A 57,671-nucleotide genomic window follows, 5' to 3' on the forward strand; every position below is an offset into this window, starting at 1 on the left:
GTGCGATTTGCTGTTCTTCCTCTGCAACTTCAGCTTGAATTTGCGGGTCGATTCCGTTGGCTAATAGGGCAAGGTAATCCGCTCTTAAACCTCGGGCATCAGCAAGCGAAAGGGCAGGGAAGGCACCGAGCCCCATCATTGTCCGTTGCTTTGTTGTCGGACGTTGATAACGGAAACGCCAGAGCTTCTTCCCGCTGGTTTTCACTATCAGGAAAAGCCCATCGCCATCATGCAGCGTTAGATCCTTCTCTAACGCTTTTGCGCGCAGAACTTCGGTGTTGGTCAGGGGGCGTGTTGTCCGTGCCACTATGGCCGCTCCTTCATGAATTGGTATACGCTTTTAGGTATACATCCTACCGTATACCTAAACGTATACCAATAATCACCGGATTTAGCCGGATGTTCTCGGACAACGACAGACACAAAAAAGCCCACAGGGCTTGTGCCGTGCGGGCTTTCAGGATTTCCCCGGACGTATCCGGAAGAGCAAGTGGTGGAGCTGGCGGGAGTTGAACCCGCGTCCGAAATTTCTACATCCTCGGTACTACATGCTTAGTTTGTCTTTACATTCGCACGCCAGCTGCGGACAGACACGCCACTAACGAACTAGCCTGATTAGTTTTAGCACTTCAACCCCAGGCAGGGCATCCGCGCGATCTCTTTTGGGTTTGACCTCTCTTGATCCCCGTCTTAAGAGCGGAAGCTAGGGAGAGAGGGCTCTTAGCAGGTTATTAAGCTGCTAAAGCGTAGTTTTCGTCGTTTGCGACTATTTTTTTGCGGCTTTTTACGAGGCAAACCGCCCCTCGGCATGCACCTTGGGTTTCGCAAATCCCGTCGAATCCAGAATCAGCCCCATAGTGTTGAACTGAGTATACCAGACTTCTCTTCCTGGTTACCAGCCAGAAACGCTAACTTATTGAATAGTACAATAAGTGCGCAGAATCAACGTCCTGCGTTTTTCATAATCCGTGCTTTGTCGAGCTGCCATTCGCGCGCTTTCAGGTCAGTACGTTTGTCGTGCTGTTTTTTGCCTTTTGCAACGCCGATTTTTACTTTGCACCAGGCATTTTTCCAGTACATGGAGAGCGCGACCACGGTGAAGCCTTCGCGGTTGATACGTCCGTAGAGGGATTCCAGCTCGCGCTTGTTAAGCAGCAGCTTACGGGTACGCGTTGGATCGCACACGTAATGTGAAGAGGCGACGGTCAGCGGCGTAAAGTTCGCGCCGAACAGAAAGGCTTCGCCATCTTTAAGGATCACATAGCTGTCGCCGATGTTTGCTTTTCCGGCACGCAGCGATTTTACTTCCCAGCCCTGCAATGCAAGACCCGCTTCGAATTCTTCTTCGATGAAATACTCATGGCGAGCACGCTTGTTTTGCGCAATGGTCGCCGAGCCTGGTTTATGTGCTTTTTTCTTCGTCATAGGTGTCGTAAAACCGTCGGTAATCTGATTTCAAAAAGTCACCTCATCGCGTCCTGTGAGGCCTAACGCGCTATATTAGCACGAGTTAAGGCTTAGCGTTTTTTTAACAGGTGATAAATGCTATTATTTGTCCGTTGTGTGACCATGGAAAATGCTATGCCTCAGATTAGCCGTACTGCGCTTGTACCCTACAGCGTGGAACAAATGTATCAGTTAGTGAACGACGTTAACTCCTATCCGCAGTTCATTCCGGGGTGCACCGGTAGTCGGGTGCTGGAGTCCGGCCCAACGCAGATGACGGCGGCGGTGGATGTCTCCAAAGCGGGGATCAGCAAGACGTTCACCACCCGTAATACGCTGAACGATAATCAGAGTATTTTGATGCATCTGGTGGATGGACCGTTCAAGTCCCTGATGGGGGGCTGGAAGTTTACCCCGCTGAGCGCTAACGCTTGCCGTATTGAGTTCCATCTGGATTTCGAGTTTACCAATAAGCTGATTGAGCTGGCGTTCGGCCGCATCTTTAAAGAGCTGGCCTCGAATATGGTTCAGGCGTTCACCACCCGCGCCAAAGAGGTTTACAGTGTCGCTTAAAATATCTGTGGAAGTGGTGTATGCGCTGCCAGAGAAGCAATATCTGCAGCGCGTCGCTCTGGATGAGGGCGCGACCGTTGAAGTGGCTATCCGTGCTTCCGGCTTACTTGAACTGCGCGCTGATATTGACCTGGCTAAAAATAAAGTCGGGATTTACAGCCGCCCGGTTAAGCTGGCGGACGAGCTTAAAGACGGTGACAGAGTCGAGATTTATCGCCCGCTTATTGCCGATCCTAAAGAGCTGCGTCGTCAGCGAGCGGAGAAATCGGCTAAGTAATTAGCCCTGAATCCTGGCTCACTCCTCAGATGGGCGAAAAATAGATGAAAGCAAAAAAGGTGCCTAATGAGCACCTTTTTGCATTTCTGAGAGCTGACTATTTGGTCAGAGCAGGCTTGTTGTCGATGTTGGTCAATACACCGGCGCTGCTGAAGGTCAGGGTCAGGGTTTGCTGGGTCACGCCTTCGTGGCCAGGCTGCTGACGGAATACATAGAACCAGGTATTTGTACCGAATGGATCGGACATCATTGGCGTTCCCAGTGCATAAGCGACCTGCTGTTGTGTCATACCCACCCGGATTTTGGACACATCGTTAGGAGTAAGATAGTTCCCCTGGTTGATGTCAGGACGGTAAACCACTTTCTCCAGAGTGGAACAGCCTGCGGTCAACATCAGAAGAACCGCTGCGGCAGCGGTCAGCATTTTACAACGCATAGTGATTTGATTCCTTTTCGGGCCCGAGCAGAACGCGGCTCATATGTAATATGCCGATGATAATAGACCTTGCCCCACTTTGAAACCGGTCTGGCGGCGTTTTTGTTGTTCTCTATGACCCTGAGTTCCCGAAAAAGTTTATGCCGCCAGCAGTTCTTTCGCGTTTGCGAGCGTATTGCGGGTGACTTCACTGCCACCCAGCAGGCGTGCCAGCTCCTGCAACCGGGCGCGTTTATCCAGCGGTTTCATGTGCGTTTCGGTCATTTCGCCGTCGGTTTCTTTACTCACAATAAAGTGATGATGGCCGCAGCCCGCTACCTGCGGCAGGTGGGTGACGCACATGACCTGAGTGGATTCGCCCAACTGACGTAACAGTTTACCGACAACGGCTGCGGTCGGGCCGCTGATACCCACGTCCACTTCATCAAAAATCAGTGCCGGTGTATCCATTTTACGGGCCGTGATCACCTGAATCGACAGGGCTATACGCGAAAGCTCACCGCCGGAGGCCACTTTGGAAATGGGCTGTAAGGGCTGGCCCGGGTTAGTGGTAACGCGAAATTCGATACGATCCGCGCCTTCTGCCGTCAGGTGGTTCTCTTCGAAACGAACATCGATAGTGAACACGCCATGCGGCATCGCCAGCGTGTGCATGCTGTCAGTGATGTGCTGGCTTAATTCCAGAGCGTAGTGCTGACGAATATCATGCAGGTGTTTCGCTGTGTCCAGCGCCTGCTGATGATGCAGATTCACCGCCAGGGATAAGGTTTCCAGCGAGTCAGCCTGGTCGTCAAGCTGCTGTTGTTCATCAAGCAGGGACTGATAGTAAGTGGGCAACTCTTCCGGTGTGACGTGGTGCTTACGCGCCAGGGAAATCTGCCGCGAAATGCGTTGCTCAAGTTCAAACAGGCGGTTCGGGTCAAGATCCAGGCGCTCGCAGTAGTGGCGCAGTTCGTCACCAGCTTCGGAGATTTGGATCGCAGCCTCTTCCAGCATATTCAGCACGCCGGACAGTTTGTTATCAAGGCCAGCCAGTTCAGTAATCAACTGACGCACGTTATACAGCTGGCTCTGCAGATTCACCTCTTCGCCATCCGCCAGCATAGTAAGCGCATTCTGGCTGGTTGAGAGCAGGTGACCGCTGTTGGCTAGACGTTTGTACTCTTCGTCGATTTGCTCAAACTCACCTGCCTGCGGGTTGAACTCATTCAGCTCTTTCAGCTGGTATTCGAGCAGTTCGGCACGCGCGGTGCGCTCCAGGCTTTGCTGCTGGTGTTGAGCCAGCTCACGACAGCTATGGTGCCACTGACGATAGTGCTCTGCCATAAGTTGAGTAAGTGCATACTCACCCGCGTAGCCATCAAGCAGGGCTTTCTGCTGCTCAGGTTTAATCAATTGCTGGTGCGCGTGCTGGCCATGGATTTGAATAAGCAACTGGCCAAGTTCGCGCAACTGAGAGAGCGGGACGGCTGTTCCGTTGATAAAACCCCGAGAACGGCCATCGCAGCTGATCACGCGGCGAAGTAAACACTCACGCCCATCTTCCAGCTGGTTATGCTCCAGCCAGCGCTGGGCCGCCGGTGTGTCTTTCAGCGAGAAGCGGGCGCAGAGATCGGCACGGGTCGCGCCTGTACGCACCATATCGCCCTCTGCACGACCGCCGAGGCACAAGCCGAGGGCATCTATGGCAATAGATTTACCTGCACCGGTTTCGCCGGTGATCGCCGTCATGCCGCTGTTGAAATCGATCTCAAGCTCACGAACAATGGCAAAGTTGCTGATGGTCAGTTGTGCCAGCATAATTGTTTTCCTGTATGAAAAACCATGACTGTGTTTACATACAGTATAGACTGGTTTTTTATACAGTAAAGTACTGGATGCAAAATCAGAACAATTTTTTTGACCAGCCTAGCTTTGAGCTTAATGTGTTGAAATAGCTGTAATCTTTTGGATGAATCAGGTTCAGATGATAATCACAGCGACGAATGAGCACATCTTCACCTTCCTGAATCGGCAGTGCGATCTGGCTATCACAGCTGATCTCAAGGTCATTGCGGCGGTGAGAGAAGCGCAGACGTATAGTGCTACTAGTGTTAATCACCAGCGGGCGCGCTGAGAGCGTGTGCGGGAACATCGGCACCAGGGTAATGGCATCCAGCGATGGCGTGAGGATCGGGCCACCTGCCGACAACGAATAGGCGGTAGAGCCCGTCGGCGTTGAGATAATCAACCCGTCAGAGCGCTGCGAGAAGGCGAAAATTTCATCGATATAGACTTCGAACTCAATCATGTGCGCCACTTTACCGGGGTGGAGAACCACCTCGTTAATGGCGGTACTGATACGTTTCTGACAGTCCTGCTGACATACCTGGGCTTCCAGCAAAAAACGCTTTTCGCTGATGTAGTGACCTTCCAGCACGTCGGCCAACTGCTGTTGCGCATTATCCGGGTCGAGGTCCGTCAGAAAGCCAAGATTGCCGCGGTTAACGCCGATGACTTTGATATCGTAACGGGCCAGAGTGCGCGCTGCCCCCAGCATGTTACCATCGCCGCCGACGACGACGGCGAGATCGGCCTGTTGGCCAATTTCCGCCAGAGTGCCGGTTTTGACACCCTTAAGCTGCAGCTCCTGCGCAATCTGCTGTTCGACCATCACTTCATAGCCTTTGCCAGACAGCCAGTGATACAACATTTCATGTGTTGTCAATGCGGTAGGATGGCGCGGATGCCCTACGATCCCAATACACCTGAAATGATTATTCATTTTCTGGAGGTCCTTGTGCCGGATGAATGATGACAATCTGCCTTGTTCCCTTGAATCCCGGAAACTGATCCCCATAATAAGCGAAGTTAGCGAGATAAATGCAGAAAAACGCGGAGAAATTCATGAGTAGTAAAGAACAGAAAACGCCTGAGGGGCAAGCCCCTGAAGAAATTATCACGGAACAGCACGACAACGTTGAAGCCGTAGAGCCAGATGCGTCTGCTGATCGGGTGGACCCGCGCGATGAAAAAATTGCCAATCTGGAAGCTCAGTTGGTAGAAGCACAGAATCGCGAACGCGATGGCGTGCTGCGCATCAAAGCGGAAATGGAAAACCTGCGTCGTCGTACCGAGCTGGACGTTGAAAAAGCGCATAAATTTGCGCTGGAGAAATTCATCAACGAGCTGCTGCCGGTGATTGACAGTCTGGATCGTGCGCTGGAAGTGGCTGATAAAGCTAACCCGGACAACGCGGCGATGATTGAAGGTATCGAACTGACGCTGAAATCCATGTTGGATGTGGTGGGTAAATTTGGTGTGGAAGTGATTGCCGATACCGACGTACCGCTGGATCCTAACGTTCACCAGGCGATTGCGATGGTGGAGTCTGAAGACATTGAAGCCGGTAAAGTGCTGGGCGTGATGCAGAAAGGTTATACTCTGAACGGCCGTACCATCCGTGCTGCAATGGTCACCGTGGCGAAAGCGAAAGCCTAATTTGCTGCTCTCGTAGTGCCGGGTGGCGGTTTCGCCTGACCCGGCCTACAACGTTATTCGGCAATACTTTCGCGTAGAGGCGTAACGGGCAGGACTCTCACCTGCTTAATCATATTGTCCTGCACGTCCAGAATATCAATATCGTATTGCTCAATGCGTACCCGCGTACCTACCGCCGGGATCTCCTCCAGCGCTTCCAGGATCATACCGTTGATAGTACGAGCATCATCTTCCGGCAGATGCCAGTTGAAGGCTTTGTTGAGTTCACGAATGTTCGCGCTACCGTCAATCAGTACTGAACCGTCGTTTTGTGGCGTAACCTCTTCGGCAAGGGAAGGGGACATGGATGTCGTGAAGTCACCGACAATCTCTTCCAGGATATCTTCCACCGTCACCAGCCCCTGGATATCGCCGTATTCATCCACCACCAGGCCGACTTTCTTTTTATTACGCTGAAATTTCACCAGCTGTGTGCTGAGCGGCGTTCCTTCCGGCACGTAGTAAATCTCATCGGAGGCGCGCAGTAGTACCTCTTTGGTGAACTCCTTTTTCTCGGTCATCAGGCGATAGGCTTCACGCACGCGCAGCATGCTGATGGCGTCGTCAAGGGAGTCGCGATACAACACAATGCGTCCGTGCGGAGAGTGCGTTAGCTGGCGGACGATAGCCTTCCAGTCGTCATTGATATCAATGCCGACGATTTCATTGCGCGGCACCATAATGTCGTCCACGCTGACCTTTTCCAGATCCAGCACCGATAACAGCATGTCCTGGTTACGGCGGGAGATCTGCGAGCGTGATTCGTTGACGATGGTGCGCAGTTCATCTTTACTGAGCGCACTGCTGATGGTCACATCCGCTTTAATACCGACCATGCGCATTAACAGGCGCGTGACGACATTTAGCAGCCAGACCAGCGGCATCATCAGTACAAGCAGCGGTACCAGCAGAAAACTGACGGGATAGGCGACTTTCTCCGGGTAAAGCGCGGCAACGGTTTTAGGCAGAACTTCGGCAAACACCAGTATCACAAACGTCAGCACGCCGGTGGCGATTGCAACGCCAGCGTTGCCGTACAGACGCATCCCGACAATGGTTCCCAGCGCCGAGGCGAGAATATTGACGAGGTTGTTGCCGATAAGCACCAGGCTAATCAGGCGGTCCGGTTTGCGCAAAAGCTTTTCAACGCGACGCGCGGAACGGTTACCTTGTTTCGCTCGATGGCGTAACCGGTAGCGGTTAAGCGTCATCATGCTGGTTTCCGAACCCGAGAAATAGGCGGAGATGACCACCATGACGATCAGCGTAACGATCAGCGTGGTGGTAGAGATGTGTTCCAGGGGGAACTCCTTTGTTACTTAGGCGGCAAATTGCTGTATGAAGCGGCTGCCAAAATAGGCAAGGGTGAGAATGCCCGCACCCGCCACGTTGAACCAGACCACGCGGCGACCGCGCCAGCCTTCATGATAATGGCCCCATAACAGGACAATATAGACAAACCACGCGATGATAGAGAGGACCGCTTTATCGATATTCTCCACGCTGAACAGGTTCTTCATATAAAACAAGCCAGTGCAAAGCGTTAATGTCAGAAGCACCACACCCACCTGGGTGATGTGGAACATCTTACGCTCAATGACCATCAGCGGCGGCATTTCATGGTTGAAAGCCAGCTTTTTGTTTTTTAGCTGGTAGTCAATCCATGCGAGCTGCATGGCGTAGAGGGCGGCAATGATAAGCGTCGCGTAAGCGAACAGCGACAGGCCGATGTGCACCAGCATGCCCGGCGTCGCCTCCAGATGAGTAATAAACTCATTGGGCATGAAGGTGGCCAGCGCCAGGTTGATCAGCGCGAAGGCGTAAATAATCGGCAGCAGCAGCCAGCCACGATTTTTAGAGGCGACAATGGTCATGACCGTACAGATCATCAGGCTGACCAGCGAGCCAACGTTCAGTGCGCTCAGATTTTGCACGCTTCCGTCGCCAGGGATAATACGTGATTCTAGCGCAAATGCATGGCTTATCAATGCGATAACCGCCGAAAGCATCGCCATGCGCCGCCAGCCGCTGTTTTTTTGCAACAGGCCAGGAATGATCAACGCAAGGCTGAAAGAGTAGGCAACTAGGGCGATCAGTGCGAAAACAGGCATATAGGCGTCGACAGTCGTCTTAAGTAAGTAAAGAGAATCAGTATAACGTTACGTGACGCCTGCTCCAACCGTTGCATAACAACAAAGGCGCCTTCATGTTATACTCCGGCAAAATTCTGTGTATGTGTCGCTATGGCGACACAACGTTTTTACCCCAGGCGAGAGACAATGTTTGATAATTTAACCGATCGTTTGTCGCGCACGCTGCGTAACATCAGCGGCCGCGGACGCCTCACTGAAGAAAATGTTAAAGAGACGCTGCGCGAAGTTCGCATGGCGCTACTCGAAGCCGACGTGGCACTGCCGGTCGTGCGTGATTTTATCAGCCGCGTAAAAGAGAAAGCGGTTGGTCACGAAGTGAACAAAAGCCTGACCCCGGGCCAGGAGTTCGTCAAGATCGTCCGTAGCGAACTGGTTTCGGCAATGGGCGATGAGAACCAGGTGCTCAACCTGGCGGCCCAGCCACCGGCGGTTGTACTGATGGCGGGCCTGCAGGGTGCGGGTAAAACCACAAGCGTGGGTAAGCTGGGTAAATTCCTGACCGAAAAGCACAAGAAAAAAGTGCTGGTGGTTTCTGCCGACGTCTATCGTCCGGCGGCAATCAAACAGCTGGAAACGCTGGCGGAACAGGTTGGTGTAGATTTCTTCCCGTCCGACGTGGCTCAAAAGCCTGTCGATATCGTTAACGCGGCGCTGAAAGAAGCGAAGCTGAAATTCTACGATGTGCTGCTGGTGGATACCGCCGGTCGTCTGCACGTCGACGAAGCGATGATGGACGAAATCAAGCAGGTGCATGCCTCTATCAACCCGGTAGAGACCCTGTTCGTTGTGGACGCCATGACCGGTCAGGATGCGGCGAATACCGCAAAAGCATTCAACGAAGCCCTGCCGTTAACCGGCGTGGTGCTGACCAAAGTGGACGGTGACGCCCGCGGCGGTGCGGCCCTTTCTATTCGTCATATCACCGGTAAGCCGATCAAATTCCTCGGCGTGGGCGAGAAAACCGATGCGCTGGAGCCATTCCATCCGGATCGTATTGCCTCGCGTATCCTCGGCATGGGCGATGTGCTCTCGCTTATCGAAGATATTGAGAGCAAAGTTGACCGCGCCCAGGCTGAGAAGCTGGCCAGCAAGCTGAAAAAAGGCGACGGTTTCGATTTGACCGACTTCCTTGAACAGTTGCGTCAGATGAAAAATATGGGTGGTATGGCAAGCCTGATGGGCAAACTGCCCGGCATGGGGCAAATTCCTGACAACGTGAAATCGCAGATGGATGACAATGTGCTGGTGCGTATGGAGGCGATCATCAACTCTATGACGCTGAAGGAGCGTGCGAAGCCAGAAATCATCAAAGGTTCGCGTAAACGCCGCATTGCCGCTGGTTGCGGCATGCAGGTGCAGGACGTTAACCGTCTTCTGAAACAGTTCGATGACATGCAGCGCATGATGAAGAAAATGAAGAAAGGCGGCATGGCGAAGATGATGCGCGGCATGAAGGGCATGATGCCACCAGGATTCCCTGGTAGATAAATCGTGTTTTGCGCTCAGCATCAAGATGCTGATTGCATTTCCCCCAAAAATCAGTAAAATTTTCGGGCTTTTAATATGACACCCGGGCTCCGTTCCTCGATGGGGCCCGGTTGTTTTATTCACACAAGAGGATGTTATGGTTACTATTCGTTTAGCTCGTCACGGCGCTAAAAAGCGTCCGTTCTACCAGGTTGTTGTGACTGACAGCCGTAATGCACGCAACGGTCGCTTCATCGAGCGCGTTGGTTTCTTCAACCCACTGGCCTCTGGCGCAGAAGAAGAAACTCGCCTGGATCTGGATCGTATCGCTCACTGGGTTGGCCAGGGCGCTACTGTTTCCGATCGCGTTGCTACGCTTATCAAAGCAGCAAACAAAGCAGCTTAATCTGTCACGGTGGTCATGATGAGCAATAAAGCACCTGTTGAACCGATCGTATTGGGAAAAATGGGTTCTTGCTACGGGATCCGTGGTTGGCTCAGAGTGTTTTCCTCCACTGAAGAGGCTGAAAGCATTTTTAATTATCAGCCCTGGTTTATACAGAAGGCCGGTAAGTGGGAAGAGGTCGAGCTGGAAAGCTGGCGTCACCACAATCAGGATATCGTCATCAAGCTGAAAGGTGTTGACGATCGCGATGCCGCGAATGCGCTGACTAATTGTGAAATTATCGTGGATTCGTCGCAGTTGCCACAGCTGGAAGCGGGCGACTACTACTGGAAAGACCTGATGGGCTGCCAGGTGGTTACTACTGAAGGTTACAGCCTGGGGAAAGTCATTGATATGATGGAAACCGGGTCAAATGACGTTCTCGTCATTAAGGCAAACCTGAAAGATGCATTTGGCATCAAGGAGCGGTTGGTTCCGTTCCTCGATGGACAGGTTATCAAGAATGTCGATCTCACTACTCAAACCATTGAAGTAGATTGGGATCCTGGTTTTTAAATTCTCCGGATAAACGGTAAAAGACGGCGCTATGGGGATTGGCTTGTGTTTATAGGTATCGTTAGCCTGTTTCCTGAAATGTTCCGCGCGATTACCGATTACGGGGTAACTGGCCGGGCAGTAAAAAATGGCCTGCTGAACATCCAGAGCTGGAGTCCTCGTGACTTTGCTCATGACCGGCACCGTACCGTGGACGATCGTCCTTACGGCGGCGGACCGGGGATGTTAATGATGGTGCAACCCTTACGGGACGCCATTCACACAGCAAAAGCCGCGGCAGGTGAAGGCGCAAAGGTGATTTATCTGTCACCTCAGGGACGCAAGCTTGATCAAGCTGGCGTTTGCGAACTGGCGACGAATCAAAAGCTGATTCTGGTCTGTGGTCGCTACGAAGGGATAGATGAGCGCGTAATTCAAACCGAGATTGACGAAGAATGGTCTATCGGCGATTACGTTCTCAGCGGTGGTGAGTTACCCGCAATGACGCTGATTGACTCCGTTGCCCGGTTTATTCCGGGGGTACTGGGCCATGAAGCATCAGCAATTGAAGATTCATTTGCTGATGGATTGCTGGACTGCCCACACTATACGCGTCCTGAAGTGTTAGAAGGAATGGACGTCCCGGCAGTGTTGCTGTCCGGAAACCATGCCGAGATACGTCGCTGGCGTTTGAAACAGTCGCTGGGCCGAACCTGGCTTAGAAGACCTGAACTTCTGGAAAACCTGGCTCTGACTGAAGAGCAAGCAAAGTTGTTGGCCGCGTTCAAAACTGAACACGTGCACCAGCAGCATGAACATGATGGGAAAGCGTAATACGCTCCCGAATATCAGTTTACCCAGGATAAGAGATTAAATTATGAGCAACATCATTAAGCAAATTGAACAAGAGCAGATGAAGCAGGACGTACCTTCCTTCCGTCCAGGTGACACCGTGGAAGTGAAAGTATGGGTTGTTGAAGGTTCCAAAAAACGTCTGCAGGCATTCGAGGGCGTGGTTATCGCTATTCGTAACCGCGGTCTGCACTCTGCATTCACTGTTCGTAAAATTTCCAACGGCGAAGGCGTTGAGCGTGTCTTCCAGACTCACTCTCCGGTAGTTGACAGCATTGCTGTTAAACGTCGTGGTGCTGTACGTAAAGCTAAACTGTACTACCTGCGTGAGCGCACTGGTAAGTCTGCTCGTATTAAAGAGCGTCTGAACTAAGATTCGCTTAAGCAACATCCTGATAAAAAGGGCTGGCCGAAAGGCTGGCCCTTTTTTTGTCAATCTTAAACCATCTCCTGTGGAGGTGGTGATACAACAGCTCGCCGATTTAGGTGAAGCGTAACATTCTGGTGCCGACTAACATCCCGCCCCCGCGGCTGTCCCGGCAGGACTTAAGCCGCTTTGCTCTCGATTACATGGTGTTCGGGAATGCGTTTATTAAGGAGCGCTTGAGCATAACCAGTAAGCCGATAAAATATGAAACCTCACCGGCCAAATACACCCGGCGTGGCCTGGAACAGGACACCTGCTGATATATCCAGAACTTCACGAAGTAGCACCAGTTTGCACCGGGCTCGATGTTTCACCTGCTGGAGCCGGATATCAACCAGGAGCTATACGGGATGCTGGAATACCTGAGCGCATTAAACTTGGCATGGCTGAATGCGCACGCCACGCTGTTTTGCCGCAAGTATTACCAGAACGGCGCGCACGCCAGTTACATCATGTATGTGACCGACGCGGCGCAAGGCCCGAGAATGCGGGCTCAATCGGGGATGTTGAGAAGGCGGCAAAGGTGTTTGTGCGCAATGAGCTGATACCGTTACAGGCGCGCTTTCAGGAGCTTAACGAGTGGGCGGGGGAGGAGATCATCAGTTTGTCTCGTATTATAAAAGCGCTTTTATCAATGCTTCTCACGCGTTATAGCATGATAAATTTTACCCACTACATACATACACGGCCAGAATGCCGAATAATATCGACGAAACCGCAAAAAAAACAATCGATGACAGGAAGGGACTGAATAAACCGCCAAGGCTCGTAAAATCGCTAAGCCTGGCAAGAATATCATTAGGAACCTTCCTTAGTATAATTACAGGAATTATTAGAAAAAAATAATTGCCGCTATAATGTAAATGAGTATTTTTCGACTTTTTTTCATCTTCAACCTTGCCCCTGCGAGCGGCCATGATCAATCATTAGCCAATAATGTTACAACAAGGCACATGGAAATGGCACATAACTATCTTAAGTGGAAAGCAGAAACAGACAGAAATAGGGCTCATGCTTCGTGACTAATGAATACTACACAAGCACCTGTTATGAGCAATGGAGCGAAGATAAGCGCTTGTATTTGTCATTGTTAGAGATATACAAAAGAAATGATGTCGTGCTTGATATGGTCGAACTTTACTTTCGTAAAGCTTTCAGGCGCCCTGGAGAAAATAAAAGTAATATGCTTGTTTCTTACTTAAAGGAGAAAATTAGAGAGAAAGCATATGATGCAGTTGACCGCTCAAGCAAACTCGCCATTTCGTTAGCTATTGCCAGGTTGATCATTAGTAGTGGTAATATTCAGGGGTCATTTATTCGAAAAGTGAATCAAATGTCTACATGGTTTGTGCAACTCACGATATTTTATTCAAAGGCTAAAGTTGCGGCATAGGCAGCAAGAAAATTGAAATTTCAGGGTTCGGAATATTATCAAATACTTTTTTAAGAAAAGATGGAGATACTGTATTTCCTTATCGAACCTCAGGTGTCGAAAGTGATTTACGAGTTTCAATCCGGCGGAAATAATGAAGAGGTTATCGGTGGCGCCTTATAATGGCAGGTGCCTTTTTGTTTATTATTTCGATCCCCGACTATTCTGGCGTTCTTACTTTTATATGGTTTTTGGTCGTTTCTTATTTATATCTAAAATATAATCGATGGTATCGATAGCCCGTTATAAAAGGTTATCTCTTTGAATTTTAGTTTTTTTGGGGGGGTAGAATAATGTTAAATTTGGATCTTCCTCCGCTGTTAAAAATTCCATATATCTTGATTCAACTGAATTGACTGCAATCATAAACTGCATGCCCTCAATGAGCGAAACCGGCCTTTCTACGCCAGAAATGGAAGCATTCGTATAAGTTCGACCGACCCAAAATCCGCCGCCATACTCTTTCAGCCTCTGAAAAAAAACCAGCCACCCTCGACGAATCGCGGCAGGCTCTCACCCCGTTTCACTACCTGATAATTACTATCTTTCACGCCCATACTTTCCTCCTGCCGCCTCGCTATGCTCGTTGCCCAACCCTGCAACATGATAAAAATTATCGCATTGCAGCGTTAACAATTTCGTTTAACCCTCGTGATATTTCAGCATCGTCCAAACATAAGTTATTCAGCATTATAAAAAATATCTTCTTCTCGTTTGCTGTGTTCGTCGTTCGCTAATTCAGCAAAGAGAGCAAGCGCAAGCTTTAAGTCTGCCGGGCGGCAATCTGCATTTATTGCCACATCCGCAATAAATTGCACAAAAGTCCATTTCAACTCCGCCCGGCTGCTTTGCACACTAAACATCCAACCCCCACAAAATTCATTTTCTGTATGTATATGCAGTGTGTATGCAATCTGAAAAATTGCGAAGTAAAATTAATTTTCGATTGTTTTCCTGGGTACTTGAAATAGCATGTTATTGCGCGTTGAGGCGGTTGCGAGCTAAAGAATTAATGCGTCCTAAAATCTCTTTTGAACGTTCGTCGTGCGCAGGCGAGGCTGGGAAAATATCCCCGTTAACAGATCCACGATACCACTTTCACTTGATGCGACTTTTTCCGTGCGCTATATGGTGCAGCACCTCACCCCGGCTCAAAGTAATTCCGGTAAAAATTGGATCTCGTCAATTGTTCTGACTATCGCTCCGTGGGTAAATTTACGTCTCGCCTCTGGTTAGCGACCGAGCCGTCATATTCATCGATGAGGCTGATGCGGTTCCCCTCTTCGTCCTCAAGCTCCAGCCCTTTCAGAAATTCGCGGGTGCGGCGCTTCTGCTCGCGCCAGTCCGTCACGCAGTTTTTACTGCGTAAACATGCTTTTTCTTGCTCACATTAACCCTTTCTTCATAAATCATTTACAATGCTCACCTCTTACGTGGAGGATAAGTGGATAACGAACGGCATCATCATAACCGGAAACGCGCAGCGGCACTGACCGCGCTGTTTGCGATCCTGATGATCGTGGTCGCGCCGCTTATCTCACTCTCTCTGCAAAACGATCCCATGGGTGCCATGCCGGGCATGCATCATGACATGAGCATGATGTCGATGGATGAGCACCAGAGCAATATGCAGCATTCCGGGCCCGTCGATCATGCCCCGGCCTGTGGCTACTGTGTGCTGTTAGCGCATATGCCGGGTGTGATGCTTGCGCTGATCGTGCTGCTCAGCGTCGTGCTGCAACGGCTTCGCGTAAAGCCGCCTCGTCAGGTGGTAAACCACTGGCACTTTTTTCCCTGGCTCTATCCTGATACCCGCGCGCCACCGCAGAGATCTGCTTTTTACCTTTAAAAACAAAATTGCTCACTTTTTGCCTTAAAAGGAAAAGTATGACTACCTGCACACCGCGCGCGGCATGGGGAAACCTGCTGCGTCGACTCCATTTCTATGTCGGGCTGTTTGTCGGCCCGTTTATCTTCTTTGCCGCGCTAACCGGCACGCTGTATGTGGCCACGCCGCAGCTGGAAAGCGCACTCTACCGGCACGCGCTTTACACTAACACCGTCGGCGAACCACTGGCGCTGGCGCAACAAATTGCGGCGGCGGAAAAAATCGTTGGCCCGGCGTTGCAATTGCATGCCGTGCGTCCGGGCCTGGCTTACGGCGAAACCACCCGCGTGATGTTTGCCGATGCGGAACTTGGGCCATCGGAACATCGCGCTATCTTCATTGATCCGCTAACTCTTGAGGTGCGTGGGGATATGACGGTATATGGCACCAGCGGGATTTTACCGCTGCGTCAGAAAATCGATTATTTGCATAATTCACTCATGATGGGCGATTTCGGCCGGCTGTATAGCGAGCTGGCGGCATCCTGGATGTGGGTATCTGCGCTGGGCGGGATAGCCCTGTGGTTTTCCACCCGACCAAAGCGGCGGATCGTTAATCGCTTCCAGAATCGTCGTCGCCTGCACGTCATCCTGGGCTGGACCCTGCTGGGCGGGATGTTGCTGTTCTCCGCCACCGGGCTGACGTGGTCAAAATGGGCAGGCGGCAATGTTGATAAGCTCCGCGCAGAGATGAACTGGCTAACGCCGCAGGTGAATACAACGCTATCGGGTACGCCAGTCATTACCCATGAGCACGCAGAACATCGCAGCCATCACGGCGCAATGGAGAGGCCGGAAATAACCCGGGATCTGAGCCTGTTTGATGGTGTGTTTCATGCCGCCCGTGATGCGGGAATTGATGCGAACAAACTTGAGATCCGCCCGGCAAGGAGGGCTAATCAGGCCTGGACGGTAGCGGAAATCGATCGCGGCTGGCCGACCCAGGTTGATACTGTAGCCGTTGATCCGCACGCCTTACAGATTGTGGACCGCATACGCTTTGACGATTTTCCGCTCATGGCAAAGCTGACCCGCTGGGGCGTGGATTTCCATATGGGGATTTTGTTTGGCGTGGTTAACCAACTGCTGCTGATCGCGTTTGGCGTTGCCCTGAGCGTGCTGATTGTCTGGGGATACCGGATGTGGTGGATACGCCGTCCGGCGCAGTCTGCAGCAAACCCCGTTCAGACGCTTTTTCAAAGCTGGCTGGCCTTGTCGCGATGGGGAAGGGGAATCACGCTGCTGGTTAGCGTAATGCTGGGACTGGCGCTGCCGGTGATGGGGACCAGCCTGGTAGTATTCATTATTGTTGACTGGCTGCGCTGGCGTTCAACCTTTCCTCCATCCCTTTTCCCTTCAGCATAGCGTGGCAGGATTTCTGTAGGGTGTAATTTTAAGTTTACGATTAAAGCGGCTTTTATTTGCATATAATCGCGACATGTAAACTAATGTGTACGTATTTTGGATTGAAATCTTTACTGAATGTGGTATCGTAATCTTACCTCATCGAGGAAACAACTATCGCAAACGAGCCAGACAGGATTGCCATCATGCAAAAAGACGCGCTGAACAACGTACACATTACCGACGAACAGGTTCTGATCACCCCGGAACAACTGAAAGCGGAATTCCCGCTGAGCATTGCGCAGGAGGCTCAAATTGAGCGCTCTCGCCAGACCATTTCAAATATTATCGCTGGTCGCGATCCGCGTCTGCTGGTGGTATGTGGTCCCTGCTCGATTCACGATCCTGAAACGGCTATTGAGTACGCTCGTCGGTTTAAAACATTAGCGGAGGAGGTCAGCGATAGCCTCTATCTGGTGATGCGCGTCTATTTTGAAAAGCCACGTACTACCGTTGGCTGGAAAGGGTTGATTAATGACCCGCATATGGATGGCTCGTTTGATGTGGAAGCAGGCCTGAAGATTGCGCGTCAACTACTGGTCGAGCTGGTGAGCATGGGGCTGCCGCTGGCAACAGAAGCGCTGGATCCAAACAGCCCGCAGTACCTGGGCGATCTGTTTAGCTGGTCTGCGATTGGTGCGCGTACCACTGAATCGCAAACTCACCGTGAGATGGCGTCTGGCCTGTCAATGCCGGTCGGTTTCAAAAACGGTACCGACGGGAGCCTGGCAACGGCGATTAACGCCATGCGCGCCGCGGCAATGCCGCACCGCTTTGTCGGGATTAACCAGGCGGGCCAGGTTTGCCTGCTGCAAACGCAGGGCAACCCGGATGGTCACGTGATCCTGCGCGGGGGGAAAGCGCCAAATTACAGCCCGGCAGATGTGGCTCAATGTGAAAAAGAGATGCAGCAAGCGGGACTGCGACCGGCTCTGATGGTAGATTGCAGTCATGGTAACTCCAATAAAGATTACCGTCGTCAGCCTGCGGTTGCGGAATCGGTCGTGGCACAGATAAAAGATGGCAACAGGTCTATTATCGGCCTGATGATTGAGAGCAACATTCATGAAGGCAATCAGTCATCGGAACAACCGCGTAGCGCGATAAAGCCGGGTGTATCCGTGACCGATGCCTGCATCAGTTGGGAAGCCACCGATGCGCTGCTGCGTGAGATCCATAAAGATTTAAACGGCCAGCTGGCGACGCGTCTGGCTTAAGAGGTTAGTTATGGTTGCTGAATTGACCGTATTACGCGATCAAATTGATGATGTGGATAAGGCGCTGCTGGATTTGCTGGCGCGCCGCATGGCGCTGGTAGCCGAGGTCGGCGAGGTAAAAAGCAAATACGGCCTGCCGATTTACGTCCCGGAGCGCGAAGCCTCCATGCTGGCTTCACGTCGTAATGAAGCGCAGTCGCTGGGCGTCTCGCCGGATTTAATTGAGGATGTTTTGCGTCGCGTGATGCGAGAATCATATTCCAGCGAGAACGACAAAGGCTTTAAAACGCTTTGCCCGTCGCTACGTCCGGTGGTTATTGTAGGCGGTGGCGGACAAATGGGCCGTCTGTTTGAAAAAATGCTGACGCTTTCTGGCTACCAGGTGCGCATTCTTGAAAAAGAGGACTGGGCACATGCGCCAGAACGGATGAAAGATGCGGGTATGGTTATCGTCAGCGTTCCTATCCACGTCACGGAGCAGGTCATCGGGACACTTCCCCCCCTGCCGGAAGATTGCATTCTGGTCGATCTGGCGTCGGTTAAAAACGGCCCGCTGCAGGCCATGCTGGCAGCCCATGCCGGTCCGGTGCTGGGCCTGCACCCGATGTTTGGTCCGGACAGCGGCAGCCTGGCTAAGCAGGTGGTGGTATACTGTGATGGCCGCCAGCCTGAAGCCTACCAGTGGTTCCTGGAACAAATTCAGGTCTGGGGTGCGCGTTTACACCGCATTAGCGCCGTTGAGCACGACCAGAACATGGCGTTTATTCAGGCGCTGCGCCATTTTACAACCTTTGCCTATGGACTTCACCTGGCGGAAGAGAATGTTCAGCTTGAACAGTTGCTGGCACTTTCCTCCCCCATCTATCGCCTGGAGCTGGCGATGGTAGGGCGTCTGTTTGCCCAGGATCCGCAGCTTTATGCTGATATTATCATGTCCTCTGGCAACAACCTGGCGCTGATTAAGCGTTACTATCAGCGTTTTGGCGAGGCAATTACTTTGCTGGAACAGGGGGATAAACAGGCTTTTATCGACAGCTTCCGTAAAGTGGAGCACTGGTTCGGTGATTACGCGACCCGTTTTCAGAGTGAGAGCCGCACGCTGCTGCGTCTGGCAAATGACAGTCGTCAGTAATAAAGAAGGCCCGGGCATGACCGGGCTTGTTCATCAAAATACTCTTCGTTTAGCAACTTAAAAAAACAAACTCAGTAAAAGGTGAACTCCGCCATACTTCTAGTTGCATGTGCGTTGGCTGCACTCGTTCACCCCAGTCACATACTTATGTACGCTCCCGGGGATTCACTCTCTTGCTGCCTTCCTGCAACTCGAATTATTTAGGGTATATGCACTATATGCCGTCAGAAAATCGTTACCAATAACCTGTTGTATGTAATGAGGCCGGTCTGGCTGCACTGAATATCATACAAAAAGATGGAAAATTGGCTCGAAGCAGGCATTAATTGCGAGTCGGAAGAATTTCAATGGCGGGCCGCTACACCTACTGTTTTCTGAGAATGAAGGGGGCTGATGCTTTAACTGGTGGGAGACACTCCTCACAACTTTTGCAACCTGCCTGGGGTCTACAAAGGGAACGCAGTGGGGGGGATTTCGTGTTCGTGAGGTGAACCGAAGACTAATCTATCCTGCAACAGAAGATGGGTATCGGAAATAGTTAACCGTTCTTTTTCAAGGCCGTTTTTATTAAACAACATGTGGACGTTAATCGTAGATGATAAATAGCTTTGCTGCGGGTTAGCGGCTGATATGGTATCGACTGCATTGCCAAATTTCACCACAGGCCATTTCAAGTCAATAGCAATATCTACACCCTGACGCTTACTCACCGTAAAACTGATATCTGGTTTGCCCACCTTCATCCATATGTTATCCACACAGATAAGATCCGGCGGTTGGTGCTTAAATTGATCGAAAATCTGCTCCTGCACACCTGGATTAATGCTTTCAGGAATTAAGTAACGGCTCAATGCCAGCAGACTCATGGGATTGTTGTCTACCAAACTGGATAATTGTTCTAGTTGCCGCTGTTTTAGTGGCGATAGCCCAGTTTCACCCATCCAGCTGGTTTTTGCCTGAGCGAGAAATTGACTACCCATGTTGATGAGTCTGGTGTAGTAATTCAGGTAGGTGTTATCTATTTTTAAATTAATGCCTTTATCCAATGATTTGATGAATTCGCTGTCCACTACCAGGGTATTGACTTCTTGAGGATGGTGTACCGGGACGCGAAATTCGGTATCAATATAATTCTGCAATTGCGCCGACGGTGGATGTGCACTCGCAAGCTGTACTGATACCGCTTCAATGTTGCCAGACCAATTCTGCGCCACTTTAATTTTCGGAGTGGGCAGCCGGGTCAAAAAGGACCCGATGGAGGCGGCATCCTGCTGCAGTGTTTCGCGGATACCCTTGGGTAATGCATTGATATTTTGATTAACAATAGCGCTTTGTTCGGTGGCGTGGCCCATCAATACCACCCTGGCAAAATCTTTTGGTGAGATGTCTTCCGCCACCGCCAGATTGTCCGGCCACCATTCGGTGAACACGGCTGACAGATCTTTTTCGCTATAGGGCAACTGCAAGTATTGCTGAATATTATCGATCTGCTGGAATGCGGAAGTCACCATTTTGGGAGCCTGAGTTACCACAAAGTCCAAAGTCTGCAAACCCGTTGGTGGCGGCGGTAATGTACTCGATTCAGGAGCCAACGCCTGATACAGTTTCCAGGCGGCCATATCATGCAGATGGGAACTTTGCCGGAATTCAGGTCGGTCCAGGATGGCGCGTTTCAGCGCTGACATGAATGTGGCGGAAATCATTTTACCGCCGGTAACGCCGGTAAAAACATTGTCCAGCGCCAGACGCAAAACATTTTCGCCGCCGTCAAATTTGGTTAATGCGGCCAGTACGCGTTCCACGCTATGATCCTGGATTATTGTCGGCCCGATATAGTCTGTAATACCGGTAGCTATTTTCCGTACCAGTCCACTCTGTCCTCTGGATTGTAAAATGAGATCAACCCATGACCCTAATCCATTTTCGGCCTGTTCTTTGGTATTATTAAACAGCGCCGATCTGCCCTGATTAACAATTTCTGCGCTACGTTTTCCTAAACTTTTATTATTTATGATATAATGCTGCGTCAGCGTGAATGTATCGGAAATAATATTTTTAGCCAGCTTATCTCGTGTAATTGAACCCAAGGTGATGCATTTGGTTAAGGCATTGAATATGCTATTGCTATCCATACAGTGATAAGTGAGGACTCGAAGGCGAAATTTGGCGATGGCCATATTATTCATGGTTTCAAGGTCTTTTTAAGATGCTGGCTGGCTGAAGTATCCAATAAGGGTGGCTGGGCTGCCTGGCCTATTTTGGGTAAATTCTCTTTCCAGTATTGCGCTTGATCAACTAGCGTTTCAACGCCCTTAAGGGCGGCTTCGGTCGATAACAGAGCTAAATCCATCAAGCAAAAGAGGATGATTCGCTGGCCGCCAGCGTCGTAGCCAAACCAGCAGCGATGCGTGGCGATACCGAATAAATGGATCTGCAAAAGAGAGGCAAAAAAATCATCCGACAGCGGTTGGGTAATTTGCATCACCGGCGAAAAGAGATACACATAGCTGTCATGATTTTCAAACGTAATATCGATGTTATCGTCGAAACGCATAGTGCAGCCGCCACTTTGCAATGCATCGTTAATATTAAAATGCGCATCTGCATTAAGTGATTGTAAGAGTTCAGAAAAAGTCATCGCATTATCTCTGGTCAGTTCGCACGTTTTATCGCACGAGGGTCGACTAATCTGCTTGATGATTAGAGCTTATTTCAATATCTTACAAATAATTAACTCGATGATACTATCAAATTTCGATTATATTTTTCTTGTACAGCAATGCACAGCCCGATAATCCTCACATATTTAACGGCGGTTGCACTTTGATTCAGGTTATGCATGGTACATGCCGACCTTTAAATGAGGTCATGTACTTCTTCATCAGCATAAAGGGATGATTATTTTAACATCTCACATCTTTTGCAATAGTGCCTTCACCCCTCACTCAAGATTTTCCGCCAGAGACATAACTTTGCCAACTTTTACATAACGAAAGATATAAAGGATAAAGATGCAGATACCGCATGCGCAGCGGTTTGTCAATTATCATAGCCAACTGTACTCGTCTGTATGATATCTTTTTCCCGGGCATCGTGGTTTTACTTCACGTCGGAAATGTACACATCCCCGACACGAACCTGACGATAGTTATGGACGCAAACGGCAATATTTTTTCAGGCCAGACGGTTAGCTTCAATGCCAGTAATGGGGCAACTATTAATACAAGCGGCATCATCGGCGAAGACGGGACAATTACAGTTATGATATCCAGCATCAACAATAATACTCAGTCCATGAATGTCTATTTCACGCTCGTCGCAAGTGATTTAAAAATTGTTCAAGCTTCAGTACAAGGGATAGGGTCAGTTGCGTCCATCGGACAATATGTAGAGGGGGTTAATGCTCGGGATCTTCGCGAGCGGTTCTTCTGAGGACGATTTATCATACGGTGCGAGGGTTGAAATTATTGAGGGTACAGAAAAAGATATTTTTATCGCCCGTGATATTAGGCTGTGTCCCTTAATCGTTTGAGCTATAGTAACTGTCTGTTTCCACAACATATTGAACTATGGCTCGCTACGACCTTCCTGATGAAGCATGGATTATCATCCAGCCTTTATTGCCTGCTGAACCCGTATCTCCACGGGCCGGACGCCCATGGGCTGAGCATCGTAAAATTATCAACGGTATGTTCTGGGTGTTGTGTTCCGGGGCTCCGTGGCGTGATTTACCTGAACGATATGGACCATGGAAAACGGTTTATAACCGCTTTAACCGGTGGTCAAAATCAGGTGTTATTAACATTATTTTCAACAGGTTGCTTTCGCTACTTGATGCCAGCAATCTTGTTGACTGGTCTGCTACGGCGCTGGATGGCAGCAATATCCGGGCGTTGAAATGTGCTGCCGGGGCTCAAAAAAACATCCCGATATCGCCGGAGATAATGGGCTGGGTCGCTCTCGCGGTGGTTTTGGCACCAAAATCCATCTGGCGACAGACGGAAACGGTCTTCCGTTAAACATAGTGCTGAGTCCCGGACAGGCTCACGAAAGCCAGTTCGCGCAACGTCTTCTCGACGGTATTGGTGTTCAGCGCCAGAACGGCAGCATGAAACGCCGTGGCCATGCGGTACTGGCCGACAAAGCGTACTCCGGGCATGCGTTACGCAACGAACTGAAAAGCAAAGGTATAAAAGCAGTCATTCCCCGAAAATCAAATGAGAAAATGGCATTGGATGGGCGTTCACAGCTCGATCGTAATGCGTACCGCAATCGCAACGTTGTTGAGCGATGTTTTGGTCGCCTGAAAGAATACCGTCGCATAGCGACGCGTTACGACAAAACGGCGAGAAATTATCTGGCGATGGTGAAGCTGGGCTGCATCCGGCTCTTTTATCAACGACTATATAATTAAGGGACACAGCCTAATGTTATTCGTTCAGGGCCGAATACATTAAATAATGTGAGTAGGATAAATTCCGGGGCCAGTGTTACCGCAAGCCAGGTTAGTCAAGACCGCATAGGGCAATTTTATTAAGGATACCAGTTTATAAACTAACAATAATGATATGGTTAGGTTCTGGTCGTTCTGATAAGCCTTCAGGATCGCCTGCGACAATGGTTGCTGGCAGGCTGAAACACCCTCAGGGAAATATCGTATTGTTTTTCAAATGCATTAGCGCATTGGTGTATATACTAAAAAGCCTGCGGGATCTCCGCTGACTTTTTTAGGGATTTGTCATGACTCAGTTGCGCGTGTTATTTGACTATACGGGACATCTGCCAGAGTGCCCGACGTGGAGTGTGAACGAAAATGCACTCTACTGGGCAGACATCCTGCAGGGCGAGATCCACCGGTATCATCTGCCTACGGCAGAACACACCGTATTGTCCTTTCACGAAGAAGTAGGCTGTTTCGCGCTGCGAGAGAGCGGCGGTTTTATCGTCGCGATGCGAACGGGCATCTGGCTTAGCGATAAACACGGTCTGCTGCAGCGTAAGGTATGTGATAATCCGTCAAACCCGCAGCTCGCGCGTTTCAACGATGGCGGCACCGATGCTCAGGGGCGTTTTTATGCCGGTACTTTCTGGGGGCCGGGGGATTACAATGGCGCATTGCTGATGCGCATCGACAACGATCTGACACCGAAAGTTATCCAGTGTGATATCCACGGGCATAACGGTTTAGCGTTTAGCCCCGATCAACAGTGGATGTTCACCTCGGACACGCCCAACGCTGTTATCTACCGTACGCCGCTTGATGAACAGGCTGAACCAGGCAAACGCGAGGTATTTCGCCGCTTTAAAGAGGGTGAAGGCATACCTGACGGTGCGGCGATGGATGCAGAAGGCTGCTACTGGAGCGCGCTGTTTGATGGCTGGCGCATTGCACGGTACTCACCGCAAGGGGAGCAGCTTGAGGAGTATCGTCTGCCGGTTCGCTGCCCGACGATGGTCTGTTTTGGCGGTGACGATATGAAAACACTGTTTGTTACCACCACGCGGGAAAATATGGATGCTGAGGAGCTGGCGCAATACCCGCTTTCTGGTGCCATCTTCACCCTGCCAGTTAGCGTGGCAGGGATGAAAAAAAGCCGCTTTATCGAGGGCTAAACGGGATCGACCGGGACGACGTTTTCGCTCGGATAGCAGCCAAGCACTTTCATAGAACGGGTGATTTTACCCAGTTCGCGCAGGGCTTTCTGCATCGATACAGACTCCAGGTTGGCCTGAATATCGAGGTAGAACATCTCTTCCCAGGGGTTACCGTGGATCGGACGAGATTCCAGTTTGGTCATAATCAGGTTGTGGTTACGCATAACCAGCAGAGCTTCAACCAGCGCGCCCGCTTGTTGGCCGGTGGCCATCAGCAGGGTTGTTTTGGCGGGTACCTGGTCGGAGACATCAATGGCTTTACGCGCCAGTACTACGAAACGGGTGATGTTTTGCGTCTGGTTTGCCAGGTTACGTTCCAGTACCTGCAAGCCATAAAGCGCGCCCCCCGCCTCGCTGCCAAGTGCGGCAACGGTAGGGGTGTTTGCCTGAGCCACTTTTTCCATCGCCGCGGAGGTACTTTCGGTGTACTTAATTTTCCAGTTCGGATAGCGGTTCAGGAACTGGCTGCACTGCTGGAAGGGCTGTGGGTGGCTGTAAACGGTCTCGATTTTACTTAAATCGGTTGAACCAGACACCAGCACGCAGTGATCGATAGGAATTGTCATTTCGCCAACCAGTGACAGGCTGGTGTGCTGCAGCAGATCGTATACGTCATTAATGGCCCCTGAGCTGGTATTTTCAATCGGCACCACGGCGTAATCGGCCTGGCCTGTTTCAACCTGGTTGAAAATATCGGCAAATTTCGCGCAACCGCTCTCAATAAACTCTTCGAAATGACGGGCTGCGTACTGCCGTGCGGCGAGATGAGAGTACGAACCTTTCGGGCCAAGGAAGGCGATACGCGCAGAGTATGGGTTGGTTTTATTCAAATGCTGCTGCAGTAGCGCCTGCTGGGTCAGGACGGAGTCTTCGATGATGAGCTGGAACAGGCGGGTGATGTAATGAGCATCCAGGTGATGCGCTCTACCTAACTGAATCAGACGTTCCAGCAGATCGCGTTCGCGATCGATATCGCGTACTTGGCGATGAGAGGCCAGCTTGGCTTTGCCCACTTCGACGGCGAGCAAGCGGCGTTCTGCCAGCAGGGCCAGTAATTTTTCATCCAGGGCGCTGATCTTAACGCGCAGGTCAAGTAACGGGTTTTCCGGTGTCATAGGGTTGCTTGTCTCATATTATCGTTATCAATAAAAAAGGCCCCCCGGTTTGGGAGGCCCTGTTGTTCGTCTTCGCATTCTTTATCACACGACGAAACGCCTCCCGTTCAGGGGAAGGTAAAAAAGAATGCGAAGAAAAACGGTCCTGGCATCATGAATTTTTCCTGTCGTTGATATTGTTAAAGTACCTGTACTGTTTTGACCCTGTCAATAAAAAACGCGCCCGAAGGCGCGTTGGCGGTATACTCAATTTAAAGGATTACTCTTCTTCAACTTCTTCCGCGAAGCTGGCGTCTTTCACCGATGTTGCGGCGCGACGGGCTTCACCTTTGTGTTGCACTTTATTGAGCTGCCGTTCCAGCTTGTTGATCAAATCGTTAATAGCAGTATACATATCTTCGTGCTTGGCGCTGGCGACCAGATGGCCGTTTGGAGTATTGATAGTTGCGTCAGCGATGAAGCCTTGCGGCTCCTTGGACAGAATGATATGTGGGTTAATCAAATGTGTTTGCCATTTATCCAGTTTGGCGAGACGGTCTGCGACGTGCTGGCGAATTGCCGGAGTAATTTCCATTTGTTTACTGGTAATGTTCATTGGCATAAATTTTACCTCTTGTCTTTCCGTCTTGGTAATTCCAGCATACCCGACCCAATGTCAAAATGTGTGATTTAGATCACGTTATTTTGTCGGGTTTTGTCAGGGAATGTTTTTTGTGAGGAAGCACGGGAAGAGGTAATTTTTACCTTGTCCTCATCAATATTTGTGGCCATAGTTGATAGGATGTGCCGAAGCTAAAGCGCTTCAGTGTATAACTAAAATGTATAAAAAAACGGCAGTCTATGGACTGCCGTTATGTATTAGCATCAGGATCAGGTGTTACTGCTGTTCGCGGCGATGATTTTCGCCACTTTTTCAGCCTGGGTCGTCATTTGCATCTGACGATACGCATTTTCCATCAGCTTCAGGCCATCGCGTGTTGCCTGCGTATCGGGATAATCGCGCAGCATACCTTCTACACGGTTTACCACGGCGACCCATGCACCACGGCGGGTATAGTATTCAGCAACTGAATATTCGTATTTCGCCAGACGATCTTTCAGGAACACCAGGCGTTTGGTCGCATCGGTCACGTATTGGCTGTTCGGGTAGCCGCGCACCAATTTGGAAAAGTCGTTGAATGCATTGCGTGCGTGTTGTGGATCACGGTCGGAGCGATCCACGCCGAAGAAGCCCTGCAGGGCACTGTCATCCAGCGCCATGTTCGTTAAACCGCGCATGTACATCACGTAATCAATGTTAGGATGAGTTGGGTTCAGACGCATAAAACGGTCGATCGCTGCCTGAGCCAGCGGCAGATCGGCATTTTTATAATAGGCATAGATCAGATCTAACTGTACCTGCTGGGAATACGGCCCAAATGGATAACGATTATCCAACGCTTCCAGTTGCGTTATCGCCTGTTTCCAGTTACCGTCCTGCAACTTTTGTTGTGCAGTCGCATAGATTTCATTCGGCGGATTGTCAGGGACCTGTTCATTAGAACCGGAGCAGCCCACCAAAGCCAGGCTCAACGTGGCCGCTGCCACCAGATATTTCATGCGCGTCATGACGTTTTGACTTTCCTCAAATGTTTGTCCGGGAGAAACTCTGTTCCTGCTCCCGATTAAGACCAGCTACAATAGCACACTATATTAAACGGCGAAGCCGTAAAACCCAACGTTAAACGAAGAAGCAGTTTATGGCACAACGAGTAGAACTCACCGCAACAGTCTTTGAAAATCAGCTAGGTCAACGCTTAGATCAGGCTTTGGCCGAATTGTTCCCTGATTATTCGCGTTCACGTATAAAAGAGTGGATCCTCGACCAGCGCGTGCTGGTAAACGGCAAGATCTGGGACAAACCGAAAGAGAAAGTGTTAGGCGGAGAAGCTGTCGCCATCAATGCTGAAATCGAAGAGGAAATCCGCTTTGAGCCACAGGATATCCCGCTGGACATCGTCTATGAAGACGACGACATTCTGGTTATCAACAAACCGCGTGGCTTTGTTGTTCATCCGGGCGCGGGTAATCCTGACGGTACGGTACTTAACGCACTTCTTCATTATTATCCGCCGATTATTGACGTTCCCCGCGCTGGTATCGTTCACCGTCTGGACAAAGACACCACCGGTTTGATGGTTGTCGCGAAGACTGTTCCGGCTCAGACTCGCCTGGTGGAATCACTGCAGCTGCGCGAAATTACCCGCGAGTATGAAGCGGTAGCGATTGGACATATGACCTCTGGTGGTACGGTTGAAGAGCCGATTAGTCGCCATCCCACCAAGCGTACCCATATGTCAGTACACCCAATGGGCAAACCCGCGGTAACGCACTACCGCATCATGGAACATTTCCGTATTCACACGCGTCTGCGTCTGCGTCTGGAAACCGGGCGTACTCACCAGATCCGTGTTCACATGGCACATATTACCCATCCGCTGGTGGGGGATCAGGTATACGGTGGCCGTCCGCGTCCGCCAAAAGGGGCCTCGGAAGAATTTATCAGCGTGCTGCGTAAATTCGATCGCCAGGCGCTGCATGCCACCATGCTGCGTCTTTACCATCCGATTACCGGTATTCAGATGGAATGGCATGCGCCAATCCCACAGGATATGGTGGAACTTATCGACGCACTGCGTGCTGATTTTGAAGAGCATAAGGATCAAGTGAACTGGTTATGACCAAACTGATTGTCCCGGAGTGGCCACTGCCTGCGGGAGTGGCTGCCTGCAGTTCGACCCGTATTGGCGGTGTGAGCCAGGGCGCGTGGGAGTCTTTAAATCTTGGCGCGCACTGTGGCGACAACCTGAAAAACGTTGAAGAGAACCGCACGCGCTTGTTTGCAGCGGGGAAGTTACCGTCTAAACCGGTATGGCTCGAACAGGTACACGGTAAAGCGGTGCTTAAATTGTCGGGTGAACCCTACGCGTCTAAACGTGCCGATGCCTCTTATAGTAATACGCCGGGAACCGTTTGTGCCGTGATGACCGCTGATTGTCTGCCTGTATTGTTCTGCAATCAGGCGGGAACAGAGGTAGCTGCCGCGCATGCGGGCTGGAGAGGGCTCTGCGAAGGCGTGCTTGAAGAGACCGTCGCTTGCTTCAAGGATTCTCCTGCCAATGTCATTGCCTGGCTCGGTCCGGCGATTGGTCCGCGCGCGTTTGAGGTGGGTCCTGAAGTGCGCGAAGCATTTATGGCAAAAGATCCCCACGCGGCGAACGCCTTCATGCCCGTGGGGGAAAAATATCTGGCCGATATTTATCAACTCGCCCGCCAGCGGCTAAATCACGTCGGCGTGACGCAGATCTTTGGCGGCGATCGCTGCACCTTCAGTGAAAAGGGCGATTTTTTCTCGTATCGCCGTGACAAGACGACAGGTCGTATGGCAAGTTTCATTTGGCTGATATAACCTAAAGAATCAAGACGATCCGGCACGTGCCGTTTTCTTTTCACTTAATTCAGGTCACTAACCTTGAATAATTGAGGGATGACCTCATTTAATCTCCAGTAGCAAATTTGACCTGTTATGGGAGGAGTTATGCGTCTGGATCGTCTTACTAATAAATTCCAGCTTGCTCTCGCCGATGCCCAGTCTCTCGCGCTGGGGCACGACAACCAATTCATCGAACCTCTTCATTTAATGAGCGCCTTGCTGAATCAGGAAGGGGGATCGATACGTCCATTATTAACGTCCGCTGGCATTAATGCTGGCCAGTTGCGTACCGCCATCGAGCAGGCGCTAAGCCGTTTACCGCAGGTAGAAGGTACCGGGGGTGATGTACAGCCTTCTCAGGATTTGGTGCGTATACTGAACCTTTGCGACAAGCTGGCGCAAAAACGTGGGGACAACTTTATTTCGTCGGAACTGTTTGTTCTGGCGGCGCTTGAATCACGCGGTACCTTGACCGACCTGCTGAAAACTGCCGGCGCGACCACCGCCAATGTGACTCAGGCGATTGAAAAAATGCGTGGGGGTGAAAGCGTGAACGATCAGGGAGCCGAAGACCAACGTCAGGCGTTGAAGAAATTTACGGTCGATCTGACCGAGCGTGCTGAACAGGGCAAACTTGACCCGGTGATCGGCCGTGATGAAGAGATTCGGCGTACCATCCAGGTGCTGCAGCGTCGTACCAAAAACAACCCGGTACTGATTGGTGAACCCGGTGTCGGTAAAACCGCCATCGTTGAAGGACTGGCGCAGCGTATTGTTAACGGCGAAGTGCCAGAAGGGCTGAAAGGTCGCCGCGTTCTGGCGCTGGATATGGGCGCGCTGGTGGCGGGGGCGAAATACCGCGGTGAGTTCGAAGAGCGCCTCAAAGGTGTGCTTAACGATCTGGCGAAACAGGAAGGTAACGTCATTCTGTTTATCGACGAACTGCACACTATGGTCGGCGCGGGTAAAGCAGACGGTGCCATGGATGCCGGGAATATGCTGAAACCTGCTCTGGCACGTGGTGAACTTCATTGCGTGGGTGCGACTACGCTGGACGAGTATCGTCAATATATTGAAAAAGATGCTGCGCTGGAGCGTCGTTTCCAGAAAGTGTTTGTTGCCGAGCCAAGTGTTGAAGATACCATTGCCATCCTGCGTGGTCTGAAAGAACGTTATGAACTGCACCACCATGTGCAGATAACCGACCCGGCAATAGTTGCTGCGGCTACGCTGTCGCATCGCTATATCGCTGACCGTCAGCTGCCAGACAAAGCCATTGACCTGATTGATGAAGCGGCATCCAGCATTCGTATGCAGATTGACTCGAAGCCGGAAGAACTCGACAGGCTCGATCGCCGTATCATCCAGCTCAAGCTGGAACAGCAGGCACTAAAGAAAGAGTCTGATGAAGCCAGTAAAAAACGGCTGGATATGCTTAACGAGGAGCTGGACGATAAAGAGCGCCAGTATTCCGTTCTAGAAGAAGAGTGGAAAGCGGAGAAAGCGTCGCTCTCTGGTACGCAGACGATTAAAGCTGAACTGGAGCAGGCAAAAATTGCCATTGAGCAGGCGCGTCGCGTCGGCGATCTGGCTCGGATGTCTGAGCTGCAGTACGGCAAAATTCCTGAGCTGGAAAAACAGCTTGAGGCCGCAACGCAGTCTGAAGGTAAAACGATGCGTCTGTTACGTAACAGAGTGACGGATGCGGAAATCGCTGAGGTATTGGCCCGCTGGACAGGTATCCCCGTAGCACGCATGCTGGAAGGCGAGCGCGAAAAACTGCTGCGTATGGAGCAGGAACTGCATAATCGCGTGATTGGTCAGAACGAGGCGGTCGAAGCGGTCTCCAACGCCATTCGTCGTAGCCGTGCGGGACTGTCCGATCCCAATCGCCCCATTGGTTCGTTCCTGTTTCTGGGGCCAACCGGTGTCGGTAAAACCGAGTTGTGTAAAGCGCTGGCTAACTTTATGTTCGACAGCGATGACGCAATGGTGCGTATCGATATGTCCGAATTTATGGAGAAACACTCCGTTTCGCGCCTTGTCGGGGCACCTCCTGGATATGTCGGTTATGAAGAGGGGGGCTACCTGACGGAAGCGGTTCGTCGTCGTCCTTATTCTGTCATCCTTCTGGATGAAGTGGAAAAAGCTCACCCGGATGTATTCAACATTCTTCTGCAAGTGCTGGATGATGGTCGTCTGACAGACGGGCAGGGAAGAACGGTCGACTTCCGCAATACGGTAGTGATCATGACCTCGAACCTGGGTTCTGATTTGATTCAGGAACGTTTCGGGGACCTGGATTACAGCCATATGAAAGATCTGGTGCTGGGTGTGGTCAGCCAAAATTTCCGTCCGGAATTTATCAACCGTATTGATGAAGTGGTGGTCTTCCATCCTCTGGGTGAGAAACACATTGCGTCTATTGCACAAATCCAGTTGCAGCGTCTTTATAAACGTCTGGAAGAGCGTGGATATGAAATTCACATCTCCGATGAGGCGCTGAAACTGTTGAGCGAGAATGGTTACGATCCGGTTTACGGTGCGCGCCCACTTAAACGAGCGATTCAGCAGCAGATCGAGAACCCGCTGGCGCAGCAAATTCTCTCCGGAGAGCTTATTCCGGGCAAAGCTATCCGACTGGAAGCCAACGACAATCGCATTGTGGCCGTGCAGTAAGTCACAAAACATCAAAAACGAGCCCCTTGTGGCTCGTTTTTGTTTAAAAACCAGGCGAAATTAAGGCCGCAAACGAAATTTGCCTGGAAAGTGAGCGATCGATAAATAATTTTCAATTTATTCTTGCGACTTAAGAATTACCCCCTATAATGCGCCTCCACTGACACGGAACAACGGCTTACAGGCCGCCGGGTTAGCGGGGTTCAGCGATGAACTCTCGCAGAGAAAAGCGAAATAAACGCTTGACTCTGTAGCGGGAAAGCGTAATATGCACACCCCGCGCCGCAGCAAAAAGCGAAGCGGCACTGCTCTTTAACAATTTATCAGACAATCTGTGTGGGCACTCAAAGTGACATGGATTCTTAATGTCTTCGGACAATAAATGAATACCAAGTCTCTGAGTGAACATACGTAATTCATTACGAAGTTTAATTCACGAGCATCAAACTTAAATTGAAGAGTTTGATCATGGCTCAGATTGAACGCTGGCGGCAGGCCTAACACATGCAAGTCGAACGGTAGCACAGAGAGCTTGCTCTCAGGTGACGAGTGGCGGACGGGTGAGTAATGTCTGGGAAACTGCCTGATGGAGGGGGATAACTACTGGAAACGGTAGCTAATACCGCATAATGTCGCAAGACCAAAGAGGGGGACCTTCGGGCCTCTTGCCATCGGATGTGCCCAGATGGGATTAGCTTGTTGGTGAGGTAAAGGCTCACCAAGGCGACGATCCCTAGCTGGTCTGAGAGGATGACCAGCCACACTGGAACTGAGACACGGTCCAGACTCCTACGGGAGGCAGCAGTGGGGAATATTGCACAATGGGCGCAAGCCTGATGCAGCCATGCCGCGTGTGTGAAGAAGGCCTTCGGGTTGTAAAGCACTTTCAGCGGGGAGGAAGGCGGTGAGTTTAATAAGCTCACCGATTGACGTTACCCGCAGAAGAAGCACCGGCTAACTCCGTGCCAGCAGCCGCGGTAATACGGAGGGTGCAAGCGTTAATCGGAATTACTGGGCGTAAAGCGCACGCAGGCGGTCTGCCAAGTCGGATGTGAAATCCCCGGGCTCAACCTGGGAACTGCATTCGAAACTGGCAGGCTAGAGTCTTGTAGAGGGGGGTAGAATTCCAGGTGTAGCGGTGAAATGCGTAGAGATCTGGAGGAATACCGGTGGCGAAGGCGGCCCCCTGGACAAAGACTGACGCTCAGGTGCGAAAGCGTGGGGAGCAAACAGGATTAGATACCCTGGTAGTCCACGCCGTAAACGATGTCGACTTGGAAGTTGTGCCCTTGAGGCGTGGCTTCCGGAGCTAACGCGTTAAGTCGACCGCCTGGGGAGTACGGCCGCAAGGTTAAAACTCAAATGAATTGACGGGGGCCCGCACAAGCGGTGGAGCATGTGGTTTAATTCGATGCAACGCGAAGAACCTTACCTGGTCTTGACATCCACAGAATTCAGCAGAGATGCTGAAGTGCCTTCGGGAACTGTGAGACAGGTGCTGCATGGCTGTCGTCAGCTCGTGTTGTGAAATGTTGGGTTAAGTCCCGCAACGAGCGCAACCCTTATCCTTTGTTGCCAGCGGTTAGGCCGGGAACTCAAAGGAGACTGCCAGTGATAAACTGGAGGAAGGTGGGGATGACGTCAAGTCATCATGGCCCTTACGACCAGGGCTACACACGTGCTACAATGGCGCATACAAAGAGAAGCGACCTCGCGAGAGCAAGCGGACCTCATAAAGTGCGTCGTAGTCCGGATTGGAGTCTGCAACTCGACTCCATGAAGTCGGAATCGCTAGTAATCGTGGATCAGAATGCTACGGTGAATACGTTCCCGGGCCTTGTACACACCGCCCGTCACACCATGGGAGTGGGTTGCAAAAGAAGTAGGTAGCTTAACCTTCGGGAGGGCGCTTACCACTTTGTGATTCATGACTGGGGTGAAGTCGTAACAAGGTAACCGTAGGGGAACCTGCGGTTGGATCACCTCCTTACCTTAAAGAACCTGCCTTTGTAGTGCTCACACAGATTGTCTGATGAAAAATAAATAGCAAGGCGTCTTGCGATTGAGACTTTAGTGTCCCCTTCGTCTAGAGGCCCAGGACACCGCCCTTTCACGGCGGTAACAGGGGTTCGAATCCCCTAGGGGACGCCACTTGCTGGGTGTGAGTGAAAGGCACAACCAACCGATATCTCAAAACTGACTCAGTGAGTCACGTTTGAGATAGTTGCTCTTTAAAAATCTGGATCAAGCTGAAAATTGAAACGACACACAGTTATGTGTGTTCGGGTCTCTCAAATTTTCACAATCAGAGGCGAAACAGCTTCGGGTTGTGAGGTTAAGCGACTAAGCGTACACGGTGGATGCCCTGGCAGTCAGAGGCGATGAAGGACGTGCTAATCTGCGATAAGCGCCGGCGAGGTGATATGAACCTTTGACCCGGCGATGTCCGAATGGGGAAACCCAGTGTGATTCGTCACACTATCATTATGTGAATACATAGCGTAATGAAGCGAACCGGGGGAACTGAAACATCTAAGTACCCCGAGGAAAAGAAATCAACCGAGATTCCCCCAGTAGCGGCGAGCGAACGGGGAGCAGCCCGGAGTCTGAATCAGCTTGTGTGTTAGTGGAAGCGTCTGGAAAGTCGCAGGGTACAGGGTGATACTCCCGTACACGAAAGCACACTTGCTGTGAACTCGAAGAGTAGGGCGGGACACGTGGTATCCTGTCTGAATATGGGGGGACCATCCTCCAAGGCTAAATACTCCTGACTGACCGATAGTGAACCAGTACCGTGAGGGAAAGGCGAAAAGAACCCCGGCGAGGGGAGTGAAAAAGAACCTGAAACCGTGTACGTACAAGCAGTGGGAGCCTCTTTATGGGGTGACTGCGTACCTTTTGTATAATGGGTCAGCGACTTATATTCTGTAGCAAGGTTAACCGTATAGGGGAGCCGAAGGGAAACCGAGTCTTAACCGGGCGTTAAGTTGCAGGGTATAGACCCGAAACCCGGTGATCTAGCCATGGGCAGGTTGAAGGTTGGGTAACACTAACTGGAGGACCGAACCGACTAATGTTGAAAAATTAGCGGATGACCTGTGGCTGGGGGTGAAAGGCCAATCAAACCGGGAGATAGCTGGTTCTCCCCGAAAGCTATTTAGGTAGCGCCTCGTGAACTCATCTTCGGGGGTAGAGCACTGTTTCGGCTAGGGGGCCATCCCGGCTTACCAACCCGATGCAAACTACGAATACCGAAGAATGTTATCACGGGAGACACACGGCGGGTGCTAACGTCCGTCGTGAAGAGGGAAACAACCCAGACCGCCAGCTAAGGTCCCAAAGTCATGGTTAAGTGGGAAACGATGTGGGAAGGCCCAGACAGCCAGGATGTTGGCTTAGAAGCAGCCATCATTTAAAGAAAGCGTAATAGCTCACTGGTCGAGTCGGCCTGCGCGGAAGATGTAACGGGGCTAAACCATGCACCGAAGCTGCGGCAGCGACGCGTATGCGTTGTTGGGTAGGGGAGCGTTCTGTAAGCCGTTGAAGGTGGCCTGTGAGGGGTGCTGGAGGTATCAGAAGTGCGAATGCTGACATAAGTAACGATAAAGCGGGTGAAAAGCCCGCTCGCCGGAAGACCAAGGGTTCCTGTCCAACGTTAATCGGGGCAGGGTGAGTCGACCCCTAAGGCGAGGCCGAAAGGCGTAGTCGATGGGAAACAGGTTAATATTCCTGTACTTGGTGTTACTGCGAAGGGGGGACGGAGAAGGCTATGTTAGCCGGGCGACGGTTGTCCCGGTTTAAGCATGCAGGCGGAGGTTCCAGGTAAATCCGGAACCTTATTAACGCTGAGGTGTGATGACGAGGCACTACGGTGCTGAAGTAACAAATGCCCTGCTTCCAGGAAAAGCCTCTAAGCATCAGGTAACACGAAATCGTACCCCAAACCGACACAGGTGGTCAGGTAGAGAATACCAAGGCGCTTGAGAGAACTCGGGTGAAGGAACTAGGCAAAATGGTGCCGTAACTTCGGGAGAAGGCACGCTGGCGCGTAGGTGAAGTGACTTGCTCACGGAGCTGAAGCCAGTCGAAGATACCAGCTGGCTGCAACTGTTTATTAAAAACACAGCACTGTGCAAACACGAAAGTGGACGTATACGGTGTGACGCCTGCCCGGTGCCGGAAGGTTAATTGATGGGGTTAGCTGTAAGGCGAAGCTCCTGATCGAAGCCCCGGTAAACGGCGGCCGTAACTATAACGGTCCTAAGGTAGCGAAATTCCTTGTCGGGTAAGTTCCGACCTGCACGAATGGCGTAATGATGGCCAGGCTGTCTCCACCCGAGACTCAGTGAAATTGAACTCGCTGTGAAGATGCAGTGTACCCGCGGCAAGACGGAAAGACCCCGTGAACCTTTACTATAGCTTGACACTGAACACTGGTCCTTGATGTGCAGGATAGGTGGGAGGCTTTGAAGCGTGGACGCCAGTCTGCGTGGAGCCATCCTTGAAATACCACCCTTTAATGGCTGGTGTTCTAACGTAGACCCGTAATCCGGGTTGCGGACAGTGTCTGGTGGGTAGTTTGACTGGGGCGGTCTCCTCCCAAAGAGTAACGGAGGAGCACGAAGGTCAGCTAATCCTGGTCGGACATCAGGAGGTTAGTGCAATGGCATAAGCTGGCTTGACTGCGAGCGTGACGGCGCGAGCAGGTGCGAAAGCAGGTCATAGTGATCCGGTGGTTCTGAATGGAAGGGCCATCGCTCAACGGATAAAAGGTACTCCGGGGATAACAGGCTGATACCGCCCAAGAGTTCATATCGACGGCGGTGTTTGGCACCTCGATGTCGGCTCATCACATCCTGGGGCTGAAGTAGGTCCCAAGGGTACGGCTGTTCGCCGTTTAAAGTGGTACGCGAGCTGGGTTTAGAACGTCGTGAGACAGTTCGGTCCCTATCTGCCGTGGGCGCTGGAGAATTGAGGGGGGCTGCTCCTAGTACGAGAGGACCGGAGTGGACGCATCACTGGTGTTCGGGTTGTCATGCCAATGGCACTGCCCGGTAGCTAAATGCGGAAAAGATAAGTGCTGAAAGCATCTAAGCACGAAACTTGCCCCGAGATGAGTTCTCCCTGACTCTCTGAGAGTCCTGAAGGAACGTTGAAGACGACGACGTTGATAGGTCGGGTGTGTAAGCGTAGCGATACGTTGAGCTAACCGATACTAATGAACCGTGAGGCTTAACCTTACAACGCCGAAGCTGTTTTGGCGGATTTGAGACGATTTTCAGCCTGATACAGATACAGAATTTGCCTGGCGGCTGTAGCGCGGTGGTCCCACCTGATCCCATGCCGAACTCAGAAGTGAAACGCCGTAGCGCCGATGGTAGTGTGGGGTCTCCCCATGTGAGAGTAGGGAACTGCCAGGCATCAATAAAGAAGAACCCCGTACCGTAAGGTCCGGGGTTTTTTGCTTGGGTGCGCTATAAACGTTCGCTGGCGGCTTCGACTTACCCTGTCTACAATTGTTAAATTAATTTGAACAATGGTGCCGCTTTGAGACGTCCATTCGATTATCAGCAAGACTTTGCCAACATTAATTTTCGCGATGATCCCGAGCGATATCAGGTCGGTAGGGGAGAACAGGGCGTTTTAATGGTTGAGCCATATAAGAGCGAAATTCTCCCACACTGGCGGTATAAAAATGCTGAAGTCGCTGCGCGTTCTGCGAAAGAAATCTATGCCCTGTTTGAAGAATACCGCCGACAAAACGACTTTGTGGGTATGGATATGGCCAGAAAATTCATACAGATGGGCTATACACGTGCCCGTCGGTATGCAAATCATAAAGGCGGTAAAAAGTACGATCAGGATCGCCAGGTCAAGCCCCTCGATCATGACCCGGTAAAAGCGGAAGCCGCCGCAGTATTTAAAGAGTGGTGGGATAAAATCCGTGCGGATGATGATTATTTGCACAGAAAAAAAGCACATCAATGCCGGTGGGGATAAATACTATGTTCGCTTATAATTCAATATCCGATCGACTTCACAAAAATAAATGAAACATATCAGAAACATTCTATTTACCTAACGATTGGTTTTAAATCCGGTTCTACTGGTGTGGGCAACTGCCCGCAATGTGAGACAGGGGATTTAAAATGACAGAAACCGTAGCAAGTACAGATACGGAAAACGCAACCTTAACCGGACAGGATACCCGCCGTCGCGTCTGGGCAATCGTTGGGGCTTCATCGGGCAATCTTGTAGAGTGGTTTGATTTTTACGTCTATTCATTCTGTTCGCTCTACTTTGCTCATATCTTTTTTCCAGCCGGAAATCCCACAACGCAACTTCTGCAAACTGCAGGTGTCTTTGCCGCCGGTTTTTTAATGCGTCCTATCGGAGGATGGGTGTTCGGCAGGATCGCAGACAGAAGAGGGCGCAAGACATCAATGCTCATATCTGTATGCATGATGTGCGTCGGCTCGCTGGTGATTGCCTGCTTACCCGGATACGACGTTATCGGAACATGGGCTCCCGCACTCTTACTGCTGGCACGTCTGTTCCAGGGCCTTTCCGTGGGGGGTGAGTATGGCACAAGTGCGACATATATGAGTGAAGTGGCCGTTGAGGGGCGAAAAGGTTTTTACGCATCATTCCAGTATGTAACGTTAATCGGTGGGCAACTGCTCGCTTTACTCGTGGTAGTGATCCTGCAACAAATTTTGAGCGATGAAGATTTGCGTGCCTGGGGCTGGCGCATCCCGTTTGCAATGGGAGCAGCCCTGGCCGTTGTGGCTCTCTGGCTGCGCCGCCAGCTTGACGAAACGTCTCATCAGGAGGTCAGGGCGCTAAAAGAAGCGGGATCGATGAAAGGGCTTTGGCGAAACCGTAAAGCTTTTTTGATGGTTTTAGGATTCACCGCCGCGGGATCGCTGAGCTTCTATACCTTCACCACGTATATGCAAAAATATCTGGTTAACACCACCGGCATGCATGCCAATATTGCAAGTGTCGTCATGACGGTTGCGTTGCTGATGTTCATGCTTATCCAGCCGGTTATCGGAGCACTTTCGGACAAAATAGGTCGCCGCACCTCAATGATGATTTTTAGCGGCTTACTCACGTTAGGGACCGTGCCGCTGTTGACCGCTCTGCAACACACCACCTCACCGTATGCGGCTTTCGCCTTAATTATGGTAGCACTGGTCATTATCAGTTTTTACACAGCAATCAGTGGAATATTGAAAGCAGAGATGTTTCCTGCGCAGGTACGTGCCCTGGGCGTCGGGCTTTCTTATGCGGTAGCAAACGCGCTGTTTGGCGGATCGGCAGAATATGTCGCTTTATCACTCAAATCGTCAGGAAGCGAAACAACCTTTTTCTGGTACGTCACGGTGATGGGGGCGCTTGCATTTGTGGTATCCCTGATGCTGCATCGCAGGGGTAAAGGCATTCGTCTTTAGTAGTGCGCCATTTGCCAGACGGCATACCCGGTCGTTGCACCGGCGACATCCCAGGTAAAATCTTTCCAGCTCCAGCCGCTCCCCGAGGGGCGGCTGTCCCAAAGTTCCTTAGACGCGCCGAGGCTCACTGAGAACATCACGCCGATTGCCGCGCTCCGATCCTGACTATAGCCCTGGCGCTGCGCATACTCGTTTCCGGCAGCAGATAACATAGCTGATGCGATAAAGTGTTGCGCCTTATCCTGACCGGACCAGCTATCGTTTGCCATATGGCTGCATCCCGTCAAAAAAAGGGTCGCCAGCAGGAGAGGGATACGCATCGACACGCTCCATAAAAAAGCCCTGTCGATAACAGGGCCGGGATATTAAAGTATGCGGCTGATAAGACGGTCAATACGGATCCGGCGTAACCGACGAATAAGCTTGCGGACCTTCACCGGATAGTCGGCGATGCTTTGCAGATCGCGATAATGACGGACCACCGTCGTATGTGTGCGGATAAGTTCCAGCTCGCGATCGCGTTTTTCAGTCAGCTCATGCAGCGGATCGTGGATCAAAATGGCATTTTCCAGATCGAGGCGCCAGGCACGAGGGTTTAGATTATTACCGGTCAGCAGCATCCACTCGTCATCGACCCACATCCCTTTAAGGTGGTACGAATTGTCTTCATCTTTCCACAGGCGAACCACTAGCTGGTCGGTGTTCACATAGTACTGTAGACGGCTCAGGAAACGGCGCAGATTAATCTCATAAAGATAAGGCAACGCGCCGATTATCTTAAACGGCTGATCTTCCGGAATGAAGAAGTCGTTTGCTGTTTTATCACCGACGATGATTTCCACTTTTTTACCTTCTCGCAGCAGCTGAATGATATTACGCACCAGCACTGCGGGAAGGTTGAAATATGGCGTGCAAATGGTGAGCTTGTGCTCCGCACATGGCATAAGATGAGAAATGGTTTTATTCAGCAGGCTGGATTTACCCAAACCCACCAGCGGCGTAACGGATAATTCTTCGTTACTGGCATCGCCCTGGAAGTGATAGGCCGCATCACGAAGTTCCTGACGGAACGTGCGAACATCGTTTTTAATTTCCGGGCTTTTGGGACGATGCGGATCGTCAAGACGGTTTACACCGCGACCATGAACCAGGTTCTTATCCACCCAGTGAAACATGATGTCAGCCATTTGCGGATTGCGAATCAGATGGTAGCGGTCATATCGATATTTATCGAGCTGATGGAGATAAACATCATTCAGACTGGCACCGCTGTAGAGGACGCTGTCATCAATGATAAAACCCTTGTAATGCAGGACCCCGAGCGCTTCGCGGGTATTCACTGGCACGCCATAAACAGGCACATCGACGCCAGGATTTTCCTGCGCCGTGCGGCAGTACCAGTCCGCATTCGTGTTAGACGCGGCGGCGCCAATGCGGCCGCGCTGGCCACGGTGCCAGTCAACCAGTACGCGTACATCCAGTTCCGGACGTTGGCGCTTAGCATCATAGAGCGCGTTCAGTATCGCGCGCCCACCTTCATCTTGTTCAAGATACAGCGCCACGATGCAGATACGTCGCGTGGCGCTGGCAATCTTTTCCAGAAGCGTCTCCCGGAAATGCGCGGGAGCATAAAAGAACTCTACATCATCAACTGACTGAGAAATCTTCGGTAGTTGAGCAAGGTGTTGTTGATGTTTATTACGCTTAAATTTTGACAACATCACAGTGCGATTCTTCTCTGTTCATTGAAGGGTTGTCTGTACCATGCAAACAACATAAGCGGACAATGATACCACCAGTACCCTTTAAAGTGGTTAACATTTCCAGCAGCTTACTTTTGATTATCTGCTGAAGTCAGGCTAAGGGAAAGGGCAACAATCCCCTCGTCAAGCTGAATATCAACATCGAATCCAAGCTTTCGCGCCAGGGTCACCATGCCGCGATTGTCAGGCATAGTAATGCCATTCAGGCGCAGTAATCCGTGATCGCGGGTGTAGCTGATGAGTTTTTCCAGTAACCGCCTCCCCAGGCCAAAACCTTTAAGATCGGATCGCACCAGCACAGCGAATTCAGCATCGATATTATCCGGATCCGAAATAGCACGCGTAACACCGAGGATCTCATCCCCCTGGTCGGAACGCCGAACGGCCACAAACGCCATTTCTCGATCGTAGTCGATCTGGGTCATATTGGCTAAATCATCATGGGTAAATTCATTGATTTCGCTAAAGTAGCGATAGTAAAGATCTTCTTTGGTCACCTGAGCGATAAACACGCGCAACTGAGGTTCATCTTCCGGCAGGATAGGCCGAAACAGCGCCCGCTCGCCATTCTTCATCTCAACCCACTCTTCCAGTTGCAGAGGATAAGGGCGAATCGCAAGTCGACTCTCTTTGTCACCGACAAAAGGAGCAATCTCCAGCGTAACGTCTAGCGCAGTAAACTCATTGCCAGAGGCGAGCAGGGGATGAATGTCCAGGCGCTGGATCTGTGCACAATCGACAATCAGGTTAGAAACCTGGACCAGAAACTGACTCAACCCGGCAATGTCGAGCGGACGCAATGCGCTGCGGCCACGAATTTTTTTGCTCTTAATCGCCTGAATCACCAGGTAGCGAGCCAGGTTCATATTCAACGGCGGTAGCGCGACAACCGCCTGCTCCTCGGGTCGCCACTCAACGCCGCCTTCTCCCAGCATAATGAGTGGGCCAAAGACCGGATCGTGCTCCACCACCACCCGCAATTCCTGAGCACCCGCTCGATTCGCCATGCTTTGTACCAGCAGTCCGTGGATCCTTGCCTGCGGCCAGGTCATTTTAACGCGATCGATAATGGCATCTGCCGCTTGCTGCACTTCCGCGGCCGTGCGCAGGTACAACATCACACCCTGAATATCTGACTTATGCGGAATATCGGGTGAGCGCAACTTCAGGGCAACCGGATAACCGATCTGCTCGGCAATATGCACCGCCTCAGCGCTATCGCTGGCGATCCAGGTTGGCAAGGTGTGGATGCCATAACTTCCCAGAACAGGCCGAACCTCGTGAGTATCAAGGGACGTCGCCCCCTCCTCAATAGCCTGCTGCAACTGACGATGCACGTCGACGGAATTGGCCGTCAGGTTATTGGGCAATGCCGGGGTTTCACGAAGTTGTTTCTGGTTACGGCGATACTCCACCATATGCATAAACGCGGTAATAGTACCTTCCGGCGTGCGATAGGTCGGTAGCCCGGCTTCACTGAACAGACGCCGCGCTTCCTGCGAAGAGAACTCTCCGCACCAGTTGGTTAACAGGGTGACGAATTTCCCGCGAGGATGATCACGAACTGTTTCAATCAGCGCCCGCCCACTTTCGCTACCGGGGGCGGCTGCGCTGGGCGAGTGAATGATCATCAACGCATCGAAATCCCGGCTGTCCAGCAAAATGGATATTGCCTTGATGTAACGCTCGCTGCTGGCATCATCGCGTAAATCGAGTGGATTGTCGGGCGTGACGCTGTCTGGCAAAGCCTCTTGCAGGCGCTGAAGCGTCTCTTCCCCCAGCGCGGCCAGCTTGCCATTGCGCCGCCACAGTTCGTCCAGCGCCAGCGCTGCAGGGGCCGCGCCGTTACTGATAATCATTAACTTCTCACCGCGCAGCGGGCGCATGTGGCTTAGCGTCTCGACGGCGGAAAATAATTCGTGCGTATCCTGTACACGCAGCAAGCCCGCACGCTGGATCGCGGCATCCCAGGCGGCGTCCATACCCGAATGCGAATGCAGCAGGCGTTGAGCCGCGGGACTGCGCCCGCTTTTAATAACCAGAATGGGCTTATTGCGGGATGCGCTGCGCGAAGCCGAGACGAAACGACGGGCGTCACTGAGATGCTCAAGGTAAAGGAGGATAGCGCTGGTTTTGCTGTCACGTGCCAGAAAATCCAGGAGTTCGTCTGCATCAATATCCAGGCTATCACCCAGCGCGATAAAATAGGAAAATCCCATCTCCCGCTGTTGCGCCCAGTCGAGAATGGTGTTCGAAACTGCGGCCGATTGCGAGATAAATGCCAGTTTGCCCTTACGGATCGGCACCGGGGAAAAACTGGCGTTCAGCCCCTGCCACGGGGCGAGCAGCCCGAGACTGTTTGGCCCAAGCAGGCGCATCTGATAGCGACTGGCACAGGCCAACAGTTCAGAATGCTGTTCAGGAGGAGAAGAGAGAATAATGCAGGTTTTACAGCCTTTTTCCCCGAGCGACGCCAGGAGTTCCGGATTACGTTTCGCATGGGTGCAGAGCACGGCAAGATCGGGCACGAAGGGCAGACTCTGGACATCCGGCCATGCAAGTACACCCTGCACGGCTTTATACGCCGGAGTGACGGGGATGACGGGGCCATGAAATCCACCAGCCAGCAGGTTACGCATCATCAGATAGCCTGCGCGATCCGGTTTCATTGAGGCGCCGATAACGGCAATGGATTTGGGACGTAATAGCGCTTCTAACCCTCGCTGGCTCATGCAATTCTCCTGTGAATGCAAGCGACCTGATGATTTTAAACGCTTTCTGCCTCTGTTGCTGTGATGTTGCCCTGATGAACGGTTTTTCCCGCCAGATAGCGCTCGCGAAAACAAGAGAAATGGCTGCCCAGCGCGCTGGCGGCAAGGGTATCGCCGGCTAAATCAAGCAGTGCGATGGCCACTTCTGCGGTGCAATATTGCCCGTCGGCATGGGCTTCACGTAAGCGATAAGCCGACACGCGAGACAGATCGACGGAAATCACCGGCAGCGCATCGAGATACGGGCTTTTGCGAAACATTTTTCGTGCTTCGGTCCAGGTGCCGTCCAGCATAATAAACAGGGGCGGTTTGCCGGATGGCGGAGAGAAAAGGACCTGGCGCGGCGCACTGGCATAGGAGGCGGGAAACACGACCATCGGCTGATAATTTGGGTCAGCGACTAAATCCAACAATCCCTGAGGCGGTTGCGTGCGAGACCACTGAAACGCGGCGGTATCCGGCAAAATATCGGCAATAAGACGTCCCGTATTGCTGGGCTTCATCGGTTCGGTGTCGAACATCACCAGACAAAAGCGGCTTTCCGCCGTGCTCGGGGTAAGGGTCTCACATAAACACACCTTGAGCGGCAGCAGGCAACGCTGGCAACGGCGGATACGATTGCCCCGGGCAAGAAACGGGCGAGTGGCACGCGCAAGGCGTTCGGCGCGCAATTGAAGAACAGCGTTATCAGTCATAGGCGAAATGCAGGAAAAACCCTATTTTCGCAGAGGCAGGAACGGGGCACAAGATGTACCCCGTGATTGTTACAGTGATTCGTTCAACCAGCTTTCGAAAGGGGCTTTCGGCACCGCACCGTTGAGCATATCGACGACTTCACCCTTTTTAAAAATCATGATCGTCGGAATGCTGCGAATGCGAAAACGGGCGCTAAGTTCGCGTTCGGCTTCGGTATTCACCTTCACGAAACGCATCTGAGCGCTGCGCTCTTCGGCCACATCTTCGAAGATCGGCGCAAAGTTACGGCACGGACCGCACCAGGGGGCCCAGAAATCGACCACTACGGGAAGATCGTCCTTGAGCAGTTTGTCCAGCGTAGCACCTGTAGCGTTAATGACATCGCCATCAAACAGTTCATGACCACAACGTCCGCATTTCGCACCATCTTCAATCCGATCGTCCGGAATGCGATTAAGAGCCTGACAGTTGGCACATACGGTATTCATAACTAACCTCTGATAGAGCCGTGGGACAGCGGCAAATCGCCGATAATGTTTCTTATATGTTACATATTATCAGTAAGCCTGTTTGAAACGACAATGCGTTTTATTCAATGAGAACAATAGTCACAGGCTTTTGTACGAAATTATGGCTATGGGCAGACACATCGGGTAATCTGCGCGCTTCGCGCAGCGCTGGTGGAGAAAAGCATGAACGACGAAATGAAAAACAAAAGCGGCAAGGTCAAAGTGATGTATGTCCGCAGTGATGATGACTCTGATAAACGCACCCAAAATCCGCGTACCGGAAAAGGTGGCGGGCGTCCGGCGTCCTCTCGTGCAGACGGTGGCCGTCGCCCCGCCCGCGATGACAGAAATAACCGCGGCGATGACCGCAAACGTGATGACCGCAAACGCGATGATTTCTCACGTGATTCCTCCCCGTGGCGTACCGTTTCTCGCGCCCCTGGCGACGAGACGCCAGAGAAGGCTGACCACGGCGGTATTAGCGGTAAAAGCTTTATCGATCCTGAGGTCCTGCGTCGCCAGCGTGCTGAAGAGACGCGCGTGTATGGCGAGAACGCGTGTCAGGCCCTGTTCCAGAGCCGTCCTGAGTGTATCGTTCGCGCCTGGTTTATTCAGAGTGTGACGCCACGCTTCAAAGAAGCCCTGCGCTGGATGGCGGCAAACCGCAAAGCCTACCATGTGGTGGATGATGCAGAGCTAACAAAAGCCTCCGGTACCGAACACCACGGTGGCGTCTGCTTCCTGATCAAGAAACGTAACGGCACCACCGTTCAGCAGTGGGTCAGCCAGGCGGATGCCGATGACTGTGTGCTGGCGCTGGAAGATGTGGGCAACCCGCATAATCTGGGGGCAATGATGCGTAGCTGCGCCCACTTTGGCGTGAAGGGTGTACTGTTGCAGGATGCTGCCCTGCTGGAGTCCGGCGCGGCGATCCGTACGGCAGAGGGAGGAGCCGAGCACGTGCAGCCTATTACCGGTGACAGCGTTCTGGAGGCACTCGAGCAGTTCCGTAAAGCGGGCTACTCCATCGTGACCACCTCCAGCCACGCGGGTACGCCGTTATTTAAAGCGACGTTACCACGTAAAATGGTACTGGTGCTGGGTCAGGAGCGTGACGGTCTGTCTGATGCTGCGATGTCCAGTGCGGATCTCAGCGTCTCTATTGATGGCACAGGCAATGTAGAAAGTCTGAACGTTTCCGTTGCAACTGGCGTACTGCTGGCTGAATGGTGGCGTCAGAATAAAGCTTAATCCCCACGCTTTTTGTCTGCCCGGCGTACCGGGCAGACAACCCTCATCCCTCGCTTTCTGCCGGTAACACTGGCATCCAGTCGATTGGTGTCTCGCCACGTTTCTCCAGCCATTCATTCGCCAGAACAAAGTGATTACTGCCAAAGAAACCGCGATGCGCTGACAGCGGAGACGGGTGCGGAGCTTTTAATACGTGATGGCGCTGGCGGTCGATAATCGCTCCTTTCTTCTGCGCGTGCGATCCCCAAAGTAAAAAGACCACCCCTTCACGATGCTCGTTGATCAGGCTAATCACCTTATCGGTAAAGGTTTCCCAGCCGAGACTGGCGTGGGAATGCGCCTGGCCTGCACGTACCGTCAATACAGTGTTCAGCAATAACACGCCCTGGCGCGCCCAGCTTTCCAGATAACCATGCTGCGGGCGCGTAAACCCGGGAAGGGTCCCTTCAAGCTCTTTATACATATTCAGCAGCGAAGGGGGAATAGCAATACCGGGTCGTACCGAAAATGCCAGACCATGGGCCTGACCGGGGCCGTGATAGGGATCCTGACCGAGAATAACCACCTTTACATCGCTCAACCCGGTGTAACGAAATGCGTTAAACACATCTTTCTGCGGCGGATAGATCGTCTGGCCAGATTGCCGCTCTGCCGCGACGGTGGTGAGAGTATTCACAAAATAGGGTTGCTGCTTCTCTTCCGCCAGCACGTCATGCCATGTTAAAGGGGTAGTCATTTCGCTCTCCTGCAAATCTAAACTGCGCCTAGCTTACCCGTTTAATCCCGGTGAGCAAAATACCCCGCAGAAAATGAACCTAACCCCTTAAATTTAATTTGAAATTATACGAATGGGCTCGAATGTGTCTGGTGGGGAAATTGATCTAAAGCAATAAAATCAAACCACACTCTTTGTGTGGTTGGTGTTTTTGTTGATTTAAGTCAATAAAACCCCGCAGCCTGAGTGATATATATACACGCAAGAAACAATGGTTTTACCAATTGGCCGCCAGCGGTCGACACAAATTAATGTAGCCCAGGAGGCACCACATGATTACAGGTATCCAGATTACCAAAGCTGCGAATGACGATCTGCTCAACTCTTTCTGGCTGCTGGACAGCGAGAAAGGTGAAGCACGCTGTGTAGCAGCAAAAGCCGGTTTTAATGAAGACGAAATCGTTCCAGTAAGCAAGCTGGGCGAAATTGAATACCGTGAAATTCCAATGGAAGTGAAGCCAGAAGTACGCGTTGAAGGCGGTCAGCACCTGAACGTTAACGTTCTGCGTCGTGAAACATTGATGGATGCTGTTGAGCATCCGGAAAAATACCCGCAGTTGACCATCCGTGTCTCTGGCTACGCGGTGCGTTTCAACTCTCTGACCCCAGAACAGCAGCGTGACGTCATCGCGCGTACCTTTACTGAAAGCCTGTAAGCGTTTCAGCCACGGGGTGGCGTAAAAAAGCCGGGATTTCCCGGCTTTTTGCTTACTCTTCGGTTTGCGACTCAGGCGTAGAGCCACTTGGCTTACGGCGCTTACCGATATTTTTTGTGTCGCGGTGGCGTTGCTTAACGCGCGGCTTCTCTTTTTCTTTCTCTTTCTTCTCAGCACGTTTTGCGAGCGCTTTTTTAGACGGTTTGCCCGTCATTTTTTCGCTCGGAGCGCGCGTGGTCGGACGAAGCTCATCAATAACACGCGATTTCAGCGGCTCGTCTACATAACGGCCAATTTTCTGCAGGAGCAGGTGGTCGTGCGCTTCGACCAGCGAAATCGCAGTACCTTTACGGCCCGCTCGAGCGGTACGGCCAATACGGTGCAGATAGGTATCGCCGCTGCGTGGCATATCGAAGTTAATAACATGGCTCACGTCAGGAATATCGATCCCGCGTGCCGCAACGTCGGTAGCGACCAGAACATTTACACGACCTTCGGTCAGACGCTTAATGCCTTCGGTACGCTTAACCTGCGCCATCTCGCCTTCAAGATAGCAGTTATTGATTCCGGCATTACGCAGCATTTCGGCTAGCTCATGCACGCGCTCACGCTTGCGCACAAACACGATGGTGCGCAGGGCGTCTTCCTGCTTGAGCAGATGCTTGAGTAACTCAACTTTGTGCTCAAGGTTATCTGCACGGTAGTACCACTGGTGGATCTTCTTGCGCTCACGGGTGGAAGGCGTAGCCGACACTTCAGCCGGATCTTCCAGCAGACGCTCTGCAAAGTCTTTAATCGCCTCCCCCTCAAGGGTGGCAGAGAACAACATTGTATGGTTGCGCCAGCGGGTCTCACCTGCGATGTGTTCAATATCCTGAGCAAAGCCCATGTCCAGCATGCGATCAGCTTCGTCGAGGATCAGGGTCTCAACCGCGCGGCAGTCGAAGTTCTCTTCTTTAATATATTGCAGCAGGCGGCCCGTCGTCGCGACGACGATATCCTGGTTTTCGCTAAACACTTCGGCGTGGTTCATATACGCCACACCGCCTGTAATGGTGGCGATATCCAGATGGGTGTTCGCAGCCAGTTCACGCGCGTGCTCTGCGACCTGGGTGGCCAGTTCGCGCGTTGGCGTCAGGATCAATACCCGCGGCGGGCCAGATTTTTTGCGTGGGAAATCGAGCAGATGCTGCAAGACAGGCAGCAGGTAGGCTGCTGTTTTCCCCGTGCCGGTTGGCGCAGAACCGAGCACATCGCGGCCCTCAAGCGCAGGCGGAATGGCCGCGGCCTGAATGGCGGTCGGGCGTGTAAAGCCTTTGCTCTCAAGTGCATTGAGCAGGCTTTCATCGAGTTCAAGTTCGGAAAAAGTCGTTACAGTCATGTTCTACCTCTGTGTGGGGCGCTGATTATAGACGTTACGGCTGTAATCTTCATCTGTTTGTATGGATATCGCTTTGCGGCCACTTCGCTTTCCCCTATGCTACCCCAGTTTCACTTAGAAGGTTGCTCTGACATGTCTCAACTCAAAGCGCAGTTGCGCCGCGATGGTTTCACCTTTAAACAGTTCTTTATTGCGCACGATCGCTGTGCAATGAAAGTCGGTACAGACGGTATTTTACTTGGGGCCTGGGCGCCTGTAGCAGGTGTTAAGCGTATTCTGGATATCGGTACCGGCAGCGGACTGCTGGCGCTGATGCTGGCACAGCGCACGGACGAACACGTTACCCTCGATGCCGTGGAGTTAGATGTCCAGGCTGCAGGGCAGGCGCGCGAAAATGCCGCGGGCTCCCCGTGGGCGGACCGGATTAAGGTCGAATGTGCCGATATACTGGCGTGGGCGCCTGAACAAACCGCCCGCTATGACCTGATTGTCAGTAATCCACCCTATTACGAGCCGGGTGTCGAATGCGCCACGCCGGAGCGTGAGCAGGCTCGATCTACCGGTTCGCTCGATCACAAAGCGCTGTTAAGCTGTGCGGCAGAGTTAATTTCCGAAGAGGGGTTTTTCTGCGTGGTCCTGCCTGAAAGTATCGGCAATACATTTATCGGGATTGCGCGCGACATCGGCTGGAATTTACGCCTGCGTACCGACATTTCGGATACCGAAGGTCGGTTGCCGCACCGGGTGCTGCTGGCGCTTTCGCCGAAAGAAGGGGAGTGCTTTAACGACAGGATGGTGATCCGTGGGCCAGACCAGCTTTATTCTGAAAGTTACACTGCGCTGACCCAGGCGTTTTATCTGTTTATGTGAACCTGCGGGGAGAGCACTGAGGGGCCGGATCCAGCAAGAAGATCCGGATAGTCCAGGGTATAATGCAGGCCGCGGCTCTCTTTACGCATCAGCGCACAGCGGACAATCAGCTCGGCAACCTGCACCAGGTTACGCAGCTCCAGCAGGTTGTTAGACACCCTGAAATTGGCATAATAGTCATCAATCTCGTGCTGTAGCATGAGGATTCGGCGCAATGCCCGCTCAAGCCGCTTCGTGGTCCGTACAATCCCAACGTAGTCCCACATAAACAATCGCAGTTCGTGCCAGTTATGCTGAATGACGACCAGCTCATCCGGATCCTCAACGCGGCTCTCATCCCATGCCGGTAGATCTTCAGTCTGACGGGCATTGGGCAGGCGTTTAGTGATATCTTCTGCCGCAGACCAGCCGTAAACCAGACATTCCAGCAGTGAGTTAGACGCCATGCGGTTAGCGCCATGCAGCCCGGTGTAACTCACCTCACCAATGGCGTACAGACCCTCGACATCAGTACGGCCGTTGTCGTCAACTATCACTCCACCACAGGTATAGTGGGCGGCGGGCACAATCGGCACCGGGTCGCGGGTCAAATCAATCCCCAGGCCCAACAGCTTGTCGTAAATCATTGGAAAGTGCTGGCGAATGAATTCTACCGGTTTATGGCTGATATCCAGGTACATGCAATCCACCCCCAGGCGTTTCATCTCGTGGTCGATGGCACGGGCAACGATATCACGCGGTGCAAGCTCGCCTCTGGGGTCAACGTCGGGCATAAAGCGCGAGCCGTCCGGGCGCTTCAGATAAGCGCCTTCCCCGCGCAGGGCTTCGGTCAATAAGAAGTTACGCGCCTGAGGGTGGAAAAGCGCAGTAGGATGGAACTGATTGAATTCGAGATTCGCTACCCGACAACCGGCGCGCCAGGCCATAGCGATACCATCACCAGAGGCGATATCCGGATTGGTGGTGTATTGATACACTTTCGAGGCGCCCCCCGTGGCCAGCACAACCGCTTTAGCCCTGCAGGTTTCGACCTTCTCTATATTGCGGTTCCACACCCAGGCACCCACAACGCGACGTGCACCCGGCAGGCCGATTTTATCGGAGATTATCAAGTCAACGGCGTTACAGCGCTCCAGTACCCGGATGTTGGGGTGACTAAGCGCCTTACTGACCAGCGTGGTTTCAACCACTTTCCCGGTGGCATCCGCGGCATGCAGAATACGCCGATGGCTGTGGCCACCTTCCCGTGTCAGGTGATAGCTCTCTTCACCGTTTGGCTGAATCTCGGTATCGAACAGCACGCCCTGGTCGATAAGCCACTGGACGCAGTGTCGGGCATTGCTGGCGACAAACTCAGCGGCGTGTTTGTCCACGATCCCCGCTCCGGCAATCAACGTATCTTCAACGTGCGAGGCGACAGTATCTGCTTCATCAAACACGGCGGCAATGCCGCCCTGGGCATAAAAAGTGGAACCTTCGCTCATTAGCCCTTTACTCAGAACGATCACGTTCTGCTTTTCAGCCAGACGCAGCGCGAGAGAGAGACCGGCAGCACCGCTACCAATAATCAGTACATCACAATCAAGATCAGGTGTTGTGTTCATTCGTGTTGTTTAATTTACTAAACAGTGTTGAGTCACAATAGCATCGTAATGCGAGATATCGCACGTTTTATTTGCTTTTTGTTGCAATGACTAAACGTACGCTGGGAAGATAAAACGACGTAAAAGAACGAAAATATTTTGCGAAGCAGATCGTTAGCGTCAGATTTTGTGGTGAAATATAGCTTGTGTTGCGTTACTCTTCTGACGGGAAAATAGATGTTTCTTGTCACAAAGCGGATACGTATCGTGAACAGACGTATAATGATAGAAAATGATCGGTCTGCGACGCATTGAACAAAAACAAAGGCGTTACGGAACTTATTGAAGAACAGACATTCTAACTGGGTGCTTGCTCAAAGTACGTACTTTTAGAGTGGCGTTTCGATAACGCGTGGAATTTAGGTTTGGGGAGACATTACCTCGGATGAGCGAGCAGTTAACGGACCAGGTCCTGGTTGAACGGGTCCAGCAGGGAGATCAGAAAGCCTTTAACCTACTGGTGGTGCGCTACCAGCATAAGGTGGCGAGCCTGGTTTCCCGCTATGTACCGTCAGGTGATGTACCTGATGTCGTACAAGAGTCTTTTATCAAGGCCTATCGCGCGCTGGATTCGTTCCGGGGAGACAGTGCTTTTTACACCTGGCTGTACCGTATTGCGGTGAATACAGCAAAGAATTATCTGGTCGCTCAGGGCCGTCGTCCGCCTTCTAGTGATGTCGATGCTATCGATGCTGAAAACTTTGAAAGCGGCGGGGCATTGAAAGAAATTTCGAACCCTGAGAACTTAATGTTGTCAGAAGAACTGAGACAAATCGTTTTTCGCACGATCGAGTCGCTCCCGGAAGATTTACGCATGGCAATTACGTTACGGGAGTTGGATGGTCTTAGCTATGAAGAGATAGCGGCTATCATGGATTGTCCGGTCGGCACGGTTCGTTCACGAATTTTCCGTGCGCGAGAAGCTATTGATAATAAAGTTCAACCGCTTATCAGGCGTTGACGATAGCGGAATACTGGAAAAGGTATTAGGCATGCAGAAAGAAAAACTTTCCGCTTTAATGGATGGTGAAACGCTGGATGATGAGTTGCTCGAAGAGCTTGCTCATTCTCCTGAAATGCAAGAGACCTGGGAGAGTTACCATCTCATCCGTGACACCCTGCGCGGTGACACCGGCGAGGTTCTCCATTTCGATATCTCAGCCCGCATTATGGCGGCCATTGAAAGCGAGCCCGTTCATCAGACCACATCGCTGATTCCTGAAGCTCAGCCAGCACCTCACCAGTGGCTGAAAATGCCGTTCTGGCAAAAGGTGCGTCCGTGGGCCAGCCAGCTTACCCAAATGGGGGTGGCGGCTTGTGTATCGCTTGCAGTTATTGTTGGCGTCCAGCAGTATAATAGCCAGCCTGAAACTACTCAGCAGCCAGAGGCGCCAGTGTTCAACACACTGCCGATGATGGGCAAAGCCAGCCCGGTAAGTCTGGGCGTACCGGCTGATGCTTCCGCAAGCGGCGGTCAGCAGCAGCAGGTTCAGGAGCAGCGTCGCCGCATCAATGCAATGTTGCAGGATTACGAGCTGCAGCGTCGTCTGCACTCTGAACAGCTTCAGTTTGAGCAGGCACAAACCCAGCAGGCTGCTGTGCAAGTGCCCGGAACCCAAACGTTAGGAACGCAATCGCAGTAATGAAGCAACTTTGGTTCGCCATGTCTCTGATGGCGGGTAGCCTGTTCTTCTCTGCCAACGCCTCGGCTGATGTTTCATCCGGGGCGTTGTTGCAGCAAATGAATCTGGCCAGCCAGTCACTCAATTACGAGTTGGCATTTATCAGCATTAACAAGCAGGGCGTTGAGTCGTTACGCTATCGCCATGCGCGTCTTGATAAACAGCCACTTGCCCAGCTTTTACAGATGGATGGCCCGCGTCGGGAAGTTGTCCAGCGTGGAAACGAAATTAGCTATTTTGAGCCAGGGCTGGAGCCTTTCACGCTCAATGGCGACTATATCGTTGATTCTCTTCCGTCGCTTATCTATACCGACTTCAGGCGTCTTGCGCCTTACTACGATTTCATATCGGTCGGGCGTACACGCATTGCCGACAGGCTGTGTGAAGTGATCCGCGTTGTTGCCCGGGACGGGACGCGCTACAGCTACATCGTCTGGATAGATGCAGAAACTAAGCTGCCAATGCGCGTTGATCTCCTTGATCGTGACGGAGAGACGCTGGAACAGTTCCGCGTCATCTCCTTTAGCGTTAACAGTCAGGTCGGTAACAGCATGCAGAATCTGGCAAAAGCCAACCTGCCGCCGCTGCTTTCCGTTCCAGCGGGCGACTCCGTGAATTTCAACTGGGTACCGTCCTGGATCCCCCAAGGGTTTAGCGAAGTCTCCAGCAGCCGTCGCCAGTTGCCAACCATTGAAACGCCGGTAGAATCGCGCCTCTATTCCGATGGGTTATTCAGCTTCTCGGTAAACATCAATCGCGCCACGGCAAACAGTGCTGAACAAATGCTTCGAACCGGACGCCGGACGGTCAGCACGACGGTACGCGATAACGCTGAGATCACCATTGTCGGCGAACTTCCGCCACAAACTGCGAAGCGTATCTCCGACAGCATCAAATTCAAGGCAGCACAATGATTAAAGAATGGGCTACGGTCGTCTCATGGCAGAATGGCGTTGCGCGGGTTAGCTGTGACGTGAAAGCCTCATGTAACAGCTGTGCATCCCGGGCGGGTTGCGGGAGCCGCGTGCTGAATAAGCTGGGTCCGCAAACATCCCATACGATCTCCGTCCCTAGCGAACAACCGCTGGTAGCAGGGCAGAAAGTTGAGTTGGGGATCGCGGAAGGCAGCCTGCTAAGCTCCGCTATGCTGGTTTATCTTTCGCCACTGGTGGGGCTGTTCGTGATGGGCGGTCTTTTCCAGATGTTATTCGGCACCGATGTGGCCGCCATGTGTGGTGCCGCACTGGGAGGCGTTGGCGGTTTTTGGCTCGCCAAAGGCTTCTCTGCGAAGCTTGCCGCTCGCGAAGCGTGGCAGCCCGTAATTCTTAGCGTCGCGCTGGCGCCAGACCAGCTTCGCGTGGAAACGCTCTCTTCTGAGGCCCGGTGATCCACCGGGCTTTATCATTATTTACAGCTGAATACAGAAAACGCCATCTCTTCGCGCCATGCCTGGCTCTAAGTGCATTTCCAGGTTACGGGGATGTAGTGTAGAATGCTGCGTTTTCGCACTGAAAAACGTCAGGCTAAGAAGAATAGCGGCCTCCAGGAATTCGTAAGGCATAATTATTTAACTATATGAAGAACATACGTAACTTTTCGATTATTGCTCACATCGACCACGGTAAGTCGACGCTGTCTGACCGTATTATCCAGATTTGCGGTGGCCTGTCTGATCGTGAAATGGCAGCCCAGGTACTGGACTCCATGGACCTGGAACGCGAACGCGGTATTACCATCAAGGCGCAGAGCGTTACGCTCGACTATAAAGCCAACGATGGTGAGACCTATCAACTGAACTTTATCGACACCCCGGGCCACGTTGACTTCTCATATGAAGTGTCACGCTCGCTGGCGGCCTGTGAAGGCGCGCTGCTGGTGGTGGATGCCGGACAGGGCGTAGAAGCCCAGACCCTGGCAAACTGCTATACGGCGATGGAAATGGATCTCGAGGTTGTGCCGGTACTTAACAAAATCGACCTGCCAGCCGCCGATCCCGAGCGCGTGGCGGAAGAGATTGAAGATATCGTCGGTATCGATGCAACAGATGCCGTACGCTGCTCGGCAAAAACCGGCGTGGGCGTGCCTGATGTACTGGAACGTCTGGTGCGTGATATTCCCCCACCGGAAGGTGACCCGGATGCGCCGCTGCAGGCGCTTATCATCGACTCGTGGTTTGACAACTATCTCGGCGTTGTCTCGCTGGTCCGTATTAAAAACGGCACCATGCGTAAAGGCGACAAAATTAAGGTGATGAGTACCGGTCAGGCCTATAACGCAGACCGTCTGGGTATTTTCACGCCAAAACAGCTTGACCGTACCGAGCTGAAGTGTGGCGAAGTAGGCTGGCTGGTCTGCGCCATCAAAGATATCCTCGGCGCCCCGGTAGGCGATACGCTGACGCTGGCGCGCAACCCGGCGGACAAAGCGTTGCCTGGCTTTAAAAAAGTGAAGCCTCAGGTCTATGCGGGCCTGTTCCCGGTGAGTTCTGACGATTACGAAAACTTCCGTGATGCGCTTGGCAAGCTGAGCCTTAACGATGCTTCTCTGTTCTACGAGCCAGAAAGTTCAACGGCGCTGGGCTTCGGCTTCCGCTGCGGCTTCCTCGGCCTGTTGCACATGGAAATTATCCAGGAGCGTCTGGAACGTGAATACGATCTGGATCTGATCACCACCGCGCCGACCGTCGTGTATGAAGTAGAAACGACCTCGAAAGAGGTTATCTATGTCGATAGCCCGTCCAAGCTCCCGCCGCTCAACAATATTCATGAACTGCGCGAGCCTATCGCCGAGTGTCACATGCTGCTGCCGCAAGAGTTCCTCGGCAACGTGATCACCCTGTGTATCGAGAAACGTGGCGTGCAGACCAATATGGTGTACCACGGTAACCAGGTGGCACTGACCTACGAAATTCCGATGGCGGAAGTGGTGCTGGACTTCTTCGACCGTCTGAAGTCAACCAGTCGTGGCTATGCATCCCTGGATTACAACTTCAAACGCTTCCAGGCCTCAAACATGGTGCGTGTGGACGTGCTGATCAACAGTGAGCGTGTTGATGCCCTGGCGCTGATCACCCACAACGACAATGCGCCGTACCGCGGTCGTGAGCTGGTTGAGAAGATGAAAGAGCTGATCCCGCGTCAGCAGTTCGACATCGCGATTCAGGCGGCCATTGGTAACCACATTATTGCTCGTTCGACGGTGAAACAGCTGCGTAAAAACGTTCTGGCTAAATGCTACGGCGGTGACGTCAGCCGTAAGAAAAAACTGCTGCAGAAGCAGAAAGACGGTAAGAAGCGTATGAAGCAGGTCGGTAACGTAGAGCTGCCGCAGGAAGCATTCCTTGCCATCCTTCACGTTGGCAAAGACGGTAAATAACCCTTAAGGAGTTGGCATGGCGAACATGTTTGCCCTGATCCTGGTCATTGCTACCCTGGCGACAGGTGTACTGTGGTGTCTGGATAAGTTTATCTTCGCCCCGAAACGCCGCGAACGTCGGGTAACTACTGACGATGGGCTGGATGCGAAAACCCTGAAGAAAGCCGGTCCGAAACCGGGCTGGCTGGAGACGGGAGCATCCGTCTTCCCGGTGCTGGCGATCGTGCTGGTGGTTCGCTCATTTATTTACGAGCCGTTTCAGATCCCATCAGGTTCGATGATGCCAACGCTGCTGATTGGTGATTTCATTCTGGTCGAGAAGTTTGCCTACGGCATTAAAGATCCCATCTACCAGAAAACACTGATTGCGACCGGGCACCCAAAACGTGGCGACATTGTGGTGTTTAAATACCCTGAGGATCCGCGTCTCGACTACATCAAGCGTGCGGTCGGCCTGCCGGGTGATAAAGTCACCTACGATCCGGTTTCTAAAGAAGTGACCATTCAGCCTGGATGCAGTTCCGGTACGGCGTGTGAAAACGCGCTGCCAATCACCTACTCAAACGTTGAGCCGAGTGATTTTGTGCAGACCTTTGCCCGGCGTAATGGCGGCGAGGCGACCAGCGGTTTCTTCCAGGTGCCGCAAGGTGAAACCAAAGAAAACGGTATTCGTCTGGTTGAGCGTAAAGAGACGCTGGGTGATGTCACGCACCGTATTCTGACCGTGCCCGTTGCCCAGGATCAGCTCGGTATGTACTA

53 protein-coding genes, 1 tRNA gene, 3 rRNA genes, 1 other RNA gene, 2 pseudogenes and 1 other annotated feature (2 of these 61 only partly in view) are annotated in these 57,671 nt (G+C 51.9%); of the genes and pseudogenes, 36 read left to right on the forward strand and 24 right to left on the reverse strand.

The window, feature by feature from the left end:
* From NL510_RS06285 to smpB, 3 genes are all read right to left on the reverse strand, one after another.
* On the reverse strand, nt 1-307 hold the beginning of the coding sequence (locus NL510_RS06285; RefSeq protein WP_125366334.1) for an integrase domain-containing protein. The gene continues 902 nt to the left of window position 1, outside the view; the window shows 307 of its 1,209 coding nt (coding positions 1-307); the start codon lies at nt 305-307; its stop codon lies beyond the left edge, outside the window.
* A 184-nt stretch (nt 308-491) separates the two neighbouring features.
* Nucleotides 492-854, reverse strand: a transfer-messenger RNA (tmRNA) gene (gene ssrA, locus NL510_RS06290).
* An 88-nt stretch (nt 855-942) separates the two neighbouring features.
* On the reverse strand, nt 943-1,425 hold the full coding sequence (gene smpB, locus NL510_RS06295; protein WP_100165714.1) for an SsrA-binding protein SmpB: 483 nt from the start codon (nt 1,423-1,425) through the stop codon (nt 943-945).
* Nucleotides 1,426-1,581: 156 nt separating this feature from the next.
* Between smpB and NL510_RS06300 the strand changes: the two genes are divergently transcribed.
* Together NL510_RS06300 and NL510_RS06305 are read left to right on the forward strand one after the other, a co-directional pair.
* Nucleotides 1,582-2,019: a type II toxin-antitoxin system RatA family toxin gene (locus NL510_RS06300; protein ID WP_253382530.1), complete on the forward strand. Its 438-nt coding sequence runs from the start codon at nt 1,582-1,584 to the stop codon at nt 2,017-2,019.
* Nucleotides 2,009-2,296, forward strand: coding sequence for an RnfH family protein (locus tag NL510_RS06305; protein ID WP_253382532.1), 288 nt, complete (start codon nt 2,009-2,011; stop codon nt 2,294-2,296). Before NL510_RS06300 ends, NL510_RS06305 begins: the two co-directional genes overlap by 11 nt.
* Before the next feature lie 97 nt (nt 2,297-2,393).
* On the opposite strand, the gene bamE is transcribed toward NL510_RS06305, so the two are convergent.
* The 3 genes from bamE to nadK form a co-directional block, all read right to left on the reverse strand.
* Nucleotides 2,394-2,732 carry an outer membrane protein assembly factor BamE gene (gene bamE / locus NL510_RS06310; protein ID WP_253382534.1) on the reverse strand — a complete coding sequence of 113 codons (339 nt, stop codon included), beginning with the start codon at nt 2,730-2,732 and terminating at the stop codon, nt 2,394-2,396.
* 138 nt (nt 2,733-2,870) lie between these two features.
* Nucleotides 2,871-4,532 carry a DNA repair protein RecN gene (recN, locus tag NL510_RS06315; RefSeq protein WP_253382536.1) on the reverse strand — a complete coding sequence of 554 codons (1,662 nt, stop codon included), beginning with the start codon at nt 4,530-4,532 and terminating at the stop codon, nt 2,871-2,873.
* A gap of 85 nt (nt 4,533-4,617) precedes the next feature.
* Nucleotides 4,618-5,496, reverse strand: coding sequence for an NAD(+) kinase (nadK, locus tag NL510_RS06320; protein WP_253382538.1), 879 nt, complete (start codon nt 5,494-5,496; stop codon nt 4,618-4,620).
* A gap of 122 nt (nt 5,497-5,618) precedes the next feature.
* Between nadK and grpE the strand changes: the two genes are divergently transcribed.
* Nucleotides 5,619-6,212, forward strand: coding sequence for a nucleotide exchange factor GrpE (grpE, locus tag NL510_RS06325; RefSeq protein ID WP_253382540.1), 594 nt, complete (start codon nt 5,619-5,621; stop codon nt 6,210-6,212).
* 53 nt (nt 6,213-6,265) lie between these two features.
* Here the strand turns inward: grpE and NL510_RS06330 are convergent, their stop codons facing one another.
* Both NL510_RS06330 and NL510_RS06335 read right to left on the reverse strand, forming a co-directional pair.
* Complete coding sequence (locus NL510_RS06330) at nt 6,266-7,552, reverse strand: HlyC/CorC family transporter (protein WP_253384778.1); 1,287 nt, start codon at nt 7,550-7,552, stop codon at nt 6,266-6,268.
* A gap of 18 nt (nt 7,553-7,570) precedes the next feature.
* On the reverse strand, nt 7,571-8,362 hold the full coding sequence (locus NL510_RS06335) for a cytochrome C assembly family protein (protein WP_253382542.1): 792 nt from the start codon (nt 8,360-8,362) through the stop codon (nt 7,571-7,573).
* A gap of 168 nt (nt 8,363-8,530) precedes the next feature.
* Here NL510_RS06335 and ffh point away from each other — a divergent pair, with 168 nt between their 5' ends.
* The 7 genes and pseudogenes from ffh to NL510_RS06370 all read left to right on the forward strand — a co-directional run bounded on the left by ffh (nt 8,531) and on the right by NL510_RS06370 (nt 13,483).
* A complete protein-coding gene (gene ffh, locus NL510_RS06340) occupies nt 8,531-9,892 on the forward strand; it encodes a signal recognition particle protein (RefSeq protein WP_253382544.1) in 1,362 nt (453 codons plus the stop codon).
* 136 nt (nt 9,893-10,028) lie between these two features.
* Entirely contained in the window at nt 10,029-10,277 is a 249-nt protein-coding gene (gene rpsP / locus NL510_RS06345) for a 30S ribosomal protein S16 (RefSeq protein WP_022649067.1), read from the forward strand.
* Nucleotides 10,278-10,292: 15 nt separating this feature from the next.
* The gene (gene rimM, locus NL510_RS06350) at nt 10,293-10,832 is read left to right on the forward strand and encodes a ribosome maturation factor RimM (protein WP_253382546.1); all 540 of its coding nucleotides are present in this window, start codon (nt 10,293-10,295) and stop codon (nt 10,830-10,832) included.
* 45 nt (nt 10,833-10,877) lie between these two features.
* The gene (gene trmD, locus NL510_RS06355) at nt 10,878-11,645 is read left to right on the forward strand and encodes a tRNA (guanosine(37)-N1)-methyltransferase TrmD (RefSeq protein WP_253382548.1); all 768 of its coding nucleotides are present in this window, start codon (nt 10,878-10,880) and stop codon (nt 11,643-11,645) included.
* A 43-nt stretch (nt 11,646-11,688) separates the two neighbouring features.
* Nucleotides 11,689-12,036 (forward strand): 50S ribosomal protein L19, encoded by a 348-nt coding sequence (rplS, locus tag NL510_RS06360; RefSeq protein WP_006178051.1) that lies wholly within the window; start codon nt 11,689-11,691, stop codon nt 12,034-12,036.
* A 113-nt stretch (nt 12,037-12,149) separates the two neighbouring features.
* Nucleotides 12,150-12,691, forward strand: a pseudogene (locus NL510_RS06365) (hypothetical protein); the annotation flags it as partial.
* Between the two features lie 417 nt (nt 12,692-13,108).
* The gene (locus tag NL510_RS06370; RefSeq protein WP_253382550.1) at nt 13,109-13,483 is read left to right on the forward strand and encodes a hypothetical protein; all 375 of its coding nucleotides are present in this window, start codon (nt 13,109-13,111) and stop codon (nt 13,481-13,483) included.
* 719 nt (nt 13,484-14,202) lie between these two features.
* Here NL510_RS06370 and NL510_RS06380 read toward each other — a convergent pair.
* Entirely contained in the window at nt 14,203-14,385 is a 183-nt protein-coding gene (locus NL510_RS06380; RefSeq protein WP_253382552.1) for a hypothetical protein, read from the reverse strand.
* Between the two features lie 368 nt (nt 14,386-14,753).
* A pseudogene (locus NL510_RS06385) lies at nt 14,754-14,914 on the reverse strand (replication endonuclease); the annotation flags it as partial.
* A 52-nt stretch (nt 14,915-14,966) separates the two neighbouring features.
* On the opposite strand from NL510_RS06385, the gene NL510_RS06390 reads away from it, so the two are divergent.
* The 4 genes from NL510_RS06390 to tyrA all read left to right on the forward strand — a co-directional run bounded on the left by NL510_RS06390 (nt 14,967) and on the right by tyrA (nt 19,162).
* Nucleotides 14,967-15,371, forward strand: a complete 405-nt coding sequence (locus tag NL510_RS06390) for a DUF2946 domain-containing protein (RefSeq protein ID WP_253382554.1) — start codon at nt 14,967-14,969, stop codon at nt 15,369-15,371.
* A gap of 38 nt (nt 15,372-15,409) precedes the next feature.
* Nucleotides 15,410-16,774 (forward strand): PepSY-associated TM helix domain-containing protein, encoded by a 1,365-nt coding sequence (locus NL510_RS06395; protein ID WP_253382556.1) that lies wholly within the window; start codon nt 15,410-15,412, stop codon nt 16,772-16,774.
* 185 nt (nt 16,775-16,959) lie between these two features.
* The gene (gene aroF / locus NL510_RS06400) at nt 16,960-18,030 is read left to right on the forward strand and encodes a 3-deoxy-7-phosphoheptulonate synthase AroF (protein WP_253382557.1); all 1,071 of its coding nucleotides are present in this window, start codon (nt 16,960-16,962) and stop codon (nt 18,028-18,030) included.
* A 10-nt stretch (nt 18,031-18,040) separates the two neighbouring features.
* Nucleotides 18,041-19,162, forward strand: coding sequence for a bifunctional chorismate mutase/prephenate dehydrogenase (gene tyrA, locus NL510_RS06405; RefSeq protein WP_253382559.1), 1,122 nt, complete (start codon nt 18,041-18,043; stop codon nt 19,160-19,162).
* A 446-nt stretch (nt 19,163-19,608) separates the two neighbouring features.
* Here the strand turns inward: tyrA and NL510_RS06410 are convergent, their stop codons facing one another.
* Both NL510_RS06410 and NL510_RS06415 read right to left on the reverse strand, forming a co-directional pair.
* A complete protein-coding gene (locus NL510_RS06410; protein ID WP_253382561.1) occupies nt 19,609-21,339 on the reverse strand; it encodes a hypothetical protein in 1,731 nt (576 codons plus the stop codon).
* 5 nt (nt 21,340-21,344) lie between these two features.
* Complete coding sequence (locus tag NL510_RS06415; protein WP_253382563.1) at nt 21,345-21,800, reverse strand: type III secretion system chaperone; 456 nt, start codon at nt 21,798-21,800, stop codon at nt 21,345-21,347.
* A 386-nt stretch (nt 21,801-22,186) separates the two neighbouring features.
* Between NL510_RS06415 and NL510_RS06420 the strand changes: the two genes are divergently transcribed.
* From NL510_RS06420 to NL510_RS06430, 3 genes are all read left to right on the forward strand, one after another.
* Nucleotides 22,187-22,594, forward strand: coding sequence for an Ig-like domain-containing protein (locus tag NL510_RS06420; RefSeq protein WP_253382565.1), 408 nt, complete (start codon nt 22,187-22,189; stop codon nt 22,592-22,594).
* Nucleotides 22,595-22,731: 137 nt separating this feature from the next.
* Nucleotides 22,732-23,576 (forward strand): IS5 family transposase gene (locus tag NL510_RS06425; protein WP_253376809.1). Its coding sequence is split into 2 segments (ribosomal slippage): nt 22,732-23,077 and nt 23,077-23,576, totalling 846 coding nucleotides; the frame shifts between segments, so codons are not numbered across the junction.
* Between the two features lie 326 nt (nt 23,577-23,902).
* A complete protein-coding gene (locus NL510_RS06430) occupies nt 23,903-24,775 on the forward strand; it encodes an SMP-30/gluconolactonase/LRE family protein (RefSeq protein ID WP_253382567.1) in 873 nt (290 codons plus the stop codon).
* Here NL510_RS06430 and pheA read toward each other — a convergent pair.
* The 4 genes from pheA to bamD form a co-directional block, all read right to left on the reverse strand.
* Entirely contained in the window at nt 24,772-25,932 is a 1,161-nt protein-coding gene (gene pheA / locus NL510_RS06435; RefSeq protein ID WP_253382570.1) for a bifunctional chorismate mutase/prephenate dehydratase, read from the reverse strand. The genes NL510_RS06430 and pheA overlap by 4 nt on opposite strands.
* A 30-nt stretch (nt 25,933-25,962) precedes the next feature.
* Nucleotides 25,963-26,088 (reverse strand) — a sequence feature (Phe leader region).
* Nucleotides 26,040-26,087, reverse strand: coding sequence for a hypothetical protein (locus tag NL510_RS06440; RefSeq protein WP_253384780.1), 48 nt, complete (start codon nt 26,085-26,087; stop codon nt 26,040-26,042). (Overlaps the previous feature by 48 nt.)
* 103 nt (nt 26,089-26,191) lie before the next feature.
* The gene (raiA, locus tag NL510_RS06445; RefSeq protein ID WP_137903881.1) at nt 26,192-26,533 is read right to left on the reverse strand and encodes a ribosome-associated translation inhibitor RaiA; all 342 of its coding nucleotides are present in this window, start codon (nt 26,531-26,533) and stop codon (nt 26,192-26,194) included.
* A gap of 269 nt (nt 26,534-26,802) precedes the next feature.
* Complete coding sequence (bamD, locus tag NL510_RS06450; RefSeq protein ID WP_253382572.1) at nt 26,803-27,540, reverse strand: outer membrane protein assembly factor BamD; 738 nt, start codon at nt 27,538-27,540, stop codon at nt 26,803-26,805.
* A 131-nt stretch (nt 27,541-27,671) separates the two neighbouring features.
* On the opposite strand from bamD, the gene rluD reads away from it, so the two are divergent.
* The 9 genes from rluD (at nt 27,672) to NL510_RS06495 (ending at nt 39,540) form a co-directional block, all read left to right on the forward strand.
* Nucleotides 27,672-28,652, forward strand: a complete 981-nt coding sequence (rluD, locus tag NL510_RS06455) for a 23S rRNA pseudouridine(1911/1915/1917) synthase RluD (protein WP_253382574.1) — start codon at nt 27,672-27,674, stop codon at nt 28,650-28,652.
* Nucleotides 28,649-29,380, forward strand: coding sequence for a purine nucleoside phosphorylase YfiH (yfiH, locus tag NL510_RS06460; protein WP_253382576.1), 732 nt, complete (start codon nt 28,649-28,651; stop codon nt 29,378-29,380). The genes rluD and yfiH overlap by 4 nt, the downstream gene beginning before the upstream one ends.
* 129 nt (nt 29,381-29,509) lie before the next feature.
* Complete coding sequence (gene clpB, locus NL510_RS06465; protein ID WP_253382578.1) at nt 29,510-32,083, forward strand: ATP-dependent chaperone ClpB; 2,574 nt, start codon at nt 29,510-29,512, stop codon at nt 32,081-32,083.
* A 450-nt stretch (nt 32,084-32,533) separates the two neighbouring features.
* Nucleotides 32,534-34,073: ribosomal RNA gene (locus NL510_RS06470) — 16S ribosomal RNA — on the forward strand.
* Nucleotides 34,074-34,158: 85 nt separating this feature from the next.
* Nucleotides 34,159-34,234: transfer RNA gene (locus tag NL510_RS06475), tRNA-Glu, on the forward strand.
* Between the two features lie 182 nt (nt 34,235-34,416).
* Nucleotides 34,417-37,323, forward strand: a 23S ribosomal RNA gene (locus NL510_RS06480).
* Between the two features lie 64 nt (nt 37,324-37,387).
* A 5S ribosomal RNA gene (rrf, locus tag NL510_RS06485) occupies nt 37,388-37,503 on the forward strand.
* Together the 16S, 23S and 5S rRNA genes with 1 tRNA gene alongside form the textbook arrangement of a ribosomal RNA operon.
* Before the next feature lie 127 nt (nt 37,504-37,630).
* Entirely contained in the window at nt 37,631-38,083 is a 453-nt protein-coding gene (locus NL510_RS06490; RefSeq protein ID WP_253382580.1) for a DUF4385 domain-containing protein, read from the forward strand.
* A 149-nt stretch (nt 38,084-38,232) separates the two neighbouring features.
* Complete coding sequence (locus NL510_RS06495; protein WP_253382582.1) at nt 38,233-39,540, forward strand: MFS family transporter; 1,308 nt, start codon at nt 38,233-38,235, stop codon at nt 39,538-39,540.
* On the opposite strand, the gene NL510_RS06500 is transcribed toward NL510_RS06495, so the two are convergent.
* From NL510_RS06500 to trxC, 5 genes are all read right to left on the reverse strand, one after another.
* Nucleotides 39,537-39,860 carry a YfiM family lipoprotein gene (locus tag NL510_RS06500; protein ID WP_253382584.1) on the reverse strand — a complete coding sequence of 108 codons (324 nt, stop codon included), beginning with the start codon at nt 39,858-39,860 and terminating at the stop codon, nt 39,537-39,539. The two genes, NL510_RS06495 and NL510_RS06500, sit on opposite strands and share 4 nt — an antisense overlap.
* Nucleotides 39,861-39,905: 45 nt before the next feature.
* Nucleotides 39,906-41,261: a CDP-diacylglycerol--serine O-phosphatidyltransferase gene (pssA, locus tag NL510_RS06505; protein WP_253384782.1), complete on the reverse strand. Its 1,356-nt coding sequence runs from the start codon at nt 41,259-41,261 to the stop codon at nt 39,906-39,908.
* Nucleotides 41,262-41,371: 110 nt separating this feature from the next.
* Nucleotides 41,372-44,035, reverse strand: a complete 2,664-nt coding sequence (locus NL510_RS06515; protein WP_253382586.1) for a bifunctional acetate--CoA ligase family protein/GNAT family N-acetyltransferase — start codon at nt 44,033-44,035, stop codon at nt 41,372-41,374.
* 35 nt (nt 44,036-44,070) lie between these two features.
* Nucleotides 44,071-44,769 carry a tRNA-uridine aminocarboxypropyltransferase gene (tapT, locus tag NL510_RS06520; RefSeq protein ID WP_253382588.1) on the reverse strand — a complete coding sequence of 233 codons (699 nt, stop codon included), beginning with the start codon at nt 44,767-44,769 and terminating at the stop codon, nt 44,071-44,073.
* A 69-nt stretch (nt 44,770-44,838) separates the two neighbouring features.
* A complete protein-coding gene (gene trxC, locus NL510_RS06525) occupies nt 44,839-45,258 on the reverse strand; it encodes a thioredoxin TrxC (protein WP_253382589.1) in 420 nt (139 codons plus the stop codon).
* 204 nt (nt 45,259-45,462) lie between these two features.
* Here trxC and NL510_RS06530 point away from each other — a divergent pair, with 204 nt between their 5' ends.
* Nucleotides 45,463-46,530, forward strand: coding sequence for a tRNA/rRNA methyltransferase (locus NL510_RS06530; protein WP_253382591.1), 1,068 nt, complete (start codon nt 45,463-45,465; stop codon nt 46,528-46,530).
* Between the two features lie 43 nt (nt 46,531-46,573).
* On the opposite strand, the gene ung is transcribed toward NL510_RS06530, so the two are convergent.
* Nucleotides 46,574-47,266: a uracil-DNA glycosylase gene (gene ung / locus NL510_RS06535; RefSeq protein ID WP_253382594.1), complete on the reverse strand. Its 693-nt coding sequence runs from the start codon at nt 47,264-47,266 to the stop codon at nt 46,574-46,576.
* 311 nt (nt 47,267-47,577) lie between these two features.
* On the opposite strand from ung, the gene grcA reads away from it, so the two are divergent.
* A complete protein-coding gene (gene grcA / locus NL510_RS06540; RefSeq protein ID WP_253382596.1) occupies nt 47,578-47,961 on the forward strand; it encodes an autonomous glycyl radical cofactor GrcA in 384 nt (127 codons plus the stop codon).
* Nucleotides 47,962-48,013: 52 nt separating this feature from the next.
* Here grcA and srmB read toward each other — a convergent pair whose 3' ends face one another.
* Complete coding sequence (gene srmB / locus NL510_RS06545) at nt 48,014-49,342, reverse strand: ATP-dependent RNA helicase SrmB (RefSeq protein ID WP_253382598.1); 1,329 nt, start codon at nt 49,340-49,342, stop codon at nt 48,014-48,016.
* A gap of 132 nt (nt 49,343-49,474) precedes the next feature.
* Here srmB and trmN point away from each other — a divergent pair, with 132 nt between their 5' ends.
* Nucleotides 49,475-50,212 (forward strand): tRNA(1)(Val) (adenine(37)-N(6))-methyltransferase TrmN, encoded by a 738-nt coding sequence (trmN, locus tag NL510_RS06550; protein ID WP_253382600.1) that lies wholly within the window; start codon nt 49,475-49,477, stop codon nt 50,210-50,212.
* On the opposite strand, the gene nadB is transcribed toward trmN, so the two are convergent.
* Nucleotides 50,197-51,816, reverse strand: a complete 1,620-nt coding sequence (nadB, locus tag NL510_RS06555) for an L-aspartate oxidase (RefSeq protein WP_253382602.1) — start codon at nt 51,814-51,816, stop codon at nt 50,197-50,199. The genes trmN and nadB overlap by 16 nt on opposite strands.
* Nucleotides 51,817-52,157: 341 nt before the next feature.
* Here nadB and rseD point away from each other — a divergent pair, with 341 nt between their 5' ends.
* The 7 genes from rseD to lepB all read left to right on the forward strand — a co-directional run.
* The gene (gene rseD, locus NL510_RS06560) at nt 52,158-52,244 is read left to right on the forward strand and encodes a rpoE leader peptide RseD (RefSeq protein WP_253384786.1); all 87 of its coding nucleotides are present in this window, start codon (nt 52,158-52,160) and stop codon (nt 52,242-52,244) included.
* A complete protein-coding gene (gene rpoE, locus NL510_RS06565; protein WP_253382604.1) occupies nt 52,241-52,816 on the forward strand; it encodes an RNA polymerase sigma factor RpoE in 576 nt (191 codons plus the stop codon). Before rseD ends, rpoE begins: the two co-directional genes overlap by 4 nt.
* Before the next feature lie 31 nt (nt 52,817-52,847).
* On the forward strand, nt 52,848-53,498 hold the full coding sequence (gene rseA, locus NL510_RS06570; RefSeq protein WP_253382606.1) for an anti-sigma-E factor RseA: 651 nt from the start codon (nt 52,848-52,850) through the stop codon (nt 53,496-53,498).
* The gene (gene rseB, locus NL510_RS06575; protein WP_253382608.1) at nt 53,498-54,451 is read left to right on the forward strand and encodes a sigma-E factor regulatory protein RseB; all 954 of its coding nucleotides are present in this window, start codon (nt 53,498-53,500) and stop codon (nt 54,449-54,451) included. Before rseA ends, rseB begins: the two co-directional genes overlap by 1 nt.
* On the forward strand, nt 54,448-54,924 hold the full coding sequence (rseC, locus tag NL510_RS06580) for a SoxR-reducing system protein RseC (RefSeq protein ID WP_253382610.1): 477 nt from the start codon (nt 54,448-54,450) through the stop codon (nt 54,922-54,924). Before rseB ends, rseC begins: the two co-directional genes overlap by 4 nt.
* A 188-nt stretch (nt 54,925-55,112) precedes the next feature.
* Nucleotides 55,113-56,912 (forward strand): translation elongation factor 4, encoded by a 1,800-nt coding sequence (gene lepA / locus NL510_RS06585; protein ID WP_253382612.1) that lies wholly within the window; start codon nt 55,113-55,115, stop codon nt 56,910-56,912.
* A 16-nt stretch (nt 56,913-56,928) separates the two neighbouring features.
* Nucleotides 56,929-57,671, forward strand: the 5' portion of a protein-coding gene (lepB, locus tag NL510_RS06590) for a signal peptidase I (protein ID WP_253382614.1). Its footprint extends 220 nt past the window's final position; the window shows 743 of its 963 coding nt (coding positions 1-743); it begins with the start codon at nt 56,929-56,931; its stop codon lies off the right edge, out of view.

Source organism: unidentified bacterial endosymbiont (assembly GCF_918797525.1).
GTDB lineage: Bacteria > Pseudomonadota > Gammaproteobacteria > Enterobacterales > Enterobacteriaceae > Enterobacter.

Bases quoted from the DNA above. Each gene is read 5' to 3' on its own strand.
- srmB (WP_253382598.1), bottom strand. From the start codon at position 49,342: ATGACTGTAACGACTTTTTCCGAACTTGAACTCGATGAAAGCCTGCTC.
- NL510_RS06300 (WP_253382530.1), top strand. From the start codon at position 1,582: ATGCCTCAGATTAGCCGTACTGCGCTTGTACCCTACAGCGTGGAACAA.
- recN (WP_253382536.1), bottom strand. From the start codon at position 4,532: ATGCTGGCACAACTGACCATCAGCAACTTTGCCATTGTTCGTGAGCTT.
- clpB (WP_253382578.1), top strand. From the start codon at position 29,510: ATGCGTCTGGATCGTCTTACTAATAAATTCCAGCTTGCTCTCGCCGAT.
- trxC (WP_253382589.1), bottom strand. From the start codon at position 45,258: ATGAATACCGTATGTGCCAACTGTCAGGCTCTTAATCGCATTCCGGAC.
- NL510_RS06530 (WP_253382591.1), top strand. From the start codon at position 45,463: ATGAACGACGAAATGAAAAACAAAAGCGGCAAGGTCAAAGTGATGTAT.
- smpB (WP_100165714.1), bottom strand. From the start codon at position 1,425: ATGACGAAGAAAAAAGCACATAAACCAGGCTCGGCGACCATTGCGCAA.
- bamD (WP_253382572.1), bottom strand. From the start codon at position 27,540: ATGACGCGCATGAAATATCTGGTGGCAGCGGCCACGTTGAGCCTGGCT.
- pheA (WP_253382570.1), bottom strand. From the start codon at position 25,932: ATGACACCGGAAAACCCGTTACTTGACCTGCGCGTTAAGATCAGCGCC.
- NL510_RS06395 (WP_253382556.1), top strand. From the start codon at position 15,410: ATGACTACCTGCACACCGCGCGCGGCATGGGGAAACCTGCTGCGTCGA.
- NL510_RS06410 (WP_253382561.1), bottom strand. From the start codon at position 21,339: ATGGCCATCGCCAAATTTCGCCTTCGAGTCCTCACTTATCACTGTATG.
- NL510_RS06415 (WP_253382563.1), bottom strand. From the start codon at position 21,800: ATGACTTTTTCTGAACTCTTACAATCACTTAATGCAGATGCGCATTTT.
- trmN (WP_253382600.1), top strand. From the start codon at position 49,475: ATGTCTCAACTCAAAGCGCAGTTGCGCCGCGATGGTTTCACCTTTAAA.
- rpsP (WP_022649067.1), top strand. From the start codon at position 10,029: ATGGTTACTATTCGTTTAGCTCGTCACGGCGCTAAAAAGCGTCCGTTC.
- rseA (WP_253382606.1), top strand. From the start codon at position 52,848: ATGCAGAAAGAAAAACTTTCCGCTTTAATGGATGGTGAAACGCTGGAT.
- NL510_RS06500 (WP_253382584.1), bottom strand. From the start codon at position 39,860: ATGCGTATCCCTCTCCTGCTGGCGACCCTTTTTTTGACGGGATGCAGC.
- aroF (WP_253382557.1), top strand. From the start codon at position 16,960: ATGCAAAAAGACGCGCTGAACAACGTACACATTACCGACGAACAGGTT.
- pssA (WP_253384782.1), bottom strand. From the start codon at position 41,261: ATGTTGTCAAAATTTAAGCGTAATAAACATCAACAACACCTTGCTCAA.
- bamE (WP_253382534.1), bottom strand. From the start codon at position 2,732: ATGCGTTGTAAAATGCTGACCGCTGCCGCAGCGGTTCTTCTGATGTTG.
- lepA (WP_253382612.1), top strand. From the start codon at position 55,113: ATGAAGAACATACGTAACTTTTCGATTATTGCTCACATCGACCACGGT.
- rluD (WP_253382574.1), top strand. From the start codon at position 27,672: ATGGCACAACGAGTAGAACTCACCGCAACAGTCTTTGAAAATCAGCTA.
- rseC (WP_253382610.1), top strand. From the start codon at position 54,448: ATGATTAAAGAATGGGCTACGGTCGTCTCATGGCAGAATGGCGTTGCG.
- raiA (WP_137903881.1), bottom strand. From the start codon at position 26,533: ATGCCAATGAACATTACCAGTAAACAAATGGAAATTACTCCGGCAATT.
- NL510_RS06430 (WP_253382567.1), top strand. From the start codon at position 23,903: ATGACTCAGTTGCGCGTGTTATTTGACTATACGGGACATCTGCCAGAG.
- ung (WP_253382594.1), bottom strand. From the start codon at position 47,266: ATGACTACCCCTTTAACATGGCATGACGTGCTGGCGGAAGAGAAGCAG.
- ffh (WP_253382544.1), top strand. From the start codon at position 8,531: ATGTTTGATAATTTAACCGATCGTTTGTCGCGCACGCTGCGTAACATC.
- NL510_RS06495 (WP_253382582.1), top strand. From the start codon at position 38,233: ATGACAGAAACCGTAGCAAGTACAGATACGGAAAACGCAACCTTAACC.
- NL510_RS06515 (WP_253382586.1), bottom strand. From the start codon at position 44,035: ATGAGCCAGCGAGGGTTAGAAGCGCTATTACGTCCCAAATCCATTGCC.
- nadB (WP_253382602.1), bottom strand. From the start codon at position 51,816: ATGAACACAACACCTGATCTTGATTGTGATGTACTGATTATTGGTAGC.
- nadK (WP_253382538.1), bottom strand. From the start codon at position 5,496: ATGAATAATCATTTCAGGTGTATTGGGATCGTAGGGCATCCGCGCCAT.
- grpE (WP_253382540.1), top strand. From the start codon at position 5,619: ATGAGTAGTAAAGAACAGAAAACGCCTGAGGGGCAAGCCCCTGAAGAA.
- NL510_RS06380 (WP_253382552.1), bottom strand. From the start codon at position 14,385: ATGTTTAGTGTGCAAAGCAGCCGGGCGGAGTTGAAATGGACTTTTGTG.
- rseB (WP_253382608.1), top strand. From the start codon at position 53,498: ATGAAGCAACTTTGGTTCGCCATGTCTCTGATGGCGGGTAGCCTGTTC.
- rimM (WP_253382546.1), top strand. From the start codon at position 10,293: ATGATGAGCAATAAAGCACCTGTTGAACCGATCGTATTGGGAAAAATG.
- rpoE (WP_253382604.1), top strand. From the start codon at position 52,241: ATGAGCGAGCAGTTAACGGACCAGGTCCTGGTTGAACGGGTCCAGCAG.
- rplS (WP_006178051.1), top strand. From the start codon at position 11,689: ATGAGCAACATCATTAAGCAAATTGAACAAGAGCAGATGAAGCAGGAC.
- NL510_RS06335 (WP_253382542.1), bottom strand. From the start codon at position 8,362: ATGCCTGTTTTCGCACTGATCGCCCTAGTTGCCTACTCTTTCAGCCTT.
- grcA (WP_253382596.1), top strand. From the start codon at position 47,578: ATGATTACAGGTATCCAGATTACCAAAGCTGCGAATGACGATCTGCTC.
- NL510_RS06420 (WP_253382565.1), top strand. From the start codon at position 22,187: ATGCGCAGCGGTTTGTCAATTATCATAGCCAACTGTACTCGTCTGTAT.
- tapT (WP_253382588.1), bottom strand. From the start codon at position 44,769: ATGACTGATAACGCTGTTCTTCAATTGCGCGCCGAACGCCTTGCGCGT.
- yfiH (WP_253382576.1), top strand. From the start codon at position 28,649: ATGACCAAACTGATTGTCCCGGAGTGGCCACTGCCTGCGGGAGTGGCT.
- tyrA (WP_253382559.1), top strand. From the start codon at position 18,041: ATGGTTGCTGAATTGACCGTATTACGCGATCAAATTGATGATGTGGAT.